The 54,104-nt window shown below is 36.1% G+C and carries 46 protein-coding genes (1 of these 46 only partly in view); 13 read left to right on the forward strand and 33 right to left on the reverse strand.

Annotation, left to right across the window (positions count from 1 at the left end; all coding sequences use genetic code 11):
- From ftsZ to J2786_RS21785, 4 genes are all read left to right on the forward strand, one after another.
- A protein-coding gene (gene ftsZ / locus J2786_RS21770; RefSeq protein ID WP_047426295.1) for a cell division protein FtsZ crosses the window boundary here: on the forward strand, positions 1-787 show its 3' portion. Its footprint begins 1,127 nt before the window's first position; only the last 787 of its 1,914 coding nucleotides appear in the window; its start codon lies off the left edge, out of view; it ends in the stop codon at positions 785-787.
- A 90-nt stretch (positions 788-877) separates the two neighbouring features.
- On the forward strand, positions 878-1,324 hold the full coding sequence (locus J2786_RS21775) for a GatB/YqeY domain-containing protein (RefSeq protein ID WP_047427764.1): 447 nt from the start codon (positions 878-880) through the stop codon (positions 1,322-1,324).
- Positions 1,325-1,777: 453 nt separating this feature from the next.
- Positions 1,778-2,188: a BrxA/BrxB family bacilliredoxin gene (locus tag J2786_RS21780; RefSeq protein ID WP_027372869.1), complete on the forward strand. Its 411-nt coding sequence runs from the start codon at positions 1,778-1,780 to the stop codon at positions 2,186-2,188.
- Between the two features lie 105 nt (positions 2,189-2,293).
- The gene (locus J2786_RS21785) at positions 2,294-3,808 is read left to right on the forward strand and encodes a GH3 auxin-responsive promoter family protein (RefSeq protein ID WP_047426297.1); all 1,515 of its coding nucleotides are present in this window, start codon (positions 2,294-2,296) and stop codon (positions 3,806-3,808) included.
- Between the two features lie 235 nt (positions 3,809-4,043).
- Here J2786_RS21785 and J2786_RS21790 read toward each other — a convergent pair whose 3' ends face one another.
- The 10 genes from J2786_RS21790 to J2786_RS21835 all read right to left on the reverse strand — a co-directional run bounded on the left by J2786_RS21790 (position 4,044) and on the right by J2786_RS21835 (position 13,477).
- Positions 4,044-4,454, reverse strand: a complete 411-nt coding sequence (locus J2786_RS21790; RefSeq protein WP_047426299.1) for a hypothetical protein — start codon at positions 4,452-4,454, stop codon at positions 4,044-4,046.
- Between the two features lie 28 nt (positions 4,455-4,482).
- Positions 4,483-4,845, reverse strand: a complete 363-nt coding sequence (locus J2786_RS21795) for a hypothetical protein (protein ID WP_047426301.1) — start codon at positions 4,843-4,845, stop codon at positions 4,483-4,485.
- Positions 4,846-4,849: 4 nt separating this feature from the next.
- Positions 4,850-5,821: an endonuclease/exonuclease/phosphatase family protein gene (locus J2786_RS21800; RefSeq protein ID WP_047426303.1), complete on the reverse strand. Its 972-nt coding sequence runs from the start codon at positions 5,819-5,821 to the stop codon at positions 4,850-4,852.
- A 73-nt stretch (positions 5,822-5,894) separates the two neighbouring features.
- On the reverse strand, positions 5,895-6,890 hold the full coding sequence (locus tag J2786_RS21805) for an endonuclease/exonuclease/phosphatase family protein (RefSeq protein WP_310026768.1): 996 nt from the start codon (positions 6,888-6,890) through the stop codon (positions 5,895-5,897).
- A gap of 9 nt (positions 6,891-6,899) precedes the next feature.
- Complete coding sequence (locus J2786_RS21810) at positions 6,900-7,655, reverse strand: rhomboid family intramembrane serine protease (protein ID WP_047426307.1); 756 nt, start codon at positions 7,653-7,655, stop codon at positions 6,900-6,902.
- 5 nt (positions 7,656-7,660) lie between these two features.
- Positions 7,661-9,457 (reverse strand): DNA mismatch repair endonuclease MutL, encoded by a 1,797-nt coding sequence (gene mutL / locus J2786_RS21815; RefSeq protein WP_047426309.1) that lies wholly within the window; start codon positions 9,455-9,457, stop codon positions 7,661-7,663.
- Positions 9,458-9,771: 314 nt separating this feature from the next.
- Positions 9,772-10,599: a YoaK family protein gene (locus J2786_RS21820; protein ID WP_047426311.1), complete on the reverse strand. Its 828-nt coding sequence runs from the start codon at positions 10,597-10,599 to the stop codon at positions 9,772-9,774.
- A gap of 28 nt (positions 10,600-10,627) precedes the next feature.
- Complete coding sequence (locus J2786_RS21825; RefSeq protein WP_047426313.1) at positions 10,628-11,122, reverse strand: hypothetical protein; 495 nt, start codon at positions 11,120-11,122, stop codon at positions 10,628-10,630.
- 231 nt (positions 11,123-11,353) lie between these two features.
- Entirely contained in the window at positions 11,354-12,766 is a 1,413-nt protein-coding gene (locus tag J2786_RS21830) for a sensor histidine kinase (protein WP_047426314.1), read from the reverse strand.
- A gap of 3 nt (positions 12,767-12,769) precedes the next feature.
- Positions 12,770-13,477: a response regulator transcription factor gene (locus J2786_RS21835; RefSeq protein ID WP_047426315.1), complete on the reverse strand. Its 708-nt coding sequence runs from the start codon at positions 13,475-13,477 to the stop codon at positions 12,770-12,772.
- Between the two features lie 410 nt (positions 13,478-13,887).
- Between J2786_RS21835 and J2786_RS21840 the strand changes: the two genes are divergently transcribed.
- The 6 genes from J2786_RS21840 to J2786_RS21865 all read left to right on the forward strand — a co-directional run bounded on the left by J2786_RS21840 (position 13,888) and on the right by J2786_RS21865 (position 23,256).
- Positions 13,888-14,457 carry a helix-turn-helix domain-containing protein gene (locus J2786_RS21840; protein ID WP_047426317.1) on the forward strand — a complete coding sequence of 190 codons (570 nt, stop codon included), beginning with the start codon at positions 13,888-13,890 and terminating at the stop codon, positions 14,455-14,457.
- A 557-nt stretch (positions 14,458-15,014) separates the two neighbouring features.
- Positions 15,015-17,840, forward strand: coding sequence for a TonB-dependent receptor (locus J2786_RS21845; protein WP_310026775.1), 2,826 nt, complete (start codon positions 15,015-15,017; stop codon positions 17,838-17,840).
- A 9-nt stretch (positions 17,841-17,849) separates the two neighbouring features.
- Positions 17,850-19,160 carry a DUF5690 family protein gene (locus tag J2786_RS21850; RefSeq protein WP_047427766.1) on the forward strand — a complete coding sequence of 437 codons (1,311 nt, stop codon included), beginning with the start codon at positions 17,850-17,852 and terminating at the stop codon, positions 19,158-19,160.
- Positions 19,161-19,171: 11 nt separating this feature from the next.
- The gene (locus J2786_RS21855) at positions 19,172-20,326 is read left to right on the forward strand and encodes a TIGR03364 family FAD-dependent oxidoreductase (RefSeq protein ID WP_047426323.1); all 1,155 of its coding nucleotides are present in this window, start codon (positions 19,172-19,174) and stop codon (positions 20,324-20,326) included.
- 7 nt (positions 20,327-20,333) lie between these two features.
- Complete coding sequence (locus J2786_RS21860; protein WP_047426325.1) at positions 20,334-21,002, forward strand: HAD-IA family hydrolase; 669 nt, start codon at positions 20,334-20,336, stop codon at positions 21,000-21,002.
- A 400-nt stretch (positions 21,003-21,402) separates the two neighbouring features.
- Positions 21,403-23,256 carry an alkaline phosphatase family protein gene (locus J2786_RS21865; protein WP_047426326.1) on the forward strand — a complete coding sequence of 618 codons (1,854 nt, stop codon included), beginning with the start codon at positions 21,403-21,405 and terminating at the stop codon, positions 23,254-23,256.
- Between the two features lie 75 nt (positions 23,257-23,331).
- On the opposite strand, the gene J2786_RS21870 is transcribed toward J2786_RS21865, so the two are convergent.
- The 8 genes from J2786_RS21870 to J2786_RS21905 all read right to left on the reverse strand — a co-directional run bounded on the left by J2786_RS21870 (position 23,332) and on the right by J2786_RS21905 (position 34,780).
- Positions 23,332-23,817 (reverse strand): GNAT family N-acetyltransferase, encoded by a 486-nt coding sequence (locus tag J2786_RS21870; RefSeq protein ID WP_047426328.1) that lies wholly within the window; start codon positions 23,815-23,817, stop codon positions 23,332-23,334.
- Between the two features lie 14 nt (positions 23,818-23,831).
- Complete coding sequence (locus tag J2786_RS21875) at positions 23,832-25,247, reverse strand: aminotransferase-like domain-containing protein (protein ID WP_047426330.1); 1,416 nt, start codon at positions 25,245-25,247, stop codon at positions 23,832-23,834.
- A 41-nt stretch (positions 25,248-25,288) separates the two neighbouring features.
- Positions 25,289-25,657, reverse strand: coding sequence for a hypothetical protein (locus J2786_RS21880; RefSeq protein WP_047426332.1), 369 nt, complete (start codon positions 25,655-25,657; stop codon positions 25,289-25,291).
- 239 nt (positions 25,658-25,896) lie between these two features.
- Positions 25,897-30,699 carry a DNA repair ATPase gene (locus tag J2786_RS21885; protein WP_047426334.1) on the reverse strand — a complete coding sequence of 1,601 codons (4,803 nt, stop codon included), beginning with the start codon at positions 30,697-30,699 and terminating at the stop codon, positions 25,897-25,899.
- A gap of 155 nt (positions 30,700-30,854) precedes the next feature.
- A complete protein-coding gene (locus J2786_RS21890) occupies positions 30,855-32,876 on the reverse strand; it encodes a flotillin family protein (RefSeq protein ID WP_047426337.1) in 2,022 nt (673 codons plus the stop codon).
- Positions 32,877-33,003: 127 nt separating this feature from the next.
- Positions 33,004-33,660 carry a hypothetical protein gene (locus tag J2786_RS21895; protein WP_047426339.1) on the reverse strand — a complete coding sequence of 219 codons (657 nt, stop codon included), beginning with the start codon at positions 33,658-33,660 and terminating at the stop codon, positions 33,004-33,006.
- 3 nt (positions 33,661-33,663) lie between these two features.
- Positions 33,664-34,365, reverse strand: coding sequence for a PspA/IM30 family protein (locus J2786_RS21900; protein WP_047426341.1), 702 nt, complete (start codon positions 34,363-34,365; stop codon positions 33,664-33,666).
- Between the two features lie 19 nt (positions 34,366-34,384).
- Positions 34,385-34,780, reverse strand: a complete 396-nt coding sequence (locus tag J2786_RS21905) for a type III secretion system chaperone family protein (RefSeq protein WP_002981943.1) — start codon at positions 34,778-34,780, stop codon at positions 34,385-34,387.
- A gap of 122 nt (positions 34,781-34,902) precedes the next feature.
- Here J2786_RS21905 and J2786_RS21910 point away from each other — a divergent pair, with 122 nt between their 5' ends.
- Positions 34,903-35,538 carry a helix-turn-helix domain-containing protein gene (locus J2786_RS21910; RefSeq protein WP_052186711.1) on the forward strand — a complete coding sequence of 212 codons (636 nt, stop codon included), beginning with the start codon at positions 34,903-34,905 and terminating at the stop codon, positions 35,536-35,538.
- A 136-nt stretch (positions 35,539-35,674) separates the two neighbouring features.
- Positions 35,675-36,421 carry a ThiF family adenylyltransferase gene (locus J2786_RS21915; RefSeq protein ID WP_047426344.1) on the forward strand — a complete coding sequence of 249 codons (747 nt, stop codon included), beginning with the start codon at positions 35,675-35,677 and terminating at the stop codon, positions 36,419-36,421.
- Between the two features lie 4 nt (positions 36,422-36,425).
- On the opposite strand, the gene J2786_RS21920 is transcribed toward J2786_RS21915, so the two are convergent.
- The 9 genes from J2786_RS21920 to J2786_RS21960 form a co-directional block, all read right to left on the reverse strand.
- Positions 36,426-37,520, reverse strand: a complete 1,095-nt coding sequence (locus J2786_RS21920; protein ID WP_052186714.1) for a DUF7005 family protein — start codon at positions 37,518-37,520, stop codon at positions 36,426-36,428.
- 16 nt (positions 37,521-37,536) lie between these two features.
- A complete protein-coding gene (locus J2786_RS21925; protein ID WP_047426345.1) occupies positions 37,537-40,449 on the reverse strand; it encodes an NHLP bacteriocin export ABC transporter permease/ATPase subunit in 2,913 nt (970 codons plus the stop codon).
- Between the two features lie 11 nt (positions 40,450-40,460).
- On the reverse strand, positions 40,461-42,653 hold the full coding sequence (locus J2786_RS21930; protein WP_082001886.1) for an NHLP family bacteriocin export ABC transporter peptidase/permease/ATPase subunit: 2,193 nt from the start codon (positions 42,651-42,653) through the stop codon (positions 40,461-40,463).
- 16 nt (positions 42,654-42,669) lie between these two features.
- Positions 42,670-43,932, reverse strand: coding sequence for an NHLP bacteriocin system secretion protein (locus J2786_RS21935; protein ID WP_047426347.1), 1,263 nt, complete (start codon positions 43,930-43,932; stop codon positions 42,670-42,672).
- An 11-nt stretch (positions 43,933-43,943) separates the two neighbouring features.
- On the reverse strand, positions 43,944-45,518 hold the full coding sequence (locus tag J2786_RS21940) for a TolC family protein (protein ID WP_047426349.1): 1,575 nt from the start codon (positions 45,516-45,518) through the stop codon (positions 43,944-43,946).
- 24 nt (positions 45,519-45,542) lie between these two features.
- Positions 45,543-46,064, reverse strand: coding sequence for a cyclic nucleotide-binding domain-containing protein (locus tag J2786_RS21945; RefSeq protein WP_047426351.1), 522 nt, complete (start codon positions 46,062-46,064; stop codon positions 45,543-45,545).
- A gap of 68 nt (positions 46,065-46,132) precedes the next feature.
- Positions 46,133-46,465 (reverse strand): hypothetical protein, encoded by a 333-nt coding sequence (locus tag J2786_RS21950; protein WP_047426353.1) that lies wholly within the window; start codon positions 46,463-46,465, stop codon positions 46,133-46,135.
- Between the two features lie 18 nt (positions 46,466-46,483).
- Positions 46,484-47,131 carry a helix-turn-helix transcriptional regulator gene (locus J2786_RS21955; protein ID WP_047426355.1) on the reverse strand — a complete coding sequence of 216 codons (648 nt, stop codon included), beginning with the start codon at positions 47,129-47,131 and terminating at the stop codon, positions 46,484-46,486.
- Between the two features lie 42 nt (positions 47,132-47,173).
- Entirely contained in the window at positions 47,174-47,776 is a 603-nt protein-coding gene (locus tag J2786_RS21960) for a hypothetical protein (RefSeq protein ID WP_047426357.1), read from the reverse strand.
- A 251-nt stretch (positions 47,777-48,027) separates the two neighbouring features.
- On the opposite strand from J2786_RS21960, the gene J2786_RS21965 reads away from it, so the two are divergent.
- Positions 48,028-48,786 (forward strand): response regulator transcription factor, encoded by a 759-nt coding sequence (locus J2786_RS21965; protein ID WP_047426359.1) that lies wholly within the window; start codon positions 48,028-48,030, stop codon positions 48,784-48,786.
- A 233-nt stretch (positions 48,787-49,019) separates the two neighbouring features.
- Here the strand turns inward: J2786_RS21965 and J2786_RS21970 are convergent, their stop codons facing one another.
- From J2786_RS21970 to J2786_RS21995, 6 genes are all read right to left on the reverse strand, one after another.
- Positions 49,020-49,817, reverse strand: coding sequence for a DUF5694 domain-containing protein (locus J2786_RS21970; protein WP_185097519.1), 798 nt, complete (start codon positions 49,815-49,817; stop codon positions 49,020-49,022).
- Positions 49,818-49,846: 29 nt separating this feature from the next.
- Entirely contained in the window at positions 49,847-51,334 is a 1,488-nt protein-coding gene (gene lanM / locus J2786_RS21975) for a type 2 lanthipeptide synthetase LanM (RefSeq protein ID WP_047426361.1), read from the reverse strand.
- A gap of 181 nt (positions 51,335-51,515) precedes the next feature.
- A complete protein-coding gene (locus tag J2786_RS21980) occupies positions 51,516-51,890 on the reverse strand; it encodes a hypothetical protein (protein WP_047426363.1) in 375 nt (124 codons plus the stop codon).
- Between the two features lie 62 nt (positions 51,891-51,952).
- The gene (locus J2786_RS21985) at positions 51,953-52,324 is read right to left on the reverse strand and encodes a hypothetical protein (protein WP_047426365.1); all 372 of its coding nucleotides are present in this window, start codon (positions 52,322-52,324) and stop codon (positions 51,953-51,955) included.
- A gap of 136 nt (positions 52,325-52,460) precedes the next feature.
- Positions 52,461-53,327: a hypothetical protein gene (locus J2786_RS21990; protein WP_156121290.1), complete on the reverse strand. Its 867-nt coding sequence runs from the start codon at positions 53,325-53,327 to the stop codon at positions 52,461-52,463.
- A gap of 215 nt (positions 53,328-53,542) precedes the next feature.
- Positions 53,543-53,872: an NHLP leader peptide family RiPP precursor gene (locus tag J2786_RS21995; protein WP_047426369.1), complete on the reverse strand. Its 330-nt coding sequence runs from the start codon at positions 53,870-53,872 to the stop codon at positions 53,543-53,545.
- Positions 53,873-54,104: the final 232 nt, after the last annotated feature.

Here is a 54,104-nt window from a genome sequence, read left to right on the forward strand (position 1 = left end):
CAGGCTGGATGACGAAGACCATGATACTCCGTTCAATGTGACGTCTGCTGAAAAAAAAATGATTATTGAAGAAGAACAGCCAAGAACTGAAATAAAATTCTTTGATAAAGAGAAAGATACGGTAAATACTCCAGAACAAAGCTGGAGAAATGAAGAAGAAGGAGAAGAAGAATATAGCTTACTTGCTATTGATGAGGAGCATGATGATCCAAACGATCTTGAGATCCAGTCTTTCTCATTTGATTTTGAAAACAAGAAAGAGGAACCACAATCCGGAACTCCGTTCAACAACTCGTTTTCCAATGAAAAACCTGTTGAATTCAGTTTCTTCGTAAACGAGCCTACCAGAAACGAGCCTAATACGGATTTTGGACAGCCAAAAGCAGAATTTAATATCCCTACAAATGCTGCAGTAGCTGAACCCGCTCAAAAGATTGAAACCTTCTATCAGAAACAGGAAGAACCCAAGGTTGAAGTAAGATCAACTTTTGAAAACAAAACAGAAATTGAAACTCCAAAAACTGAAGAATCAGAATTCACTTTCGTGAATAAGACGATTGATCAGGACAGAGTCATTGAAAGAAGAAATAAATTAAAAGAATTCAACTCCCGTTACCAAAATTTTGACAGCACGAGTGAATTTGAATCTATTCCTGCTTTTAAAAGAAAAAATATCTCTATTGACGGAAACAATGCATCAGACCAGAATATCAATACTTACCTGTCTGATAACAATGGATCTATGCAGATCAGAGAAAACAGATTTTTAAATAAAGATGTAGATTAAAATTGCAATTGGCAATTGGCTGCTAGCAAATGGCCTGCAGGCCCACATACAAGCTATCAGCCAATTGCCAAAAGCCAAAAGCATATAAACATGAGTTTAGAAAATACAATAAACGAAGCTATAAAAACAGCAATGAGAGCCAAAGACAAAGTGGCTTTAGATTCTCTGCGTGCTGTGAAATCACAGATATTACTGCTTAAAACTGAAGCCATCGGAGCTGAAGTAAGCGCAGAACAGGAAATAGCCATTCTTCAGAGAATGGTAAAACAACGTAAGGATTCTTACGACCAATTTACTGCACAGGGAAGAAATGATCTTGCAGAAGTAGAAGATGCTCAGATGAAAGTTATCGAGCAGTTTCTGCCAAAACAGCTTTCTGCTGAAGAATTAGAAACAGAAATTAAAAATATTATTTCTGAAACCGGAGCTGAATCTGCTAAAGATTTAGGGAAGGTAATGGGAGTTGCATCAAAAGCATTAGCCGGGAAATCAGACGGAAAAAGTATTTCCGAGATGGCTAAAAAACTCCTGTCTTAATGTGATCCGGATTTCGGGGTTTTAAGTTCATCTTAATTTCGGAAACACGTATCTCATTCCATAACTAGGATATACAACCTTTGCATATCGATTTGATTAGAAGCCCGGAACTTTTCAGTTCCGGGCTTCACTTTCTTTGGATATTAAAGTTTGTTAATCAGTTTGATTCTAAACTGAAAAAGAATTAAGCTACTACCATATTTCAGAGAGTATTTAAATGATTGATTGCTTGAGGGAAAGCTTCAAATGTTTTTTTCACGGTCGTTTGTTTTTCAGAATCATTTCAAATTTAATAATAATATTTTATTATTCCTAGTTTTAATTCACTTTTTTTAGAATATTATTACAATATTAATACTTGGTTAATTTTATATGACTAATCAATTGATAGTTTTTATATATTGAACAAACGCAAAGAATTGCTTAACTTTGTGCAGATAAAAAACAAAATATATGTATCCAACAGATTTAGTAATGCCTATGAAGGCAGAGCTTACAGATAAAGGTTTTCAGGATTTAACAACTCCGGCTCAGGTGGAAGATGCGTTAAAGCAATCCGGAACTACATTATTGGTTATCAATTCCGTGTGTGGTTGTGCTGCAGGTGCTGCAAGACCAGGAGTAGTATACTCTTTGACAGGAGACAAAAAACCTGATCATTTAACAACTGTATTTGCAGGTTTTGATACTGAGGCAGTGGTAGAAGCAAGAAAACACCTTGCTCCATTCCCTCCAAGCTCTCCATGTGTAGCGCTTTTCAAAGATGGTGAATTGGTTCACATGCTGGAAAGACATCACATCGAAGGTAATCCTGCAGGAGCTATCGCAGCAAACCTTCAGGCAGCATACGACGAATATTGCTAATAAGCAATCAACTAAATACTAAACCGTTACAAAATTTGTAACGGTTTTTTTATTTAATTCCGTAAAAAATTTTCTGAAAATTCAAATATCATTATATTTGTTGAAATGGCAACCAAAGCACTTTTCAATACCGTAGTCAACTGGTTCATCCGTCAAAGGATTGACCAGATACAGAATTTCATGGACCATCCTATTGAAACCCAGAAAGGTATACTCTTTTCTCAGCTGTTTCATGCAGAAGATACAGAATATGGCAAGTTATACGGGTTCAATTCTATTTCAAGTTATCAGGATTTTAAAAACAAAGTTCCTATCGTTACCTATGAAGAAATGGAACCTTTTATTGAAAAAGCAAGACAGGGGCATAAAGATGTAAGCTGGCCGGGACTGATTAAACACTTTGCCAAATCATCAGGTACAACCAATGCTAAAAGCAAATTCATTCCTATCTCTGCCGAAAGCCTTGAATACTGCCATATGAAAGCCGGAAAGGACATGGTTTCCATTTATGCCAACAACCATCCAGAAAATCAGCTTTTTAATTATAAAAACTTACGTTTGGGCGGAAGCTCCGAACTATATGCAGATTTCAATACAAAATTCGGAGATTTATCTGCTATTCTCATAGATAATCTTCCCTTTTGGGTAGAAATTACCACCACCCCAAGCAAGAAAGTTTCTTTGATGGGAGAATGGGAAAGTAAGCTTAAAGCAATTACCTCCGAAGTAAAAAATGAAGATGTAGGAAGCATCCTTGGAGTACCAAGCTGGATGATGGTCCTTCTGCAAAGGGTATTAAAGGAAACCAACGTAGGAAGTATTTCTGAGCTGTGGCCTAATTTAGAGGTGTTTTTTCACGGCGGAATCAGTTTTAAGCCCTACCGGGAACAATTCAGACAGATCATCGGAAAAAACATCAATTACTACGAAATTTACAACGCCTCTGAAGGCTTCTTTGGTATCCAGGACAGATCAGACAGTGATGAGATGCTGCTGATGCTGGATTATGGGATATTTTATGAATTTATTCCAATGGATCAGTTCCATTTTTCAAATCCGAAGGTCGTGAGCCTGGAAGATGTGGAAGTAGGAAAAAATTATGCAATGGTGATCACCACCAATGGAGGACTCTGGAGATACCTGATTGGTGATACTGTTGTCTTTACGTCAGTTAATCCTTTCAGAATAAAAATAACAGGAAGAACAAAGCACTATATCAATGCTTTTGGGGAAGAACTGATGATTACCAATGTAGAATCTGCCCTTTCAAAAGCTTGTGAAGCAACTGGTGCACAAATCACGGATTTTACAGGAGCTCCTGTATTTATGAAAGGAAATGAAGGTGGTGCCCACGAATGGATTTTTGAATTCAGTCAGCATCCGGATAACCTGGACCATTTTATTGACGCTTTTGACAAGCATCTAAAAACAATCAATTCAGACTATGAAGCGAAAAGGTATAACAACATGACTCTTAAAAGGCCGATTGTTCATATCGCTAAAGAAAATCTGTTCTATCAATGGCTGGAAGCCAAAGGAAAACTGGGAGGACAAAATAAAGTACCAAGACTAAGCAATGACAGAGAATATATTGATCCATTGCTGGAGATGAATAAATAAAATTTACTGTAAAGCACAAAGAATCAGTGATTCGAATGTTTTATTTAAGGAGACTGAGAATATCGCAGCTTATGAAATGTAGTGGCTATACGTATGCTTCGTCAGAATCAATCTATTGATTCAACCTTTGCTCCCTTGAATAGTAGGGTATCAGAATAGAAACTTTACGTTAAAAAAATCTATTTACAGATAATAACTAAAAAGCCGTAGTTCAATAGAATTACGGCTTTTATATTTATTTGCTTAGATCTTCTTTTACTTTCTTTGCAGCTTCCTCTACTTTCGAAGCTCCTTTTTTCGCAGCCTCTTTTGCATCCTGTCCTACTTTATTAGCTTCAGTCTTTATATCCTGGCCAGCTTTGTTGAGATCCTGTTTTGTCTTATCTGCTGTGGCATCTATTTTATCTTTGGCCTTCTGAGCAGCAGCATCAATCTTATTGCCTGCTTCATCTACTTTTGTTTTCACATCTTCTTTGGCATTGTTGATCTTTGCAGTATCCACAACGTTAGGAGTTTCAGTTGTGGTAGTGGTAGTAGTGGTAGTAGATCCGTCAGGATTCTCTACCTGTTCTGTTTTTGTTGTTGATTTTGTACATGCTACAGTGAATACTGAGATCACGATTGCAGCTAAAATTTGTTTTTTCATATTGTTTATTTTTTAATGGAATTTAGATTTATTCTGGCTTGGCCTCCTGAGACGTAGGCTTTTCTGCAGTCTTCAGCTTCTTTTCAGCCTCTGATTTTTTCTTTTCGTCTTCCTGTTTTGCCTTATTTTCTTTTTCAAGCTCTGCCTTAAGCTTATTTTCTTCTTCCTGAAGCTTTTTAGCCTGTTTTACAGAATCAATATACTGAGGAGAAGACATTCTTATTTTCCGTGCGATATCCACTGAAACAGCTCCTGTAGAAAAGGAATCGATAGCAGTAGTATCATAACGTATTTTTACTTCCTGTTCAGCTCCGAAACCCGGAGATTCTTTCTTGGAACAAGCTGTAAAAAGAATGGTAAAAATAAAAATCGCAGCCAGTAAATTTTTCATGGAACTAATTTAGCAGAAATTCTGCAATTACAGGATAGTGATCTGACAATTTCACAGACTGGTCTACTTTATAGCTTAACGGAATGATGGATTTCGAAGTGAAAATATAATCAATCCTCAAAGGAACTTTATAATCGTGAAAGCTGCTCGCACTCCCTTTTCCTGCTACCAGAAAGGCATCCTGAAGGTCTTTACCAAGATTGTAATATTCATACGAATTGGGGACAGAATTAAAATCACCGGCCAGAATAACAGGATAAGGAGATAAATCTACCATTTTTCTGATTCTTTTGACCTGATCTTCGTGAGCCTGAAATGTGGGAGTCATATGAGAAAGCAATGTTGAAACATTTCCCAAACCTAATCCATCAAGCTTCGTAAACATAGATTTATGAAGTCTGAAGGGTTCAAGATATACATTAATAATTCTGACTACCTTTCCATTAATGTCTATATCCGCATAGAATGAATTTCCACGGGCTTTTTCATCAATAAGTTCTGCCTGTCTTACAATTTTATGCTTAGTTTTAAGAATAACCGACGGATATTTTATAAGATCACGTTTTATAACGCGGTTGGTATCTTTTTCCTGTACCAGAATAATATCAGCATCCTGTGCTTTGATATAGTCTTTTACTTTATCCCAGCCATATTCTCCGTATTTCACATTAAAAGTCAGTACTTTAATATCCCGTATTGTTTTTAAATTTTCTGTTTTTGGAGAAAAGTTGATCCATCGTCTGATTGGATTATAGAAAATAAATGTACCTAATACAAAAGCAATCGCAATTTTTTCTTTTTTAAAGATCCAGATCAGCGTTAGAATTATATGGGTCAGTATTAAATAAGGAAAACCAAGAGACAAAAGATTCAGGTTGCCTAAAATGTTTGGTGGAATCCATGCATTCCCCAATGTGCATAACAGCAAAACAGCAACAACGATATGTATAAATAGTAATATCTGGTTCGACTTCATGAAAAAACGGTCTTGGTACGGTTTTCTTTCAACAAAAATCCTACCAAGCAGACAATTTTAACTCTTTTTATGATTATTTGTTCTCCGCAGAAAACTTAACTGTGACAGGATAATGATCTGAAATACTTATAGAACGGTCAACCTTATAAGATATTGCCTTTATTGATTTTGAAGAAAAAACGTAATCGATCCTTATTGGAAATTTATAGTCGTGAAAACTGGTTGCACTGCCTTTTCCAGCTGTTAAAAATGCATCTTCAAGCCCTTCTGATAAATGATAATATTCATAAGAATTGGGAACAGAATTGAAATCCCCAGTAAGGATAACGGGGTAAGGCGAATTATCAATGACTTCACGAATCAGATCAATTTGTTCCTGATGCTTTTTAAAGGTGGGAATCAGCCTTTTAATAACATCTTTTATTTTTTGTTCGTCGTTATCTGTATCTCCATTAAGTTTCACCATCTCTTTTTGAAAACGAAAAGGATTGAGGTAGACATCAATGAACCTGTAGGTCCTGCCATTAATTTCTATATCAGCCATCAACCCAGGAATTCTTACCCCTTCATCCTGTGGATCGATCATCTGCTGCTTAATGATTTTATGTTTGGTCAGAATTGTTAAACCTCCTCCGGGATTTGCTTTCTGATAGCCTTCAAATTTATATTTAATACCCGCATCCTCCTGAAGAAGAATAACATCTGCATTCTGAGATTTCAGGTAGGGTTCAACCTCTTTATTTCCTATTCTCCCAGCCCTTGTATTGAAAGAAATAACCTTTATCTCAGAGCCCGGTTTTTGATTTTGATCAGAATAGTTAACCCAACGTTTTACAGGATTTATAAATGCCAAACCCGCAAACATAAATACAAACGTCCTTTTTTTCCAGCTTAGCATCCAGAATACAGTCAGGATGATATATAGAATGATAAGAACCGGGAACCCTAATGAAAGCAGATTAAACCATGGAAAAATCTTTGGCGGAACATAAGCGTTCAATAAAGTACCCAACAGCAGAAATAAGATTCCCAGATGGATAATCAGTACTATAAGACGGAAAATCTTCACAATGTTATTTTAATTGAAACGGTACAAATGTTTTTTCCAGATTCTTGCCAGCAGCCATCCAACAAGAGCTCCTCCTACGTGAGCAAGATGTGCAATTCCTCCTCCGTTTCCTGAAACACCAAGGTATATTGAAACAATAACAATGATTGGCAACAGATACTTTACTTTAATCGGAACCGGAATAAACATGATTCCAATTTTAGAATCAGGATATAGCGTTGCAAATGCAGCTACGACACCGAAAATAGCCCCAGAGGCCCCTAACATAGGAGATCTTAAATCTCTATAAAGCTGATCTGCTAAATTTTGTGCTTCCTGACTAGATGCATGGAATGTTAAATAATCAGCAGTGTTAAGAGATACTCTTGAATAGATTTCAGACGCATTGACTCCTAAACTTTCCAAACCAGAAACAATCTGTTGTACTTCTACAAAATTCCACAGATTAAACAAGAAAAATGAACCAAGCCCACTTGCAAAGTATAATATCAGATACTTTTTATCTCCCAATGTCTGTTCCAGAATTGGCCCAAAACTAAACAAGGTAAACATATTGAATAGAATATGCATTACCCCTCCAGGTTCTTCAAGAGGAGCATGCATAAACATGTGTGTGATTACCTGCCATGATCTGAAGAGTGGAGAAAAAGGATAATAGCCTACCAAAGAATCATATAATCCTTTAAAAATAAAATTAGATACAAGGTATACTAAAACATTGATTATAATAATATTTCTTGTAATCGGCGGTATATTATTAAACATATTTTCTAAAATTTGTTTTTAAAGTCGTTAAACGGAACTTCATAAAAGCATCTTTTGCCGTCCGGTAAAAATTCCGGGAAGCCTAATGCTGTAAAGTCTTTGATCAACTGTTCCGCATCTTTTTTATAAATAAAGTCAAATCTCGACTTCGACTGCATTTTGTTCCATTGGTTATGGTAATACTGCATAAATTCTTCTTCCGTCTTGTAATCCAGGATCTCAAAAAGGTTTTCCAGGAACTTCATGGCTTGGGTTTCTTTCAGTCCTTCAGGAAGTGAATCTATTCGAAGTACACTTTCATGAGCAATTTTCATGTCAAACCCTAATTCCGGAAGATATTTTTTTATCGAATTGTATTTTGTCTTTTCGATTTCATTCATATGATACTCCAGAGAGAAAAGAAGGGCATGGCTGTTTGTATTGGATTTTCTGGTGGATTTATTTCCTTCAGAAACCAACAGTCTGTGCATTCTTCCCAAATCCAGCATTAAGGTGACATCTCCTTTATTGAAAAGCCAGTAACCGTTTGGGAGCCTCATTAAATCTTCATCAAAATCTTCATCTTCAAAAAGGTTAATCTTTGAAGGTTCTGCCGTAATATTCTGATGGTACATTTCCGTAAGGTTCTGAATTTCTTCCGGATGTACTACATTTTTTTCTTCCAGAAACGGATTATAGTCTTTATCTACAATGATTTCAGGCATTTTAAAAACCCCGCCGCCGGAGCCTCCTCCATTTCCTTTGCTGGGAATCGGCTTATTCATCATTTCATCCAGTTCCGGATCTCTGTCGAAATCAAGGCTGGGAGAAACATTATAAATCCCTAAAGATCTTTTAATCGTTGAACGAAGCAAAGCAAAAATAAGATGCTCGTCCTCAAATTTCACTTCGGTTTTCTGTGGATGGATGTTGACATCTATTTTCTCCGGATCAAGCTCCAGGAAAAGGAAAAACGAAGGTACATATCCAGGTTGAAGAAGCCCTTCAAATGCTTCCTGTACTGCTTTATTGAAGTATGGACTTCTGAAATACCTTCCGTTCACAAAAAGAAACTGCTCGCCTCTTGCTTTTTTAGCCCCTTCAGGCTTGGCAACAAAACCATGCAGTTTACACCAGATAATATCTTCTTTAATAGGAATTAAAAGCGGTTGTAATTTTCTTCCGAAAACATCTACAATACGCTGCATCTGACTTCCTTTTCTCAGCCTGAAAACGGCTTCATCATCATGGAAAAGGGAAAACTCCAGATTCTCATGAGCTAATGCAACACGCTGAAATTCATCAATTACGTGCCTGAATTCAATATTATTATTTTTTAAAAACTTCCTTCTTGCAGGAACGTTATAGAAAAGATTTTTTACTAAGAAGTTTGATCCGTCGGCTGTCTGAACCGGGTCCTGAAACTGGAATACTCCGCCTTCGATATAAATGTTGGTTCCAATGGAGGTATCTTTCTGTTTCGTTCTGAGTTCCACTTGAGAAACTGCTGCAATGGAAGCCAGTGCTTCACCACGGAATCCTTTTGTAGCAATCTTAAAGATATCTTCTGTTCCTTTGATTTTGGAGGTAGCATGTCTTTCAAACGCCATACGGGCATCTGTTTCAGACATTCCTTTTCCGTCGTCTACCACCTGAATAAGGTTTTTCCCGGCATCTCTGATGATCAGTTCAATTTTCGTTGCATCTGCATCAATAGCATTTTCCAAAAGTTCTTTCACGATGGATGCAGGCCGCTGCACCACCTCTCCTGCTGCAATTTGGTTGGCTACATGATCCGGTAAAAGCTGAATAATATCTGACATAAAAACGTAAATCAACTTACAAAAATAGTCAATGGAAACGGGAATTAAAATACTAAAATCGTGATTTAATATTTAATTATCAACATTTTTTCCTATTTATCCCCAACCGCTTTTTTTAATGTTTGTAATGAAGGGCGTTAGCAAGTTAATTGCTTCCATCCTAAAATTTTCATTTCAACAACGATGAAAAACAGGACAAAAACAATACATTCAGAGATATTTAAGTTAATTTTTAAGAAAAATGCCCCTATTCCATGATAAAATAAGGGCACTTACAGCTAGTTTATACAAAAAATTAATAATGTGTTTATATTTTAATCCTCAAAGACAAGTTTTCTTTTCTTTTCTCTTTTTGGAATTCCATGGATTTTATCATACAGATAGGCAAAGAGATTCGGTTTTTTATAAATCCTGCTGTATCTGTATTTCGTATTGAAGTGACGAATATGAATTTTATAGGCATCATACCCGATTACAATCAACAAACATATACTGATCACATAGAACACCCTGAATTCCAGATAGTAATATGTCAAACCTGAGAATACCGCCCCCATTATGTAAGCAAGCATAATGCTCATTAGAAGTTTTGCTCTGCCAATCAGCTCTCCGTTTTTTCTGTATTTTTTCTGTGTAAACATAGACACCAGAATTCCTAAGTCGGTGGTTGTTCCTGTAAGGTGGGTCGTTTTCACAGAGAAGTTGGAAATACTTGCGGTAAGACCGTTTTGCAGTCCGGTGGCGAAAAGCATCAATGCTACAAGATATTCTGTTTCTTCCAGTGTTTTCTGATAATAAAACTGCCCGTACACTCCTACAAACAGAAGACATATGATTTCCAGCACAATGGGCATAGAATGGGCAAAATATTTACTTTTCTTGTTAAAGTTGATCACAATAAAGTTAGACAGGAAGCTTCCGAAGAAGAATAAAAAGATCCATCCGCCTACCACAGCTACCTGCGTCCAGTTTCCTTTACTTATTTCTGCTGCTAAAATAGCATAGTGTCCCGTTACGTTCGATGTAAAAGAGAGAAATATCAATAGGGAAGCAATGTTTATAGTACCCGCCGTAAAGGCAGTCAGCGTCCCCAACCTGATATTGTCTCCCAGTGTCCTGCTGTTACTATAATTTCTTAACATTTTTTATTTTTTTTAATTGTGTTTAATTCTAAACTTCGACAAAGATCTCTGCTAACCTTCCTCTTTCAGGAAGCTTTTCTCTTACCTCTACAGCAATCTCATGAGACTTCAGTTCTTTACATTTTTTGATATAAGGGATCAGATCAAACTTACCTTTTCCTTTGCTTTTGATAGATGGAGAATAATAAGCCTCTTCAATATTTTCTGCTTTTACATATTGGTTGAATGTTCTTTGGAAACTTCCTGTAAAGACATCACAAATGATTTTGTTAACCAGATGAGGATATTTATTACTGATAATTCCAAAAGCGTCACAGAATTCTGCAGGCCTGATTTTATTAAAAACAGATGTTTTGGTACTGAACAAAAGATCCCTGATGGAGTCTCCGGAATCATACCCGGAAGTCAAAAGGATATTATATTGGTTCGGATCTTCTGATGCATCTTTCTCTTTAAGTACTTTTTTCAATATATTCAATGACTCAAGAGAGTAATCTGTTGCAATTAAAATTGTTTTAGCCATGTTCTTATTATTTTGTATTGTGTTTATCTTTTTTGATGATACAAAACTAGAACGACCAGATTAGAAGATCTTTGGAATGGAATTAAAATGTGATTAAAGAGATTAAAATGAGATTAGAAAATTGTTAAGAGGACTTAATATAGGAAAGAATCAAGATCAAAAAAAAAGATATAAACGTTTGTTTTTCAGAACAAAAAAAATAAAAAATGAGTAAAATCCAGAATAGAGATTTTACTTGTTTATTTCTTCCCCTTTCTGCATACTATAGAAATTCGGGAACTTCATCTGTACGGTGGTCCCCTGATTCTCATGCGAGCTAACAATCAGTTCACCGTGGTGCATTCTTACAATATTTCTCGCAAGCGGAAGGCCGATTCCGTAGCCTTCGTAATTGTTCGTATTAGAAGCTCTGAAGAACGGATCGTAGATTTTATTCATTTCTACTTCCGGAATTCCGATACCATTGTCTTTTACAATAATGTAGACATCTGTATTGGTGGCTCCCAGAGAGACTTTAACCTGCTGGAAATTAGAATATTTACAGCCATTACTGATGATATTTGCTACTGCGAGATGCAATAGCTGCTCATTCCCCTGAACTTTAAGTTTTTTCGGATTATCGGGAAGCATACTGATATCCAGATAGATATTGTTTCGGGAATCAATCCTTCTGAGAGTCTCAATAACATCCCAAAGAAGCTGGTCTATCCTCACCTTATCCATTTTCTGGATCTTTCCGTCGAATCCGGTTTGGGCAATCATTAATAATGCCTTGATCTTTTTATCAAGTTTTTCAGCTTCATCCAGAATGATCCCAAGAGTTTCTTTGTACTCATCAGCTGTTCTGCTGATGGAAAGAGCAACATCGGCTTCTCCCATGATCGATGTGAGAGGCGTTCTCAATTCGTGGGAAACATTTCCGATCAGGTGATTCTGGGTTTCGAAAGACGTTTCAATACGGTTGAGCATATCATTGAAAGTATCTACCAATTCATTGAGTTCTTTATTATCAGGTTGTGACTCTAATCTTAAGTGAAGATTTTCAGAACTTATTTCCTTTACTTTTCCTGTAATTTTTAAAATGGGTCTGAATAAAGTTTTAGACAGATAAAAAGAGAAAATCATACTAAAGAACAGAGACAGCACGATACAGGTAAGCAGGGTTCTCTTTAAAAAACCCAGATAATAAACCACATAATGGTTTTTAGCAGAAGCGATTGCAATATAATCTTTATCATCATATCTGAAACTCTGACCTATATAGTAGAATTCTTCATCGTTATAATTAGACTCTCCTTCTTTGATAATATTTTTAAAGAAATAATCCGGAATATGAACTTCCTGGGATATTTTTTTGAAATTGGAATCGGTAGGAACAGCAAAAACATAGTCTTTTTCCATCGGAAGCTCCTCATCATTCAAGCTGTTAAGCACATAATTTTCCGGAAGGTCGAGATGATCTTTACTTTTTTCAATCTGAACAATGGTAGCTGTTCTGATCTTCAACAGCTCATAAAACCTCTGATGCGAAAAATTAACAATAGAAAAGTACACCAAACCACTGAACAACAATATGATGGCTGTAAAAACCAACATCAAAAGCACCATCGTTTTGGTCTGATTTGTAATGACTCTATTAAACATTCATTATGTTTTTTTCAATACATACCCCATTCCTATCACGGTATGAATCAATTTATTCTCATCCTGGCTATCCAGTTTTTTCCTTAAATAATTAACATATACATCTACCACATTGGTTCCCAGCTCATAATTTACTCCCCAGACTGCATCCAGAATTTCTGCTCTTGAAATTACTTTTTCAGGATTATTCAGGAAATACAACAGGAGTTTATATTCTGTTGATGTAAGAGAAATGTCTTCTCCCGCGCGGGTTACTTTCTTTGTATAATCATTCACCATCAGATCCGAAAACTGAAAAACATGTTCATTATCCGGCTCCGGTTCAGCGATTTCCTGCGGGCCATTGTTGTTACTTCTTCTTAGCAAAGACTTCACACGTGCCACCAGTTCAATGAATTTGAAAGGTTTCACCAGATAATCATCTCCTCCGCTTTCCAGGCCGAGAACAATATTTTCAGAAGTTCCCAATGCCGTTAAAAACAAAATCGGAACGCTCTGATTGGTTTTTCTTATTTCTTTACATACATCCAGACCATTCATTTCCGGAAGCATAATGTCTAAAATTACCAGATCAAAATCGTTAGCCTGTACCAGCTGTACTCCTGTACGCCCGTCAAAAGCTACAGAAATCTCATATCCATTTTCCTGAAGTCCCTTTTTAATGAAAGATACTACACTGGTTTCGTCTTCGATAAGAATAATTTTTTTCATAAATGAAATAAGGAGTTTCACAAAAATAGGGAAATTTTCTTGGGATGAGCAAACCTGGAATAGAGAAAGAATAAGGGAGTCTGGAAGATACAAACGGTTATGCTTCCGTTCAAATGGATTAGATGTAACACAAAATCCGCAAAGAAATTTCAATATAAAATTATACAGTGATCGCAAGGGCGTTTCACTATGCAATGATCACATTCTTAGCTGAACGAAGTGCACTCGCTACCGAAAAATAAAACAGCATAATTAATAAACTTGCCAACTTTGCGTTTTTTATTTTTCCACTTTTGTATCACTTTACCTTTTTGTGAATTCCTCTTTTTACCATACAACCTATATAGAATAATATTACCTTTGTTTTGAGTATAATGATGAAAAAATAATCAGGTTAAATTGCACACAGTATGAACGATTTTTTAATAGGTATCGGCAAGAGATTAAAGGATATTAGAAAAAAGAATAATTTAACCATTAACGATCTGGCTTTCAAAGCCAATGTGAGCAACGGTCTTGTTTCCAGGATTGAAAATGGCAGAACTATTCCTTCCCTTCCTGTTTTATTAGATCTGATTCAGTCTCTTGAAATAGATGCCAGCTATTTTTTCGAAGGAGTTGAGAAAAAATCCAACGCCAAATTCATTTATGTTCCTAAAGAAAGCCAGCAAGTCATTGAAAAAGAAGTAGAAGCCGAAGGTTTTAAATACATGCATATCTTCAGCAAAAGTCTTCATTCTTTGGGTTTTGAAGCTGTTCTACTGACTCTTGAGCCCAATTCTAAAAGGGAAAAAGTAATTACGGATGCCTGGGAATTCAAATATATTCTGAAAGGAGAGGTGAAATATGTGATTGATAATGAAGAAGTCATCTTAAAAGAGGGTGATTCTTTGTATTTCAACGGAAAATTTCCACATGTTCCTGTAAGCATCAGTGATGAAAGCTGTGTGATGCTTGTTCTTTATTTTTATACTGCATAACAACATATTTTTTTAACGCAAAGTTCTTACTTGACTTTTGTCATTCTGACGAAGGAAGAATCTTATTTGTATTTCATTTCATTCAGAATGACACGTCGAGAATAGGTTCATTCCAAGTGTATGCAATGCTTCATCAGCGACAAGATCGCCGCCTTGCTTCCTTATAAATATACTGTTTCAATCATAACCTTTGTGTCTCAAATAATAATCATTTTACTCACTATCCCTCAATTTCCGATTTTCATACAATACAAAAGTTTACAAATATGCAACTTTTGATTTTGCATATTCTTCCTAAATGAACGGAATATTAACTAAAACATCACTGTTTTGGCTCAATTTCAATTGCATAATTATAAGGCAATATTTACTGGAAACATGATGTGAACCGCGTCAATCTCTGTTTCGTCCAGTTTTCAAAGATCAGATTTAATGCTTTTCAAAGTAAAACAGCTGTAACAAACAGAGTCTATTTATTAAACAATACTTAACACTAAATATTTATATATATTAAAATTATTGGCGTGATTTGCATAAAAAATTTAATATATGTAAAAATGAAAACAAATTTAGAGAAATTACTTACCCTTGTTTTTGTCTGTTTCATTGTATTTGTTTCAGCGCAGAAACAGTTAATTATAGGAACTGTTCTTGACGACAGTCAGCCTCTCCCCGGGGCCACAGTTAAAATAAAAGGCTTATCCAGAAATATAATAACTGATATTGAAGGAAAATTTGCCATTAATGATATCAAAGAAGGCCAATATATTTTACAAATCAGTTATATAGGTTACGAATCTTCAGACATCAATGTGGATCTGAAACCGGAACAAACAGTTGATTTAGGAATCATAAAACTTTCCCAGCCCGGAAAAAATATTGATGAAATAGTGGTTACGGGAACACTTAAAAATACAGAAGCAAGAGCATTAAATCTTCAGAAAAATGCCATCAACATCACCAATATTATTGCTTCAGACGGAATCGGAAAGCTACCAGACAGAAATGCAGCAGAGACGGTACAGCGTGTACAGGGAGTTTCTATTGAAAGAGATCAGGGTGAGGGGAGATTTGTTTCCCTGAGAGGACTTCCACCATTCTGGGCATCTACAACCATCAATGGAAACAGACTACCAACGGCTGAGGAAGAAACAACTTCCAGAGCGACAGCTTTCGACTTCTTTCCTACGGAACTGATCTCGTATGTGCATGTAAACAAGTCTTTTAGCCCAGATATGGAAGCAGACGGAATTGGTGGTGGCGTAAACTTTATCACCAAAACTCCACCAATGAAGACAGAATTCAAAGCAACAATTGGAAGCGGATATAATGCAAAAGCTGACAAAGGCGTTTACAACCTTGGATTCTTGTATGGAGGAAGAACAAAAGATAAGAAATTCGGGTATTTGTTCAATTTTGCTCATTTCATAAGAAACTGGTCTACAGATAATTTCGAGGCCAGAAGAAGCGGAGACGAAGGTGTTTTCAGACTGGAACTTCGTGATTATAACGGGGTAAGAAAAACAACGGGAATCAATACCGCATTTGAATATGTACTTTCTCCAAAAACGACTTTCTATTTAAAAGGAATGTATGGTACCTTATCGGATGACGAAACCCATTACAAACATAGAATCCGATTTGATAAGTTCAGCAGTGCCAATAATACAGCAAGAGTTGAACTTCAGAACATCCACAATTTACTGATTACAGAACTTACTTCGGTTTCTTTGGGAGCGGTTCATCAATTCAATAAAGGGAAAATCGACTGGGATTTATCTTATTACGACAACAAATTCAAGTATGGAAATATCCCTGACAAGCAGAACAATTCTTATTATGTTATCAAGTATACTCAATCTGGTGTAGGTATTAATCCTGATTATATTTCCAACCATGGAAATGGCCCCAGAGCTTACTGGAAAGCAGATGGCGGGAAATTAAATTATAAAAACCCTGATGCTTTATTTGGTTTTTACAGTGATCCTAACTTTAAAATGGATGCTTCCCAGATGAGATTTACAGATCTTGAATTTTATAAGGTTTTTGTAGAGGAAATGGATAAAATCGTTGCAGCTTTCAACCATGAGATCAATGCTTCTGATAAACTGACTTTAAAGTATGGTTTTAAATACAGAGATAAAGAGCGTAATGCAAAATTCTCTGATATTTTCTACAACTGGAGCAGTGGTACAGCACCTCTTTTGTCTGATTTTTCACCATATATCACAACACAGCCCAACGGACCGAAATATTTAAGTGAAATGAATACCCACGTCGGGAATACTTTCGGGCCGGTACTTTCCACCACTGGAATGAATCAGTTCTGGTATGATCATCAGGGAAATCTGAAAATTAATACTGCTGATTCTGAAGCGTTGGAATACAATAAAGCATTAGGAAGAAATTTTGATGTTTTTGAAAAACATGCAGATGCTTACGGGATGGCAACTTATAAACTGAATGATAAGATTACGATTTTAGGAGGAATCAGATTATCAAACACCAATACCAAAGTAAAAGGATATAGCGTGAATGATAACGTATTGACACCAGTAGAAAATACCAAAAACTATCTGGCCGTTCTTCCGATGATTCATTTGAAATATACTTTAAACGATAAGGCTAACCTTCGTTTTGCAGCGACAAGAACTTTCTCAAGACCGAATTTTGGAGATCTTACGCCGGGAGGAACTTATATTGAAGCAGATAACGAGTTTAAAGGTGGAAATCCAAATCTTAATCCTACTTATTCTTTGAACTTTGACATGATGGGAGAATATTATTTCTCTAATGTAGGGATTTTAAGCGGAGGAGTTTTCTATAAATCCATTACAGATCCTATTTTCCAGGATTCTTTTATTGGAAATTATAATGGAAACAACGGAGTACAATTTACCGCTCCAAATAACGGAAAAGCAGCATGGTTAGGAGGTATTGAATTGGGAATCAACAAGAGATTTGATTTTCTTCCGGGATTTTTACAGTACTTCGGAGTGCAGCTGAATGCCACCTTCATGACTTCTGAAATGGAAAAGTCAAGCGGAAGAATCGTTGACCTACCTTATCAGGCAAATGAATTATATAACGCGCAGCTTTTCTTTGAGAAAAAAGGATTCAACGCGAGACTGGCTTATAACTATAAAGGGAAATATGCTGTAGAATATGCTGAGGAAGACATCAATGATTCTTATTATGGTAAATACAGCAATCTTGATTTCGGAGGCTCTTATCAGTTTACCAAATACCTTACTTTATACGCCGATGTGAACAATATTCTGAACAAACCTCTGATCTATCACTTTGGTAAAAATGAAGACCGTCCTGAGCAGGTAGAATACTACGGAGTACGATTCAATCTTGGAGTAAAACTGAACTTCTAAACCATGATTATGGCCAGAAAAATCAATAAAAAAACATTAGTAACACTGAAGGCCGCTTTTGCTGCTTTTGGTGTTTACTTCTGCATGTACGGCTTCAGAAAGCCTTTCACTGTAGCTTCTTTTGAGGGACTTTCTTATTTCGGAGTCGATTATAAGATTCTGATTATCATTGCACAGGCAGTAGGTTATTTTATTTCAAAATTCATCGGGATCAAATTTATTTCCGAACTGAAACCCCAGAAAAGACTTACTAACCTGTTTGTTTTCATTGCCATTGCAGAACTTGCGTTGTTAGGATTTGCAGCTGTTCCCGCTCCTTACAATATTATATGTATGTTCATCAATGGAATTCCACTGGGAATGATCTGGGGAATTGTTTTTTCCTACATCGAAGGGCGCAAAACGACAGAAATCATTGGCTTGTTTTTATGTTCAAGCTTTGTTGTTTCTTCAGGATTTACAAAGTCGGCAGGGAAATTTTTAATGGATACATTCTCAATTTCCGAATTCTGGATGCCGTTTTCTGCCGGACTTATCTTTATTATTCCATTGATTCTTTTCGGACTGCTTCTTGAAAGAATTCCCCAACCTTCAGACGAAGATATTTTGCTTAAAAACAAAAGACAGCCATTGAATGGTGCAGAAAGAAAAGCATTGATCCAGCAGTTTTTTGTTCCGATTGTGTGTATTATATTTCTGTATATCAGCTTAACGGTTTTAAGGGACTTCAGGGATAATTTCAACCGGGAAATCTGGGACGGACTGCATTTCAGTTTCGACAGCTCTATTTTTACCTTAACGGAGATTCCTATTGCGGTGATGGTTCTTTTGATCTTAAGTTTTATGGTGAAAGTGAAAAATAACAAAAAAGCATTTACATACTATCATTATATTCTTTTTGCGGGAATTCTCACCGTAGGCCTTTCTACTTATCTTTTTCAGCAGGGTTCATTATCTCCGTTTTTATGGATGACGGTTTCCGGCTTCGGAATGTATATCTGTTATATTCCTTTTAACGGAATTTATTTTGACCGGATGATTGCTGCTTTTGAGATCAAAGGGAATGTAGGTTTTCTGATCTATATTGTAGATTCATTCGGGTATCTGGGAAGTGTTCTGATTCTTTTATATAAAAACTTTGGCTCGGCTCAGACTTCATGGTTACATTTTTATATCAATTTAAATTATATCATCACCGTTACGGTTTTCATTCTTTCGGTGATTGCTTTTCTGGCTTTCAGGAACAAGTCAAAGCCGAAATCAAACTTAAACTCAAACTCTAATCAATTCATCAATTTCGATACGTCGAAAATTTTATAAATAATAATACAATGACAACAAAATTTGATTTACTCGTTGTAGGAGGTGGAATTTTAGGAACATTCCATGCTTATCATGCGCTGAAGAAAAACCTTAAGGTAGCCATACTGGAAAGAAATTCTGTTCCTCAGGGTGCTACTGTAAGGAATTTCGGACAGGTAGTACCTTCCGGAATGGATCTGAAATGGCAGAATTTCGGAAGAGAAAGCCTTGCTATCTATCATGAACTTCACACGCAGGCAGATCTTACCATCAGACAAAACGGATCTGTATATATCGCTTCCAATGACGAAGAACTTCAGCTGATTGAAGAGCTGTATGAAATCAACAGAAACAATGATTATGAATCTGTTTTATTATCAAAAAGCGACTGTATCAAGAAATATGACGGTCTCCGTTCGGATTATTGCAAAGGAGGACTGTTCTTTCCGCAGGAACTTTCTGTAGATTCTGCAGATATGATTGTAAAGCTTCATAAGCTGCTTCACGAAAAGATGGGATTGCAGATTTTTTATAACACCACAGTTCTTGAAACCCATGAAGATGATCAGAAATGTACTGCTGTAGCAGCAGACGGAACGGCATTCAACGCTTCTAAAATCATTATCTGCGGCGGGCATGAGTTTAAAACTTTATATCCTAAAGTATTCAATGACAGTGATCTGGAAGTGAGTAAGCTTCAGATGCTTCAGACCAAACCGCAGGGAATTTATTCGCTTCAGGGAAATATCCTTACCGGGCTTTCTGTGAGAAGATATGAATCATTCAGCGAATGTCCTTCTTTTCAGAAAATCAAGGCTTTAGAAAACCCAAATTCTTTTGAAAAGAAATACGGAGTTCATATTTTATTCAAACAAGCACTTGACGGTTCTGTCATCATCGGAGATTCTCATGAATATGCAGACGCTAAAAATTCAGATGATCTTGGATATGATCTTAATATGGAGATTGATGAATTCATGATCCATGAGGCTAAGAAAATCATTGATCTTCCCACGTATGAAATCCAGAGAAGATGGTTTGGAATCTATTCCCAATGCAAAACCAAAGATATTTTCGAGCACAGCCCATCTGCGAATATTCATATTGTAACGGGTATCGGAGGAAAAGGAATGACGGGAAGCGGTGGCTTCTCCAAATTTAATATTGAAAAAATTTACGCATAAAATTTAAATGAAAAATATAGAATTATTAGTTCTGGATATGGCCGGAACAACGATTGATGAGGACAATGTAGTATACAAAACACTTACCAGCGCTGTGAATGATTACGGCTATGTTGTAAGCCTTGAAAAAGTATTATCCAGCTGTGCCGGAATGGAAAAACTGGAAGCTATTACAAGTCTTTTAAAAGAAATGAACGGAAATGAAGATGATGCTGCCGCTATTTTTGAAAATTTCTCAGATCAGCTTAAAGAATCTTATAAAAACCTTGAAGTAAAACCCATCAACGGAACGGAAGATTTCCTGCTCAGCATGAAGTCTCAAAATAAAAAGATCGTTTTAAATACCGGATATACTTCTGAAATCGCTCATCAGCTTTTGAATAAACTCAACTGGAAAGAAAGTATTCATTTTGATGCTTTGATTACTGCGGACGATGTTTCGCAAAGCCGTCCAAGCCCTGAAATGATTCATCTTGCCATGAAGAAATTCAATATCACTGAAGCTCACAAAGTTTTAAAGGCAGGAGATTCTGTCATTGATGTTGAAGAGGGTAAAAATGCAGGCTGTGGATTAACGATTGCAGTTCTCTCCGGGGCTCAAAGCAGAAAAGAACTTGAGAAGGCCTCTCCTGATTATATTCTGAATACGATTTCTGAGGCTGAGGGTATTCTTTAAATACCTTTTCTTCAAACTATTTTTTATTACTTCTTGACACAAATGTTTTCATGATAATTCATTGGAAATGTTTGTGTTTTTACCACCCCGTCAAATCATAGATTTGACACCCCTCCGGAGGAGGGGAATGTAGTACGGATTATTAGGTATTTGTTATAACCGACATTTCCAGCAACCTTTTTTGATCTTCTATTCAAAAAGCCTGAAACTTAAAATAAACAGAATCACTTTCTTTTGTGACTTTTGTGGTCATTTTCTAAGTTTTCCTACGAACTTTTTAATTATCAATTAATTAACTTTCAGTTTATAAATATTTACAAATAGTAAACTAATTTTACAATAGTTAAAAATAAATTACTATTTGTAAACTTTTATACTTTTAAAAAAACTCTTTTTCCCTATGAAAACAAAACTATTCTCAATGACTGTTGTAATGAGCTGCTTTCTTGGAGCTCAGACAAAAAAAGTACTTTTTATCGGAATTGACGGTTGTCGTGCAGACGTCATGATGTCTACGCCTACTCCAAACATTCAAAACCTTATCAGTCAGTCAATCTATTCTGTTGACGGTCTTTGTTCTGCCACTACCTGGAGCGGAAACGGCTGGAGCACTATGCTTACCGGAGTATGGCATACCAAACATAATGTTCAGGATAATAATTTCACCAGTCCGAACTATGTCAATTATCCTGATTTTATGACGAGAGCAGAGAATTACAACTCTAATTTAAGAACAATTTCTTTGGCTCACTGGTCACCCATCAACGATAAAATTATCCAAAACGCTGATGTGAAAACCAATCTTTCTACAGATCTTGCCGTAAAAAATGCAGCCGTTACAGCTTTGCAAAATGATAATCCGGATATTCTCTTTGTAGATTTTGACGATGTAGACCACGCAGGACATTCTTACGGATTCTCATCAGGTATTCCTCAATATGTTTCTTCTATTAAAACTACAGACACTTATGTAGGAGAGATTGTTGCCGCTATGAAAAGCAGACCTTCTTATAACAATGAAGATTGGTTGGTCGTTTTGACTACAGATCATGGAGCGGTAGACAGTTCTCATGGCGGCGGAAACCTTTCTGAAAGAAATATTTTTACGGTGTATTCCAATCCGGGATTTACTCCACAGAAGATCAGTAAAACGGTACTGGAATCCAATAAAACATTTAATCAGTTGAATTTTCCGGCAGGAACGTATGCAAAACCGGCAAACCAGACTCCTTTTAATTTTGGAGCAAATCAGGATTTTACGATTGAATTTTGGGTAAAGCCCAATGCATCTTATTCCAGTGATCCGGTGATGATCAGCAATAAAAACTGGGCTAACGGGAAAAATAAAGGATTCGTTTTCTCAGGATATTCCGGGCAGACTTTCAAGATGAATATTGGGGACGGAACGAACAGAATTGATCTTGTTGGCGGAAAAGTAGAAACCAATAAATGGAAACATATTGCTGCGAGCTTTGACAGAGATGGCCTTGTAACTTTATATGAAGATGGTGTTCCGGTAACTTTTGCTAAAATGAATACCATTGGAAATATTGATTCCGGGCTTCCTTTAACTTTAAATCAGGATGGTACGAATGCTTATGGAATTAATCTCGCGGCTTCTTATAAAGATATAAGAATATGGAAGTCTGCTCTTCCAAATGATGTGATTGTGAATTGGGCTAATCAGGATATTACCTCTTCACATCCTTATTATTCTCAACTAATAGCCAATTGGAAATGTAACGGAACTTCAGGAAATACATTGACGGATTCAGGTCCAAATACTAATAATATGACTGTAACTGGTTCGCCAACGTATAATGCCAATACAGTGAACAATTTTAAGGTATACGATTACACCTCAACGACAAGAGAAACAGATCATTTCCCAACGGTATTGAACTGGCTTTGTATTCCGGTGCAGTCTTCGTGGGGAATTGACGGAGTGAACAGAATTCCGGCATGTTCCAAAGAAATATTATCAGCAAAAGAAACGAAAGTAATGGCTGAAGATTTTAAAATGTATCCGAATCCTGTTTCAACATTCATTGGAATCCAGTATAAGACTGAAGATAAGGAAATTAAAGCAGAAATCATTGACAGTAAAGGAGTGCATATTTCAACCTCAAATTTTCAGTCGTCAAGAGGTTTTTATGATGAAAAAATTAATATCGGGAATCTTCCGGCTGGAGTATATTTCCTTACAATTACCGGAAGCAGAAATTCACTGACAAGGACTTTTATCAAGAAATAAAACAGTAAAACAATTAGATTTACATTTGATATTAGAACAAGGATATTCCTATCCGAGTTCTAATATTTTTTTTGTTTATGTATTGAAAATCAACTCCATTCTGACATCTGCACGGTCGTACTCAGCATGACCGACAGGGGTATGGATAAAGCCTAATTTTTCATAAAGTTTTATGGCGGGAATCAGAATAGAGTTAGTGACTAAAAAGACTTTTTCTGCATTGAGTTCTCTTGCTTTTTCCACTAAAGTTTTTCCCAGCAGATAGCCTAATTTTTTCCCTTGCGCCTTAGGGCTTACCGCCATCTTTGAAAGCTCAAAAGTAAGAGGATGATCTTCCGTTTTCACTAATGCACAAGTTCCTACCGCTTCTCCATCCAGCAAAGCAAAGACAATGTGTCCTTCTTTATTTAAAATCTCCTCTTCCGGATGATCCAGCAGCTTATAATCACCTGCTTCCATTACAAAAAACGTTTTGATCCATTCTTCATTCAAAGCTTTGAAAGCTTCTTTATATTGAGGTTCATAGGATATAATTTTTACTTCATTTTTACTATCATTCATCGCTATATGGTTTATTAAATTCTGTTTTTGATCATTTTTCCAAGTTTCTTCAGGTCACTTTCCACCCTGTCTGTCCACTCCAATGCGTAATTCAGACGCATACAGTTCTGGTACTGATTATATTGTGAAAACATCCTTCCCGGAGCGAAATTAACTTTCTGACTGACCGCTTCATCATACAGGTCTTCTGTACAAATCCTCTTATCCAGTTCCAGCCAGAGCATAAATCCTCCTTTAGGTTCTGAGATTTTTGTGTTATCCGGAAAATACTCAATCACCGATTTTTGGATCTGGAGGTAGTTGGCGTACAATTTCTTTCTGAACATTCTCAAATGATGATCATATCTTCCGTGGGCAAGGAAATCTGCAATCACATCAGAAAACAAAGAAGGTCCGCTCACCGTCTGGACCAGTTTCTGACGGATAATTTTTTCTTTGAACTTTCCGGGAGCGACCCATCCAATCCTAAAACCGGGCGCCAGTGTTTTTGAAACTGAACCTACCCACATCACAATTCCAGCTTCATCATAAAATTTACATGGTTTCGGTCTTCCGGCTCCGAAATAGATGTTTCCATAGACATCGTCCTCCACCAAAGGAACATTATATTCCGTAAGCATCCTTACCAGCTCTTTCTTGTTTTCATCGGGCATCTGAAATCCCAGCGGATTATTATAATTCACCACAAAACAACATGCAGAAAGCTTCGGCAGCACCTTTTTTAACTCATCCAGATCTACTCCGGTAATCGGATGGGTAGGAATTTCCACAGCTTTCAGTCCTAATAACTGAATAGCCTGAAGAATTCCGAAGTATACAGGGCTTTCCACCGCTACTGAATCTCCCGGTTGCGTCACGGCCATTAAGCAATTGTAAACGGCATTCATCGCTCCGGAAGTAATCACAAGATCATCTTCTGTGATTTTCCCTTCCATGACCATTGACCATTTGGCAATTTCCCGGCGAAGCACTTCGCTTCCCTGTACAGGTTCATAGTTTGTTCCACTGTCGCTTTTCCTTTTGATCACATCAATCATACATTTCTTCATCTTGGCTACCGGAAGAAGACTTTTGCCCGGAATTCCCAATCCAAACTGTGTTATATCTGTTCCTGCAATCACTCCAAATACCTTATCAATAAGATCCTGTGGAGTGTTCTTCCCTTCTGAAACCTTCATTTGAGCCACGGAGGGCAGCGCAAGCTTTCGCTGGGAAGTCTGGCTTACATAATATCCATATTTGGGGCGTGATTCTACCAAAGAACGGCTTTCCAGTTCCATATAGGCTTGTTTCACGGTATTCAGGCTTACATTGTATAATTTCTGGGCACTTCTCAGTGAAGGCAGCCTGTCTCCAAACTGCAGGGTTTCGCTTTTAATCTGCTCTGTGACAGAATTGGCTATTTTAAGGTACAGAACATCTTTAGACATAGAATCCGGGTTTTACGTAAATGTACAATTTTATCCTGTTTTTATTCAGGATTCAGCCAGCTGATCATACTGTTGATACTACTTTTTAACTGTTCCGGATCCCTGAAATTGGGCGTATTATTATTTTTGCAATATCTTTCAGCCCGGGAAGAAAAGTTTCTTTTTTCGGCTTCTGTCATTCTGCTTTTATCATAGATTTTAAACGATATATTTTCCTTTTCATCGATGATGAGACTAGCAAAAGCAATGACTTCCCTACCATTTTTAGCCAAAAGAAAAGGAAGTCCGAAATTCTGATCTGCTTTCTCTACATGCTGTGTTTCCAGAAAGATGTTTTTCAGCACCAACATATCTGATACATAAGCCTCAGCATATTGAACCTGCTTCTGATGTTGAATGATTGTTTCCATATTTTCTTCTTTAGCTAAACAAAATTATGGAGTATTTAATTTTGGATACAGATACAGAACTATAGAATATTATGGGTACAGATTTTTATGTAACCATTAGTCCTTCTCGCAGATTAAACAGATTATGCAGATTTTATCCTGAATAGTTTCTCATTCACACCATGAATAATAACATAGGAATAAAAAAACAGACTGCTTCTTCTGAAACAGCCTGTTTGCAACTATTTAAAGTTTCATGGTTATTGTTCTGCTTTTTTCAGAGCTTCTCTGATTCCTTCTAATCCGTCTCCAAATTGGGCAAGCAGTGCTACAATCTGGGACATTTTATCATTTTCACCCAATCCTTTCAGGGTTTTATTTTTGACAAAGGTTTTTTTGATTTCATTCCAGCGTTCAGTTTCTTCTTCTGAAAGAATTCCTATCAGCTCTTTCAGTTTCAGCATATTGGCTTCAGCTCCTGTTGTCAGCGTCTGAGATTCATTCTGATAATGATTCAGGACAAGCTGGGTAACTTCTTGATCTTTCAGGATAGGCTGTATCTGTGTGATCAGTTTATTCATATTACGGTAAGATCCCTGCAGTTTGAATGGGGGCTCATTTCTGTAATCGTCTGACATAGCTGCAGAGGCAATATATTCTTTGTTTACCTTCAGCACCATATTTCTCACCCTGATCGCATTTTTCAGTACTGCTCTGAAATCCGATATTTCACTGGAGCTGAAATTTCCTTTGAGGTTATCGGCAGGATTATCAGTAATCACACAATCATAGAGTTCATATAGGTTTTCCATTCCCGGATTCGTTAGTCTGGTCAGATATTCATTAGACATCAGCGCATTTTCAATAAGACTCAGGTCAAAAAGATCTGTTTTCGAACCGGATATTTCTCCCAAATTATAGGTATCTGAACGGTTGGCCAGCATGTCTGGAATTTTAAACTTTTCACCACTCTCCGTATATGGATTTCCTGCCATGACGAGGCAGAATCTTTTGGATCGGAGGTCATAAGTTTTACTTTCTCCGTTGTAGATCCCTTCAATCTTTCTCTGTCCGTCTGCAAGAGAGATGAATTTCTGTAAAAACTCTGGATTACAGTGCTGAATATCATCAAGATAAAGCATAACATTGTCTCCCATTTCCAGGGCAAGATTCAGTTTTTCAAGTTCTTGTCTGGCACCGGCATTTTTGGCTTCAGAAGGATCTGTTGATACGATATCATATCCTAATGACGGTCCGTTGATCTTCATAAAAACCAATCCCATCCGCTCTGCCATATACTCCATCAGGGTCGTTTTTCCATATCCTGGTGGAGATACGAGAAGGAGCATTCCCATTCTGTCTGTTCTCTTGTCAGATCCCGCTGTTCCCAGTTGCTTGGCAAGATTCGCTCCGATGAGAGGGAAATAGACATCATTGATCAGTTTGTTTCTCACAAATGAGCTTAATACCTGAGGCTTGAAAGTATCAAGCTTCAATGCTTTTTTCTTTTCATCCACCCAGTTGTATTTCAATTCCTGAAGACATTTGTATTTAGGAACGGTAACCGTATTAAAATGACTAAGGCGGGATACAAACTCAAAGTAGTTAAGATGATATTCTGTCTCTTTTTCGAGGGACTTCAGCTCTTTTATGGCTACTTCATAAGCAATATGTCTGATATTTTTCGGATCAAACTTTTGAGTCATGATAAATGCTGCCACCTCCTGTACAATATCCTGGTTAGCCTCTGAATCAAAAGCCTTTACTGCGCTTTCCGCAATATAGTAACATGCCTGAGGGTATTGACACATCGCTTGTAACTGGCTTATAAACTCCAGGTCTTTGCCTTTTTCCTTCAGTTCTTTCAGGACCAATTCATACAATGCTGCTGCTTTTTCTGAAATCAGGAAGTTTTCTTTGTCTTCCTGTTTCAGGTAGGTGGCAGCATTGATACAATCCGTTTCTTTAAAAATACCATGGGCTGATGCAAAAGATTTCATTTCCTCTGAAAGTTCTCTGCTTAAATACTCAAATCCCTGCTTTACAGTGAATGATTCAACAATAATAGCGGCTGCTTCAAACTGTTTGGTATAATACTCTTTTTTATCACTTTCCAGGAAAAACCAGAAAAGCTGTGCTAATGATCTTTCCTCTGCTGTGAACCTCATCAGTCCCAGCTCATTGTGCATCTGCTGAAGTTTCAATACAATTGTCTCAGCATCTTTATCATGAATTCCTTTTACCAGTCCTTCTCCGAAATGCTCTGCTGTAAACTGCTGTACAGCCTTTTCGTTTTCAGTCTCTGAGGTTATTTCCCTGTGAGCGGAAAACACATTCCAGGCAAGATATTCAAATCTTTTTACCTTGTTATTTTCTGATACAAATTCCTGGTTCCATACTTCTTTGAATTCATCAGCTGTGAAGTTTAAAGATTCATAAAAGCTGGTTCCGGTAAGGTGATAGTAATATTGAGCATTTCTAAGCACCAAAGTAAGGTCCAGCTTCTGCTGATTGACTGCAAATTTATAATCTCCCAATGCAATAACGCTTTCCCCGTCTGCATAGATCTCTTTTTTATCTTTCAGTTTCCTTACTGCTTCCTGCTGCTGGGTTTTTAACAATGTCTGAATTTCTTCCGACTTTGCTGAATCTTCCAGTTCTGCAAGTTGTCTGGAGAGATCTCTCACTTTCTCCACCATCAGATCGGCGGCAAAATAGCCATTGATCTCGTTTTCAGAGTTAAAAGATTCTGCTTTGGTCTGCACAGATTTCAGGATTCTCCGGGCAGCATCAAAAAGGTTCTGAGTCCTTTTATTTCTTGCTTCCGTAAGTTGTACCCTTTTATTCTGAAAATGTCCGTAAACTTCTTCTCTTTTATTTCCTATCTGCTGGATAAATTCTTCGAAATCAATAAATTTCGTTTCCATTTCTTCCAGTTGAATGGAAAGTTTCGTTAGATATTCATCACATTTTTCAGGGGTTTGTGAAAGTTCCAGAAAATTGATCACAGATTGGTCAAATAGTGTAATCTGCGCCTGAAAATCTGAAGCCAGTTCTTTCCCTGAAATTTCTCTTTTTCTTTTGCTGAGTTCCAGTCTTTCCTGATTCAGTCTGGCAAAAATCAGCGAGATATTTTCAATAATCTGGGTAGACTGGGATGTATCTTCAATTTTAAGATTATTAACGATATCCACCAATAGTTCCAGCTGGCCGGAAAGGGTATTGATATTTTCTTCAATTACTCTGGCATCAATTGCTTTCTGCAGGCCACTAATATCTTCGGAAATCTGCTGTGCTCTTTCTTCGTATGGCAATAATGCTCCTTCCTGAAGCAAAAATTCCACACAGGCATTTGACAGTTCCGTATAACGGTCTGCAAGGGATTTTTCTAATCTATCCAGCAAAGCTGTGTCTGCGTATTTAAGCTCTCTTGCTCCTGTCACTTCTCCTCTTAAAGCCCTGATCTGAGAAAGAGCATCAATATATTCTGTAAGCTGAGAATAATGTAGCCTTTTAGTATCATCCAGAATTTTATCACAGGACAACTTTATTTTTTCTAAAGTTTCCTCTGTATTCTTCCTTTGTTCTACTACTTTTTCATATTCATTGATGGCAGAATGGGCAATTGCCCTGATCTCCTTCAATGGCTGATCCAGCTTTTGAACTTCTTCTTCACCAAGGAAATAATAAGTATCCAGAATAAAAGTAGAGAGTTTTACGATATCATCATACAGGCCACTGTAAGAGTCTTTTTTGTTCAGAAGCGTAATCAGCTCCTGACTCTCTGCCATTACTCTTACAATATCCTTATTCCCTATTTTGTAAAGTAAGCTGTCTGCTTTTTCCAGATTGGGCATAAGTTCCCTGGAAAAAGGAGTCTGCCAGATCTGGGCCAGGTGGTGTTTAGTTGTTTCAATGCTTTCTCTCAGGTAAATCAGCTTTCCATCATTGAGAAACGTAAATCCACTGCATCGGATGGGTGTTTCAATGGTTTGGGTGATGATATTATACGAGATCAGCTGATAATTGTTGGTCTTATCATCGTAGAAAACATATAAAAAATTTTCTCCGTTGGGCTCTGCAACAGTTTTCAGGTAGTAAAGCCTGTTCTGATCCTGAGAAATGACTTTTAATCCTCCTGTCTGAAGGGCATATCCGTTTGAAAATAATACGCCTTGATTTTCCGGAAGCAAAAGCCCTGAATATTTAAGGGCATCTGCTCTGGAAACAGTCTTTTCCTTATGATTATAAATAAAGTAACGTTCTGTTTCCTGGTAAGGTTTTATTTTAAACAAAACAAGATTATCAAGATCACAGAAGTGAATCTCGGCATCATCCAGATTCTGATCTTTATGAATTACATCTTCGGAATAAATTCCCTTTCCGGTATCTGTATTGTCTTCTACTTTGATAGTAATATCTCCACCAATACTTTCTACAAAAACTTTATCTGCTAGGGAAATATGAGGATGTTTTCCGGATCTCTGCATATCTCTCGTTGCTTTTGTCCATACAAAGCCATGCTGCTGAGGATATGAAGTCTCGGAAGCACTTCTTGAGTCTACATAGACCAGTTGATTCTCTTTGATCAGCCATTTAAAGGCTTTGATATCTGTAGTACTTTCTGACAGCTGGAAGACCATATAAAGATAGTTTTCCGTGAAGGTAAATCTAGCAAAGAAAGTATTTCTGTAATATTTGTAAAGGTTTTTAAACTCATCAATGAAAACCTCATCATTGATCAGGGTGTGATCCTGAGGCTCAAATCGATCATTATTAATTTTATATATTGAAAAAACGTCCGAAATATTGATTTCCGTCTGAAGTCCCAGATGTGCATTAGACCCAAATATCAGGAGATCACCCAATGAATAGATATCTTTGGCAATACAGCTGTGATCCGTTGAAATTCTTTCATTGGCAACGAGTGAAAAATCTACTCCACCAAATATATTTTTACGGCTTTCATTAAGCTGCTGAAGTCTCTGAACCAGATCATTCTTCTGCTCATTTAAACGGTTCTGAATAATTTCGTAAGTTCCGGAATTAAGTTGTTCTGACATCGTTTTTGTTTAGGTTGTCATGACTGCTGTATCACAGCAGTTCTTTGTATAACTTGTGGTACTTTGAAAATTTTTTTGATATAGACCTTATAGGTTTTGAAAACCTATAAGGTTTGAGGTTTAGAATCTCTTATAGTATCTAAAGCACTCTTGCATTACATATGATTATTGTTCACAGGTTTGTGTTCCACTCCCAGATGTTTTGCCATGTCCATCGCTCTTTCCAGAATTCCTTTTTCCTGTTGATTGGCAACGCCATTCAGTTTAAAGATCAAAGAAGCAATACTCATATTTTTGATGTCATCAGAGGAGATTTTGTATTTATCTACCATTACCATCACTTTTCCAATGATGTTTTCCCCATCGCCCAGAAGATTTTCTTTTACAATCTGTGCATTTTCGCTGTGGCTGATGAATTTGTCCAGTCCTTTTCCTGCCGAAACCTGTCTGATAACATTGTCAAAGAAAGTATTATCTCCTCCTACGATATCAATTTTTGCAGATTTGAAGGCTTCTGCCAATACCATAGACTGAGCTTCTGCGATATCTTTCTGAATAGCGATCTGAGCCAGTTCCACATCTTTTTCTTTGGCAAGCTGAAGACGGAATTCTTCGTGGTCTTTTCCGGCATCGTTCAGTTTCTTCATGGCTTCTGCCTTCTCTGTAATTCCTGCTGCTTCTGCCAGTGCTTTTTCTTTGATTACTTCTGCCTGAGCGATTCCTTCTTTTTTGTTGGCATCTGCTTTTTTCTCAATCACTGTAGCTTCTGCGACTCCTTGTCTTTCTGCCGCGTCTGCTTTTGCATGCATCACCTGAGCTTCTGATAGTCCTACAGTTGCTTCTTCTTTTGCTTTGGCATCTGCAATAATCTTGCGTGCTTCAGCTTCTTTTTCAGCAGCATCTCTTTTTGCCTGTGCTTCAATGACATATTTCTGAGCATCTTTTTCTGCGGCCAATCTGCGGGATTCTGCGGCTCTTGTTTCTTCGATCAGTTTTTTCTCTGCCTCCTGAGTGGCTACGGTAATTTCTACCTGTTTGTTTCTTTCTGCCGTTTTGAAGGCTTCCAGGTCCTTGATACCCTGTTGTTCTTCCACCACGGTTTTCTCCATGGTCAAACGCTCGCGGATCGCATCCTGAATACTTTTCTTCTCCAGTTCTATTGCTTTCTCTTTTTCAATCTGAGCAAGAGAGACAATTCTTTCTCTTTCTGTAGCTTCAAGTGCTTTATCTTTTAATACTCTTTCTGTTTCTACCAGATCAGCACGTTCTTTATTTTTAGCAGCAATTACGACCTGACGCAGTTTATTTTCTTCTGCAATCTGAAGTTTTTCTTCTGTAGCAATACGAACTGTTTCATATCTCAGACGTTCTTCTTCTTCTACTTTCAGAATTTCTGCATTTTCACGTGCTTTAATATTGGCTACTTCTCTTTTTTGAGATTCTTCTTTTTCTGCCAGCTGTTTTTCAAGCTCCAGAATGGCTTCCCTGGCTTCTACATTTTGTTTGGTAATGGTTTTTTCTTCATCACGGCGAACCTGATTGGCTTTAATATTTTGGGTAGCTGTAAGTTCGGTGATTTTCTTAATTCCTTCTGAATCAAGGATATTGTCTTTATCCAGTTTATCAATAGAAGTCTGCTCAAGGTAGTCTATAGCACAGTCATCCAGCACATATCCGTTAAGATCTGTTCCGATGATATCAAGGATTTCCTGACGGAACTCGCTTCTTGCTTCATATAATTCTGTAAAATCAAATTTCTTTCCTACCGTTTTTAGAGCTTCTGAAAATTTAGCTTCAAACAATTCTCTTAATGTCTGGGCATCTGAAGCACGCTGACAACCAATCGTTTGCCCTACATTCACAATATCATCTACTGATTTGTTGACACGGATAAAAAATGCCACCTGAATATCTGCTCTCATATTGTCTTTGCAGATTAATCCTGCTCTTCCCTCTCTTGAAATCTCCAGTTTTTTTACGGAGATATCCATAGATTCCATACGGTGGATAATAGGAATGACAATACCGGCATTAAAGAAGACTTTTGTACCTCCATAACCAGTTCTTAAAATAACGATTCCCTGAACAGTTTTTTTATACATCGATAAAATCCAGAAAATCAATCCGATTGTTGCTACGACGGCAACAATAATTCCAGCAATTAAAGGTAAGTTCATAGTTTTATAAGTTTATAGTTTATATAGATGTGTTTTTTTGTTTTTTTTATAAGAACCAGAAGATGATATCCAGGATATAATTCAGCAAGATCAAAAAGACAGTTAGCATGGTTATTAGTTTTTTATTTTAATATCTCATTGAGCGTTGTACATAGTAAATCCTTTTTTCCGGCTCTTCATCTACAATCATGACACGCGCTCCGTGTTCAAGCTTACTTCCGTCTTTACTTCTCACCATCAGCGTCATAGGATCGCTTCCGATAAAGAGTTCCATCATTCCTATTTTATCATCCTGAATACTGGATTTTAGGCGTCCTTCTCTTCCTAAAAAGGCATATGACAGCTCACCTTTGTGATTAATTTCTTTAAAAAAGGGATTCAGGGGCTTTAAAATTATTTTTGTTAACAGCATTCCTCCAATCATTAATGGAAAGAGAATCAGTACTCCTGCCCAGGTAGGAAGGGGAATGAAATAATTCAGATAAAATGAGCCCAGCCATGTAATCAGCAATGATAGTGTAAGAAAATACGTCACCGGAACGATATCCAGATTCAAAAATTTCAGGAAATGCATCCATGCTGAAGGATCATGATCAGGTGCGTGAAGATGACCATCCGGAACGTCTATATCAGCATCGGTATCCAGATCGGAATGAATCCCGACATCGATATCCAGCCCGGTAAGAATGGTGAATAACCAATAGACCACCGAAAGCGCCAGAAGGACAGTCAGCACCGTATTTACCGGAGAAAATGCTACATTTAAAAATTCCTGAAAGGTCATATATTAGCCTTTTTTAAGTGTTTCTTTTAATCTGTTTAAAGCCTCTTCAGCTTTTGTATCGCTATTGTTGACGATGGCATCGATCTCTTCATCAATACTTTTTCCTGATTTTGAAAGATCAGAATAAGCTTCTGCAAGGGCTTCCTGCTGTACAACACGATCTTTCAGCTTTTCCAGCATACTAACTGTACTTCCGGTATCCATCTGGGTCATCTTCTGATTGATATCTTTGGTGGCTTCACTTACCTGAACTCTTGCCTTCAGGGTTTTCAGTTCATTTTCCCACTTGGCAATACTTGATTTCAGATGATTGATATTTCCCTGCATTTTTTCACATTCATCATACAGCTTTTCGTGTTCTTTCTGAAGGTCTTTTGCATTTTCCAGTGAAGATGTCTGTCTTTTCAGGGCTTCTTTAGCAAGACGGTCTGCTTCTGCAGCTTCCACTTCACCATTTTCTGCTTTCTGAACAATCACTATGGCTTTGTTATAATAATCATTGGCAGTCTGCTGCTCTGTTTCTGCTTCATTCTTTTTGCGTATGGCAAGCGCTTTCAACTGGGCAAGTGCTTCTATACTTTTCGCCAGCTGTTCTTTCATTTCACGGATTCCCTGCTCCGTTAGGTTAATTGGGTCTTCAAAGCTATCAATCACAGAATGGATCTCTGCTTTTCCTATTGTTAACAATCTTTTAAAAATGTTCATTTTAAATATCTTTTGTGAATTACTTACTCATTTCAAGCATTTCTGTTGTAAATTCCCCCACAAGGATTCCTAAAGAATTGATGGAAGCCATCACTTCGTTTTGCGCCATATTATCGGTTGGTAATGTATCTCTGAAAATCACTCTTCTTCCTGTTCCGTCCAGTACAAATGCTCCGTGAACGATGTCTCTGTTTTTCTGAAGTAGTCTCAGGAATATTTTCTCGGATGGGTTTTTGATTTCAAAAAGAAACTGTTCCATAATCAGAATAGAGTCTGATATTATAAGGATCATGTTTTTTATCCCGTTGGATTCTTTTTCAATGATTAAGATTCTCTGAGCTTCATCTTCCAACGTGATGTTAAACTCATAATCTAACAACCACTCTTTGACCGTTCTGAATATTTGATTTCTCATGATGGCTGGTTTAGTGTTTTATTTTTCGTCTACACAAATATAAAATAAAAATCCCAAAATGCAAATATTATTAGCAATTATTTATTTCAGATTCTCTATCTTTGCAAAAAAGATTAGACAAGATGAGCTTCTTTGGAACTAATATTAAAAAAATAAGACAGGTTAAAGGACTGAGCCAAAAGGCTTTTGCCGATTTATTTGATTTAAACAGAGGAGTAATAAGCTCTTACGAAGAAGGGCGTGCTGAGCCTAAAATAGAAACTATATTAAAGGTCGCTAATCATTTTAATCTTAATCTTGATAAATTACTCACCGAAACCTTACAGGTAAACCAATTAGTAAGTGTTTCAGACATTGATCAGCTGATGCTTTTCCCGGAATTAGCCATTCAAAATAGTAAAGAAGCACAGCTCAACACAGAAAAAATCAGTCTCAACGAATCTGTTTTGCAAAAAATATTAGCATCCGTTGATCTGGTTTATGAATTTACCGCCGAAAAAGCTTTGCTTGCCCAGTATCAATATGGTGATATTTTATTTCTTAATAAAGCGGATCTGAAAACAGAATCCAGCAACAGTCTTCTTATTTATCAAGACGAAACCCTTTCATATCTAACTGATAACAAAGAAACAAACAAACAAAACTCTGATTATTATAAAATTGTTGGATACGTTTCTATGCGTGAGAAAAATATTTTTGCCAGCATTTTCGAAAGACTGGAAAATCTTGAAAAGAAAGCCGGGAGCAAAATAAAATAAAGAGGTGCATGGCCGCATTATTACAATAAAAAATCAAAATTATTCCTTTTTCTTTTCATTGCAAAAATGCAAAAACTAAACTTTTGTGTAGTAGGAGTTCTCCCCCATACCTATATTTTTGTCTAAAATATAAATAATGGAAGAGCAATACTCCCGAAACAGGCTATATGTAAAAGAAGAGGAGCAGAAGATTATCAAAGATTTTTCTATATTACTTGCCGGATGCGGTATTGGAAGTAATATAGCAGAATGTGCCTTACGTTTTGGTTTTGAAAACATTACACTCGTGGATGGCGACACCATTGAATTATCTAATCTGAACAGGCAGAATTATACCTACCAGGATATTTCTTCTTATAAAGCAGAAACTTTGTATCACCGATTGAAAAGCATTAATCCGAATGCCAATATCCGTTTTCACAGTGAGTTTATTACTAAAGACAATGCAGAAGAAATCATCGGAGACCATCATATTGCTATCAATGCGCTGGATTTTTCCACGGAAATTCCAATTATTTTCGACAAGATGTGTCAGGAAAAAAATATCCCTGTTCTACATCCTTATAATCTGGGCTGGGGAGCATTGGTGATGGTCATCAGCGAAAGTATGGGATTAGAATCTTTGCAGAAAGATGAAGAAGTCTTTAATGAATTAAATGTTGTTCAGTACGTATCCAGCCATATGAGATACTGGGGAAATCCTCAGCAGTGGCTTGAAGATATTGTAGAAAGCTATATTAAAGAAAACAAACAGCTTCCTCCTCCGCAATTATCAATCGCTTCATTTCTTGCAGCAGCAAGTTGTGTAAAAATTGCTTTCAATATTGCAACAAATCAACCTGTAAAAAAGTTCCCGGAATTTTATTTAACAACTGTCAATTAACCAATTAGCAGCTATACGCAACCTTTTCATTATACTTTATCATTAGCATGTAGCCTCCTCTTTTGGAGGCTATATCGCTAAGGTCGGTTTCGCAAAGGCTTTCGACTCTTGCTATCTGATCTTGTACTGATTTTATACTACCGAGTTCATCATCAAACCATGCAATCGTTTCAATAGCATTTCTGATAATTGCAGTTAGATCCTGAAAACTATCTCCGGAAATATCAATATGATCAATGTAGTTTTGCAGTCTTCCTCCTTGCCTGTATTGAGGATAATTTTCCAGTCCCATAAATGCAAGCATCCATTCTCTGTGATACTTTCCTAATGTTTTGGTTATCCCGATATAATCTGCAATAAGCTCATCATGAAGGTTATTGGAAGCACAGCCATATCTCTTTAAGGTATACAGATGAGTACATTCATGCTCAAGTCTTATAGAGCAGGAATATGCTTTCCATTCATCTTCTGAAAGCCCAAGATCTGCAGCCCGGATATTACTGTAAGGTTTTGTGCTTACCACTATTATCTTGTCTTTGTAAAGCTCCGGATTGGGTAAAATATTTCTGGAAAACTCATTATTCCAGCTGTTTGAAGGGCAATTTTCCATCCATTCTTTTTTTAAAGAATGAATTCTTGCCCAGTTATTGATCCCATTGGCAAGAAATGCTCCCATAGACGCAGGAACCGGCGTTGGATTATTTTTATAGAGAAGACTTTGTGCTATGATAACAAAATCCTGGCTGTCGCTTATTGAAATTACCGGAATAGTTCCTGAAATGTCTCTGTGCAGCTCAATTGATATCCCATCAGGATTATTCAAGAGCAAATGTGACTGCAAATTTTTAAAAGCATCTTTTCCTTTCAAAACAGCATTGATATAATCTTCTGTTTTATTTATTTCCGTCTCTATCGGAAAGTATAGTTGAGGATAAAAGTCTTTTAAGATCTGAAAATGGGACGCTTCTGTTTTTTGAAGATAATATTTCCAGAATTCCACACATAAACTTTCTTCAGAATCTACTGTTCTCAATCTCTCTGAAGAAAATTTATTTTGCAGATAGGTTTCAAGTTTTTCTATATTTTTAAGTACAGACATATATTCTATTTGAGCTTTAAGCGATCTGCCTTTTTGCCAATTGAGAGAAAAGTCCTTCAAGCTCCATCAGCTCATCATAGGTTCCGGTTTCAACAATCGTTCCTTTATCCATCACATAAATACGGTCTGCATTTTTAATCGTACTTAATCTGTGGGCAATGATAATACGGGTTGCCTGAAGTTTATCAAGACTTTCTGAGACAATATTCTGGGTTCTGTTATCCAGCGCACTGGTAGCTTCATCCATAAATAACAATCTTGGCTTATGAACAATTGCTCTCGCAATCATAAGACGTTGTCTTTGTCCTCCTGAGAATGTTCCTGCTCCTTCACTTACAACAGTATGCATTTCCATAGGCATTTTTTTGATGTCTTCTTCCATGCCAGCCATTCGTGCTGCTTCCCAGGCATCATCTAACGTTAATTCTGAATTTCCTACAATGTTTTGATAGATACTTCCGGACATTAAAGATCCATTTTGTAATACGACACCGATCTGCCTTCTAACCAACTCTTTATTCATTGAATCAAAAGAATCGCCATCAAAATAAATAGATCCCAGCTCAGGATATTCAAAGCCTAAAAGCAATCTCATAATGGTAGATTTCCCTGATCCTGAAGCGCCTACAAAGGCAACCATTTCACCTGGTTTAATTTTAAAAGTAACATTATTCAGGACCAGTGGCTGATCTTGATTATATCTGAAGGAAACGGAATTCATTTCTATATCTCCGGCCAGTTCTCCCGGATCCACACTTTGTTCTGCAGATTCCGTTTCTTCTTCCAAAATAGGTTTTACTCTTTCATACAGAGTAACAACATTGAGAGAGGTTATTAAGGCCATGCTCAGCTTCAGGCTGTCATTCAGGAATTGATTAAATGCTGTAATGAATGCCATAAACGCTCCTACTGTTAACATCGCAGTTGCGGTATCAGAATTAAGCACTGTATAATACAAGAAAGAAAAAAAGAAAATGCTGGTAAGAAGCGGATAAGAGGCGTTAAATGTTTCCACAAAGTTCTGATAGCTTCCTGAAACAAAACCTAATTTTTTAAGCTTGGAAAACTTATCTGCCCAAAGAGCGAAAACTCTTTTTTCTCCTCCTGTTATTCTAATTTTAGAGATACCGGATAAAAACTCAAACAGAAATCCTTGTATTTCTCCCTGATATTTGGAAACTTCTCTATCATATTTCAATTTCAAGCAGCCAATAGTAATCATAAAAATAATGGCAATAAGGCCTAATATTACACCTATCACCGCTAGTTTTGAATCATAATAAAAGAGAAGCGCAAGGTTCACAAAAGAAAATGCCCCACTCAATACTGCTGTCATCAGTGTGCTTGAAACAATCTGACGGATTGCATTGATGCTTAAAACTCTGTTGGTAAGATCTCCTGCACTAAACTTTTTGTAAAATGTAACAGGCAACCTCAGCATGTGGTCCATAACACCTGCTTGTAAATTAATACTGGATTTGGTTTCCAGTCTTTGCTGCAGAACTCCTTTAGCCAGATTTAATCCAGCTGTTATCATGGCCATCATAATCATAATGGAAAAGATTTCGACATGAAGAGATCTGTCTGCTGTAGGAATGACATCATCATACATCATTCCAGATAAGATGGGTACTAATAAACCCATCATACTTCCCGCTAAGGCAGCAAAAATTAATAATTTGGCATCTTTTCTGACTCCTTTTGTAGCGAAACGGGCTACTTTCTTTATAGAATTCATTTTTCCGTCAAATCCAGAGAAGAACATATAGCCAATTGGCTCTAATGTTTCGGCAATCTCATTATTAACGGTGGATTCTATACCTGTAGATAAGTTTTTTATAATATAGCTGTTGGATGTTGCCTGCAATAAAGCTACCGGTGTTTTATCTTTTTTAGTAAATGCTAACAGATGTCCGTTTTCATCTTTCCACCAGGTTCCCCTCAGGATAATTTTCCTTATTCTTATTTTAGAACTTTTGGCTATGGCATATAATTGATTCGTAACACTATTTTCGTAAGATTCTATATGTTTGGGCTCATCCATTTTAAATCCGGACTGCTCTCCGATTAACCGACAGGTAGAAAAAAGAATATTTTTTTTATTAAATAGGGTTGAGTTCTGGATGTGAACATGTTCATCATTACCTGCTACTATAGACCTTATTTTCTGCAATGTAGCCCTGATTCCCTCTTCTTCTATTAAAAGTTTTTCATGAAAATGTTTACTTTCTTCCTGTTTCTGAGTCTCTATAATGGTATTAAGCTGGTTGTAAAAATGTTCTTCCAGTTTTGTTAATGAAAGCAAAAAATAAATTTCATCCTGAAGGACTTCTCTTGTACTTAATACCTTTACTTCAGCATCATCACTTAGCGCTTTGACCCACAGTTTATTAGACACCGGAGTAAGAAATCCCGGAAGTTTATCATAACTGATATTTGTACTTTCTGCATATATGTTTACTTCGCCTTTCAAAATATGGATCCAATTAATTCCACTTGACGGGAAGGCAACACTATTTTTTTCTAATGGAGTTATTTTATAATCATCCAATGCCTTGTAAACTCTGGGGCTATTGCTGTTGCATACGATAGAAGTTGTTTTTGAGATCCACCTGTTCATCATATTCTTTAAAAAGAAATGATCCATCTCCAGTAGGTTGCTTTTATCAACAGGCAGCAGCCTGGCATCATTTGAAAAGGCAATAAGCCTTGTGTTATTTTCAATATTGCTTTCTGTTAACAAGCTGAATATTATTTCTCCTTTCTGCACTGTGTAAAAGTGCTTTAACGGGATAAGATAATTCCCCTCTTCATCAACTTTAGTATAGAATACATTTACCTCACCGGAAAGTACCATCCAAAATTTGTTGATATCATTCAGGGTAAAAGGGTTTTCAACATTTATATATATCTTTTCTTTTACGGGCATGGTATTAGATTTTATTTCGTTTCAATTAATTTGGAGTAAGCACCATTTCGTTTCATCAGTTCATGGTGTGTTCCTCTTTCTACAATTTTTCCATATTCCATTACGATAATCTCATCACAATCAATAATTGTACTCAGCCTGTGAGCTACAATCAGACAGGTACACCCTCTTTTTTTAATATTATCCATAACGACTTTTTCTGCTGTAGGATCTAAAGCGCTGGTGGCTTCATCCATTATCAGAATCGAGGGATTGGTAGCCAGGGCTCTTGCAATTTCCAAACGTTGTCTCTGTCCGCCGCTAAAATTGGATCCTCCTTCTAAAACTGAGCTGTCATAAGCATCACTTCTGGATGCAATTACATCATGAATAGCGGCATCTCTGGCAGATTGAATAATACTTTTATCTGATATTGTGGTATCCCAAAAAGAAATATTTTCTTTGATTGTCCCATTGAAAATGAGGACGTCCTGATCTATTACCGCTAATGATTCTGTAATAATATTTCTTGGTATTTCTTCTTTATTTTTTCCATCAAGCAAAATTTCGCCTGTCCAGGGTTTGTGTAATCCGGATGCTATTTTAGCAACTGTTGATTTTCCGCTTCCTGATCCTCCCACCAGGGCAACTCTGTTTCCGGGCTTTAACTTTAAGTTGAAATTCTCTATAAGAGCGGGTAATGTTGTATTATAGCCAAAGGTGACATTTTTCATTTCAAAATACCCCACCAGCTTATTGTCCATTTCAGTTTTAACTACAGGTGTTCCACCATGAACTTCTTTAAACTGATCATCCACTTCATAATTGATAACATCATCTATTCTGTTCATATCACTTTCTGTTTCGTGCAGCATTGCTCCTACAGAAATCAACTGATTAACCGGTGAGATAAAATTGCTCATCAGGTAGGTGAAAGCTACCAATGCACCAAGAGTCATCTCTCCGTCCATAATCCTTAATGCTCCTACTCCTAAAATTAATGTAGTGGTAAGGGAGGTAACAAGCGGAGGAATTGCATTAAGCCTGATAGTCAGCCATCCAAGTTCTTGCTGTGCATTCATTACTTTTGCAAGATATCCTACCCAATTGGTAAAAAAATCATTTTCTCTTCCGGATGCTTTCAGGGTCTCAATCATACTGATTCCAGATGTTGTAGTTCCCAGTAACTTACCATTTTCATTACTCAGACGTCTGTTACCATCTTTTCTTGCGGTAGAAACATATCTTAGCACCAATACATTGATTCCTGCCATAAAAATCCCTATCAGAGTTAAGGGAATATCATAGGAAAACATCAAAAAGGCATAAAAAATAACTACAATTACATTCAGTGCGGCATTGGCAAGATCTCCACTTAATAATTTGGCAACTTTATCATTAAGAGAAACTCTATTCCCAATTTCTCCGCTATAACGTTGGGTAAAAAAGACGATTGGTAAATGAAATACATGCCACAAAAATTTGCTGGAAGTAGTAAGGGCGAGCTTTGTTTCCAACTTCAAAAGATAATATTGCTGGATATATACCAATACAGAATTCACTATTAAAACACCTCCCATAATAAGAAGTAATGGCATCACAAATCCTGAATATCCATTAATCAAATATTTATCTATAAATATTTTGATAAAAGATGGGATAACCAATCCTGGAATCACCAGGAATAGGCTGGCTAGTATAAGATAGATAATACTCAGCTTAGAATTCGATATTCTGGCTGCTAAAGAAGACATTAATCCTCTTTTTTCGTTTCCTTTTTCAAATTTTTCACCGGGATTAAAGGTAAGTACAACCCCTGTATAGGCTTCATCAAATTCATCATGCGTGACCTGATATCTTCCTTGTGCCGGATCACTTAAATATACTTTTTTCTTTGTAAACCCTTCTAAAACCAAAAAGTGGTTGAAATTCCAAAAGATAATAGAAGGGGTCTGAATTTGCATTAATTTCTCAATGGATTTTGAATATCCTTTTGCTTCAAGCCCGAATTCTTTGGCTGCTTTGATAATATTGGTTGCTTTTAATCCGTCTCGGGATACTCCGCAGGCAATTCTTAATTTTTCCAGTGGAACAAATTTACCATGATGTCCTAAAATAATACTTAATGCCGCAGCTCCGCACTCTACACTTTCCATCTGCAAAACTGTAGGAACTTTTACAGGCTTTGCCAGTTTTCCTATCACAAAATTTGTATTCTTTTCCATCCGTAAAACTCGATTATTAGTATAGATCAAAAAACTTCTTAAATGCTGGAACTACAATAGTAGCGGGGGGTTCCTGTTTTATTGTAATTTTCCCATTACATGATGTTCCTTCTTTTATTGAAATATTGGGTCCTTTGGCAGAAGTCCATTTGAAACCGCTATAGGATTTAGGATCCTTCTCAAATTCTACATGCACTTCAAACAGAGGTCCTGAGGATAATAACCCTTTAGCCAGCTGATCATTTTTTACTGAAGTCATCATCCCTCGTTCAGTAATAGGGAAGTCAGAAACATAGGTTACTTTTCCTTCCATAAATCCATACTCCTGAGGTTGTACAGTAGAAGGAACAACAAGGGCTTCCATTCCTTTCTTAATTTTTTTTCCATCCTGAGAAGGGATGTATAATACTCCTTTGAGTACGGCAAAGTTTTCCGTCCCTTTATTTTTCAATTTAAATAATGGTGTTCCTGCGCCTACAACTCCTCCTGCATCCGTTAAAACTTCCACAACTTCTCCGTCATAAGGGCTTTTAATTTTATTCTGAGTTTCATATCTTTCTGATAAAAACTGAAGATTTCGTTCTGCTTCTGAAATACGCTGATTTTGCAATGTAATTTTTTGTTGCAGATCAAAACCCAGATTATGCTGCTGGCTTGACGCTTCGGCCATTTGTCCTTTTAATCTTTCTATTGTGTTTTTTGAGGCATCGATCTGTTGTTTCGTACCAGCTACCTGAGATTTTATAATAAGTCCTTTATTCAGTAGGTTATTCTCAGACTCCAGTTGGCTGTAAAGGAAGGCGAGTTTTTTCTTTTCAGCTTCTATTTCTCCCTGAATACTAACTCTGTTCTGGTTAATTAACTTTCCTTCAAGCTGATTTCCCTGACTACCATATGCCATTAGTTTTCCCATCTCAAATTTTCTATCTGAGAGTACGGCCTTGGCATCTTCGATTTGCTGATAAAGCTCGGGCTGCTGAATAGTAGCAATAATATCTCCTTTTTTCACATCATCCCCGATAGAGACATGAAGCTTAACAAGCTGACCCTGAGAGGTAGCAACTACTTCATGTACTTCTCCTCCAAGAACCACTCCGGTAGCATCCAATTTTGTTTTTACGGTACCCATTACTGCCCAGCAAATTCCTGTTACTAATGCAATAAAAACCGTAAAAAGGGCAATCCAAGCTTTTGGTCCCGTAACTTTTATGAGCTGATCTAATTTCTCCGGAGTAGATAGTTTTTCTAATGCCGACTTTCTAAAAAACCCTGCTGACATAATTTTAATATTTAATAATTAGCTATGTTTGGTATCGTGTAAAAAACATTCTGACTTAAAGTAAATCCTTTATCTCCCTGAGATATCAACGTTCCTGTTTCATGTCTCAGATTAATAATGGCATTGGCAAATTGCTGATACGCCTGGAGATATTCCAATTCTGAGGATGTAAGCCTTTCCTGAAATAAAATGACGTTGAGAATTGTTGTGAGCCCTGCCTGCAACTTTACCTGTTCGTTATTAAAAGCATCTTTGTAAGAATTAAGCGCTTCTTTTGCTCTTTCTAACACAACAACACTGTTATCAAGTGTATTGATAGCATTACTGATGTTCAGCTCAATGTTCCTTTGCAGATTATCATTTGAGATTTTCTGATCATTCAAGGCCACGAGACTTTTAGCATAATTTCCTTTTGCCAGGTTATTATTGACAGGAAAAGTAAATGTGAGCTTAGCACCAGCGCCTAAATTCCTTCCTTCATTATTAGTGAATGAAGAAAATGTTTTATCTATTCCATTTCCGGCAATGGCACTCCCATAGAAAACAAAACCGGTAAGATCCAATTGGGGCTTTGTATTGTTTTCTGCGAGTTTATACTGCATTTCCAAAGCATCAGAAATTTTTTCGACAGCTTTGAGATCACCTCTTTTTTCTTTAGCTATTTTTATCAGACTACTTCTGTCAAGTCCTTCTCTGTATTGGGATTCAACAATAGCGGGAAATTCATTGGAAGGAGCATCCAGCTGGAGACTTTCTTCATTACTTAATCCAATTACCCGTCCCAGATTTATCCTTGCTGCATACAAATTTTGTTCAGCAAGAGCGGTCAGTTTTTCCTGATTAGAAAGGTCTGCATTTACCTGGGCTAAATCTCCGGCAGGTTTTTTATCTGCTTTTATAAGCTCTCTTGTAACGTCCATTACATTTCTTACCCTGCTTTCATTTTCCTTATAAATTTCTAAACTTTTATAAGCCAGATAGTAATTCCAGTACGCTTTACCTATTTGCAGAATGGTATATGAATTATTAAATTCATTATTGCTTTTAGTATTTTCTATATACAGCTGCGAAACTCTTTCTGACAGAGTAGTAACTTCTTTACCTCTTCCTCTTAATAAAGGTTGTGTCAATGAAAAATTGACAGACCCCAGGTGATTTCCCCAGAAAGGCCCAACAAGTTGGTTAAAGCTGTCATAAGGAAAGTTATTATTATTAAAACCATATTTAAGACTTATGTCTGTTATTTGCCCTGTTCTTAATTTTTTACGTACTCCGGCTGAAAAATCCAGGGTGTTTGTCTTTAAAAATTTATCTACGTACTGATTTCTTGTATCAGCATCGAAAAGCGTGTATCGGTTATGTTTAACAGAAAGTTCAGAAAACAGATTGATATCAAATACGCTTCTCTGGATCTGAAAATCACCTTCTGCATCCTGGATCGTATAACCACTTCTGATGATGTCCGGGTTTTTTTCAAACGCAATATTCGAAATGGTTACCAAATCGCTGCTTATCTTTGACTGTCCATAGAAATTAGTGATCCCGATCCCTGTAAATAATAAACAGATAAATTTATAAAGTCTCATTTTAACAATGAATTAATTCTAGAATTAAACTTCTGAAAATCTGTGAAGTATCTGTCCAAAACGAGCTCCTGCATTGGCAACACCATCCAATACATTCATGTCTATAAGATCTTCCTCCTCAGGATTCCCATATCCTAGCTGGTCTGTTGTTTTACGTAATCTGTTCGAAAGAAATAATGCCAGGGCGTAATAGAAATTGGATCTGAATTCAGGATTTTCTGCCATTCTGGAACTTATTGTATCACGAGAAATCTGATATATTACCGAGGGCCTCGTTACCACCACAGAAACGGATGGCGGCCTTGATTCCAGAAAAGACATTTCTCCGACAATTTCTCCTGCTTCCAGGGTCGCAATACTGTCTCCATTGCTGTTATCTGCATATATGGATAACTGCCCTGATAAAACAATAAATAAACTATCTATTGATTCACCTTTATTAATCAGTGTATAGCCAATGGGTAGTTCTAATTTACTTCCATTATGAATCATCCATTCCACATCTCTGTCATTTAATTGACCTAAGAAAAAAAGTACTCTTTTCATAATTATATTTCTTTTACGGTTATGCTAAATTATTTTGTTTTACGCTGATAGTTTCGCCAAAAAAACTGCTATTCCTGACGTTTATTTATTTTTTGCAAAGAATTATACAATCCTTTATAATCTGTTATCACACGATTGTTACTCTCCTCTGTCGATTTAATCTCTTCCTCCTTATTCATCCTCTGGGGTTTTACCGGGATGTTGATGTACAAATAATCCGGATCTGATTGATCGGTTACTTTAATTTTCTTACCCATAGGAGTTTTTTTTCCAAAAAATTTCTCTAAAGCTTCTTCCGGATGTTCTATTAAATACTTTTTGAAATCTTCATTTTCCCAAGCTTCAGAAATAATTCTAAAAAATGCTTCCTGTCCTTTCTTTTGTTCTTCTGTTAAGTTCATATTTTTGTTTTATACCTGTTATTCTAAAGAGTTTATGAGTTCTTTAGGGGTAATATTATATTGATCTGCAAATAATCTGGAAAAGTAATGCACATCATTATACCCTACTGCATATGCAATTTGAGAGATAGATTTTTGTATATAGTCATCTATCATCTGTTTAGCTTTATGAAGTCGCAAGACTCTTATATATTTATTGGGAGTCAGATACACCAGATTCGCAACCTTTCGGTGTAACTGCCTTTCACTCACTGCCATTTTATAGGAAAGCTCATAAAGGTTTAATTCATTCTGGTTCAAAGAGCCAAAAATTTCTTTTTCTAAGTTGACAAGCCAATCTTGATCTACTTTTGCTATTTTCTGGGGATTAATCTCGTCTGTGCACAACCCGCGAACATTTTCATTGGATTCGTAGATATCAAAAATTTCCGGCCGGCCACGAAATGTCAGATTCAATGTTTTTGCCTTTGTTTTCAGCATCATTTCTTCAATGATGTCACTTATTTCCTTGCTGCTTGAAAATATGATTTCATCCTTTTTTTCTTTATGATGTAAAGCTGTGCTCTTGCTTACTGTAATGATATTCTCTAGCGGGTTTTTAATGTTCAGGATAATCTGTTCCAAGACATCAGGAGAATTCCAGTCTATCGTTTTTGTTGTATTCATTTTAAAAGGGGGATTTTATTTAAACAGTTTTGTAATTTCATTTTAGCTAACCAGATATCTGTTAGCATCATAAAAACCTTTTAGCCCTTCATAATTCATGGATACAGGAATGGTTTCGGATCCAAGATAATTAATAGAATCTCCTATCACATCTGCTTTTATACCCATCAGGTTCATTACTCTTAAAAGCTTGCTGTCGCATTCTGCAAATGCAATACTATTTTTGTCATTACAAATTGGGGTAATGGCAGAGACCATTAATCTTTTAAACAATGTACGGTCCTGATTGGTTTTGTTCGTTGCAAATCTTCCAATATGCCATACTGAAGAAGCATTTTGGGAACAACCAATATCTAAAGGGTTGATATTGAATAGTTTTTGAATAGGAAGTGTAGTTTTGTAATCCCACTTAATTACTCTTATAGAGCCCTGAATGCTTCCCATTGTATCTTTTACAATAAAAATTTCAGAATTTTTGAAATAGCTTAATTCTTCATTATATACATCTTTCACGTCATTTTGAATTTCCATTTCTGGTATGACATTATCAGAATGATGATTGAAGTTTTCTTCTACTACAAATTGAGCGAGCTCCGCGAGCTGCTCCAGCTCTAACTGATTTAAGTAATTTTGTGTAATTCTCATGGCTTAGTTGTTTTTAACAAATCTAGTTGGCAGGGATGTCAATTCCACTACACCATATTGTAGTATTCAACTGAGAACCAAACAACTACACTTTGGTGTAGTAATCCGGTTTTTCTTTATAAAAACTTAATCCCCATTTAGGGATTTAAATAAATAACCATGATTTAATGTGAAAAAGAAAAATTTTACACCATAATACCACTTATTATGTTCATTTTATATTATTTTTGTATAAAACTGACAAAATAAGCATGGATGAAAAGGATTCTTTCTTTAATCATAGGAATACAATAAGCAGCGTAACAGAAGAGGAGAAGGAACAACAATTCAGTTATCTGGAATCGATCAAGGCATTTTCAAGAGCCACCTACACAAGTATTTATGTAATTGACTATATGAAGCAGGGGTTTGAGTATGTTTCGGACAACCCGCTTTTTCTTTGTGGCAATACTCCAGAACAAGTATTGGAGATGGGATATGCTTTTTATTTTAAATATGTTCCTCAAAAGGACCTGGAACTCTTGTTAAAGATCAATTCTGTAGGATTTGATTTTTATGATAAGATTCCTCTTGAAAAAAGGCTTGATTATACCATTTCTTATGATTTTCATATTATAAACAAGGAAAATAAAAAGATCTTGGTTAATCAAAAATTAACGCCTTTATTTCTTAATAAGGATGGAAAAATATGGAAGGCAGTATGTCTTATTTCCATCTCTTCAGAGAGAGACTCCGGGAATATTAAAATATATCAAAACGGAGAAAATAAAGTCTATCATTACAGGCTGGATCAAGATATATGGGAAGCTGAAAAAAAAGCTGTTTTATCCAAAAGAGAACTGGAAATCTTACAGCTTTGTGCAAGAGGCTTCACAATCAATGATATAGCAAAAGCTATATTTATTTCTCCGGATACGGTAAAGTTCCATCGAAGAAAATTATTTGAAAGACTGGAGGTAAGCAGTATTACGGAAGCTATTGCCTATGCTACCAACAATAAATTGATTTAGTGTAAGAAGATCTCCCGTATAATTTGATAAACAGGGCAATAAAAATAATATCGTAAGAATAAGCTCTTTTTCCCCGGATGTATTTTCTGATACAAAGATTATGTCTCGTGAAAAATTCTTTCTGCGAAAAACAAAAACCTCTTATCTAAAATGAATACTCCATGGTTTAAAGAAAACCGGTGGATAGAAGTGTTTTGGCTATTAACGGCACAATAATGATCTTGCGTTACAACTTATAAAGAGCTATTTTTTTTCAAATATTGTGAAGTTTCAACAAGTTCATACTTAGGACTTCTTTTTAAGAACTCATTAAGAAACGCCGTGTGAGTAGCGCCCATAATGATCAGAACCCGATCATCTTTTGTAACAGGAAGCTGGTTTAAGTTTGAAAATATTCTTAAATTTCTTTTATAAAATTTACTTGCTTCATCTGCTCCTTCAAAATTTCCTTTAGTGCTGTTATAAGCTAAAATATCAGCATTAATGTTAATCAAACCTTCTAAAGTCTCTTTTGAATTGAAAAAAATTAATTTTTCTAACGTCGATAAGCTTTCAACTTTAGCAAATTTTTTAAAAAGGTTAAGCTTATAGTTCCTGGAGGTCAAACTGTCTACTTGATTTTTCAATTCTTCTCCAATATTATAATTGTACATTGCCGTTTCCTTATCATCAATTCCATAGATCGTTTTTACCCCTGAAATTTTTGCCACTTTATAGGCTAATGCTTCTATTTCACCCTTATACTTGGTCTTATATTTTCCGTCATTTAAAAAATTAGAATAATCTTTATTGAGATCTTCATTATTATTCGGAATGATTTCTACACAAATCATTGTCGGTTTAAAATCTGCCAACATATTAATTATAGCATCAATCTCAACATTGCTCTTGTCTGAGTGGTATTTTACCTTGTTGGCATCACTAGTATTTCCCATATGGAATACCCCTAAGTTCAAAACTTTAGATTTTTGTCCAAACAGATTAAACCAACCCAATACTATGATTAATAATATAATTTTTCTTATTTTCATAACTTTAAATGGTGTTTAGCTATAAATATCTACCTAAGCTGTTCAAGTATTACTTTCTTCTGGAACTCCAGATCCTCCTGAGAAAGCTTGTTTAATTTTCTTTCGATGTTTTCTACCGCACTAAGCTCAAAAAAATCTTTTACAACCCCGGATTCTGTGTGTAAATCTCTGGATGATGTATTCACCTCAAAATAAGGAATATCTCCTCTTAACATTTGAGCGATTTCATGTTGTAGAATAAAACGTAAATCAGAGTCTTCAGGAATATCTTTAAAAGCAATGGAAAGATAATCTTCAATTCTTTGTGTGTATTTTTTCCTGTCCTTTTGATTGTTTGGTAAATTCATGACGTTTAAAATTTTACCATATACATTGGTCGAACGCCATATATACCTCACAGGAAGGTTATTGAATTTTTGAATGGGTGAACGATCAGATAGTAAAAATGCTTTTTCACTTAGAAACAGGTTATAACATTTTTCAAAACCTGATATAAATTGATCGGAATATTCATCCACGAACACATTCTTACCGTTCAATGTGGGAATATTATTCTGAATATAATCTACTTTGACTGATTTATATTCCATTTTCCAGTCTTTTGTAAATTTATTGACCCCTTCTTTTTTGGTAACAAAGGCATGAGTGTTTTTTGAATATCCCAAACCACACATCCCTGCCGGAATAAATTTCGCGTCATTCCCAAAAGGTAAAAGTGCACAAGTAATGACAGTATCCTGTTTATCTATATTTTCTAAATTAAGGGTATCAAAGGATTTGAAATTATCTCTCAGATGTTCCGAAATCTGTGGCTGTATTGAAGTTTCATGATCAATAACTACAGGTGTATCGCCATTGGCGATAAGATTTTCAGCATGAAAATCAGTAGAATTTAAAAGATAAAGAATACACAATAAGTATCCGGCTCTTTCATAATAACTCTTTATTTCATTTTCTGAATTGCATGGTTTTCCCAATACAAATTCCTGCCAGTGATACTCTTTTTTATTGAGTATCTGATATTTGTAATCACCCAGAGATAGATGACTATTAATCCAGTCCAGGAATTGAAAAAGAGAATTGGAAATTGCCGCATTAGTAGGCTTGAAAACCAATTTATTTCCGTTTTCTAAAAAAACCATAGAGGTTGAAAAACCATTATGAAAATCACCTTCCCCTATTTTAATGTCCTGAACTGCAATAGATTCATTTTCAATTAACAGATGGTCAAATAATTCTGCAGAACAATCTTTATATGATTCAATGATCTTGGTGTATTGATTGTGAATTTTATTTTTCTGCAGAGGTAAGTACTCGTCCAAAACAGGAAATTGACGACGAATGTTTTGCCAGTTATCTTTTATTAAATATTCAAAGAAATCTTCAAAAGTTGATTCATTATTATTTCTAATAAATTCAGGCAGCATCCTTGTGATATTTCTCTCATAAACAGAGCATAGATAAGAAGTCATTCTATCTTCAACAAAGGTGGGCTCTTTTAAAGTGGAATTGGTCATTTTCTATTAGTTTTTTACTATTTATACCGTTCTTAAAGACTTTTATTTTCTAAATGGATTCAATGCGCTTCAGATCATTTTGTACCACCAGAAATTTTAAATAACAGAAATGATTTTAAATAAATAAAAAGAGAATGTGCATTCTCTTTTTATTTATTTGTTCAGTTTTACATGAAAAATACTATCCGATTGTAGTTCCAGTATCTTCAGTCAAACCGTTTCCAAAGCAGCTTAAGAACTGGCAGCTTCCGATTGGAACTGTTTTACCACCTGCAACCATTCCTAATTCTTCTTCTGATAATTCAAATTCTTCAATATCACCTCCAAATAGAGCATATGAAAGATATGATAGGTTGATGTAGTAAGTATCATTGTCTACTTGATCTACAACTACGATTTTTTTGTTTCCTCCAAGAGTAAAATCTGAATGAAGTTCTTTAATTGCCTCAACAGGGTTGTTTACTAATCTTGCTTTGTAATCTGCATCGTTTAAAGCTTTAAACATTACTTCTCTAACTAGTTCTTTTTTCTCTTCTGAGATTGCTTGATAACTCATAATTTTTGATTTTTTAAATGTTAATATTAATTTTTTTTGATTATTTATTTATTGTGTCTAGATTATACTATTTCTGCGGATGGTTCAGTGATACTACCTCCAAAACAGCTTAAGAACTGGCAGCTTCCGATTGGAACTGTTTTACCTCCTGCAACCATTCCTAATTCTTCTTCTGATAATTCAAACTCTTCAATGTCTCCTCCAAATAAAGCAAAGGAAAGATATGATAGGTTGATGTAGTAGGTATCATTATCTACCTGGTCTACAACAGCGATTTTTTTGTTTCCTCCAAGAGTAAAGTCCGGGTGCAATTCTTTGATTGCCTCAATAGGGTTACTTACTAATCTTGCTTTATAAGCTGCATCATTTAAAGCTTTGAACATAACGTCTCTAACTAGTTCTTTTTTCTCTTCCGAGATGGCTTGATAACTCATAATTTCTAAATTTTTAAGTTTTAATGTTTATTTTATTTTTATAATCTTTATTTTAGGTGCACACTGCTCCGGAGAAAGCTTTTCCAAGCGCCTTCCGGACAACAATTATGACTTATATGATAGGTGATTCTTTTAGTTAAAAACTAAAGAGATATCTTTTAATAATCCCCCGGGAGTTTGTTTCCATGGATAGGAATAAACTAGAGAAAAGGGGCTTAAGGATGGAGAGATATTTTGATTCTATGGCTTTATCTTTCCATTTATTAATTTGCACTTCATCAAACTTTTGGAATGAGTAAAGGGAAAATTTCATATCAAAGAATTGTAATATCAGTTGTATCTCCGGATCTTTTATTTTGTTTCCTTTAATTCCGGCAAATGCTAATGAAAAAAGCCTTTGTTCGTCTTCATTATTTTTCGTCAAGGTGATAATCGCTTTTATAACGATAGCTACCGTTTGACAGACATTAATCACCTCACTTTCTTTTTCAATGTTAAAATTATTTGTCCAATAACCTACAGTGTAGTCAAATTTGTCTCCATCAATTAAATATTTTAACATATCATTACACAGGCTGCATGCGCGATCTACTTCATTAAATAAGAGATGGGTCTTGATTATATTTTGTATCTGCAGTGTTTTATGTGTAAATAATTCAGGGTACTTTCCCAAAAGATAATCATCATTTTGAATAGCTAAATGAGAGTAGTGAACTGATTTTTCATAATTATTCAATTTATAATGATAAAGTGCCATTATTGGATAATACCCCATTTGTAAAATGGCCTTTTCATTCTCATTAAGGTCTAAGGTCGTTATACATTGATTTATCTTCGTACACGTCTCTTCGGATCTTATATCTTTTTTTTGTAATTCGATCGCTAGGTTGGAGAACAATAAAAATAATTCATTGGTTATCTCAACATTCTGTGTTCTTACCTCCTGGTCAATAAGTTCAGTTAATTTTTCTCTGGTTAATTTTTCCAATTTTAACAGTGGCATGTCTTCCTTTTGAAACATAATCTCGAGAAAACTATTTATTGTTTGCATAGAATACTTTGAATGTAGTGGTCTTTCCAAAGTGTTTTCTAAATTCCGACTAACCATCATACTATTAAAATTACATGTTAAAATTATTTTTAAGTTCTCACTGTTATTTATTCTGAGCAGTCATGGACTAACAATTTTCTTGTTCCCTACTCCATGACATTGCTTTTTTATATTTTAATACAATTTTTAAAAGCCGGGAATAAAGAATCTGTCAAATCTTTCCAAATCATTTGTCCTCCTCCCGCAATTATTTCCAGCTGTTCTTCTGTCAGTTCCGTATTTTCCAGCTCAGGCTCTGCCGGTATATTCAGATACACTTTAGATTTATCCGTCTGATCAACAACAACCAGCTCTTTTCCCTCAGGCAAAACCACTACTACACCTGTCAGTTTTTCTATTGCTTCTATCGGGCTTGAAAGTAGTTCTTTTCTAAATCCCGCATCTTCCCAAGCTTTAGATATGACTGCCTGTATAATTTGTTCTTTTTTGTCTTCCATAACATTGCCATTTTGTTGATGTAAAGGTAAAACGCTTTCTTTGTATAGATTTGCCAAGTTTTACTTCAAAACTGTCAGCTTTATTTCTTTTTGTCAATTATCTTTTTTTAACGTCTGCTCCTGACAACTTTCATTTTAATAAGGTAAAAGTAGAAAGTATTTTTTCTATAAATTGGCCAAGTTTTGCTTTAAAACTGTCAGCTTTATTTCTTTTCCCTCAGTTATCATTTTT

It is taken from the genome of Chryseobacterium vietnamense (assembly GCF_031454475.1).
Classification (GTDB): Bacteria; Bacteroidota; Bacteroidia; order Flavobacteriales; family Weeksellaceae; genus Chryseobacterium; species Chryseobacterium vietnamense.

Bases quoted from the DNA above. Each gene is read 5' to 3' on its own strand.
- J2786_RS21775 (WP_047427764.1), top strand. From the start codon at position 878: ATGAGTTTAGAAAATACAATAAACGAAGCTATAAAAACAGCAATGAGA.
- J2786_RS21780 (WP_027372869.1), top strand. From the start codon at position 1,778: ATGTATCCAACAGATTTAGTAATGCCTATGAAGGCAGAGCTTACAGAT.
- J2786_RS21785 (WP_047426297.1), top strand. From the start codon at position 2,294: ATGGCAACCAAAGCACTTTTCAATACCGTAGTCAACTGGTTCATCCGT.
- J2786_RS21790 (WP_047426299.1), bottom strand. From the start codon at position 4,454: ATGAAAAAACAAATTTTAGCTGCAATCGTGATCTCAGTATTCACTGTA.
- J2786_RS21795 (WP_047426301.1), bottom strand. From the start codon at position 4,845: ATGAAAAATTTACTGGCTGCGATTTTTATTTTTACCATTCTTTTTACA.
- J2786_RS21800 (WP_047426303.1), bottom strand. From the start codon at position 5,821: ATGAAGTCGAACCAGATATTACTATTTATACATATCGTTGTTGCTGTT.
- J2786_RS21810 (WP_047426307.1), bottom strand. From the start codon at position 7,655: ATGTTTAATAATATACCGCCGATTACAAGAAATATTATTATAATCAAT.
- mutL (WP_047426309.1), bottom strand. From the start codon at position 9,457: ATGTCAGATATTATTCAGCTTTTACCGGATCATGTAGCCAACCAAATT.
- J2786_RS21820 (WP_047426311.1), bottom strand. From the start codon at position 10,599: ATGTTAAGAAATTATAGTAACAGCAGGACACTGGGAGACAATATCAGG.
- J2786_RS21825 (WP_047426313.1), bottom strand. From the start codon at position 11,122: ATGGCTAAAACAATTTTAATTGCAACAGATTACTCTCTTGAGTCATTG.
- J2786_RS21830 (WP_047426314.1), bottom strand. From the start codon at position 12,766: ATGTTTAATAGAGTCATTACAAATCAGACCAAAACGATGGTGCTTTTG.
- J2786_RS21835 (WP_047426315.1), bottom strand. From the start codon at position 13,477: ATGAAAAAAATTATTCTTATCGAAGACGAAACCAGTGTAGTATCTTTC.
- J2786_RS21840 (WP_047426317.1), top strand. From the start codon at position 13,888: ATGAACGATTTTTTAATAGGTATCGGCAAGAGATTAAAGGATATTAGA.
- J2786_RS21845 (WP_310026775.1), top strand. From the start codon at position 15,015: ATGAAAACAAATTTAGAGAAATTACTTACCCTTGTTTTTGTCTGTTTC.
- J2786_RS21850 (WP_047427766.1), top strand. From the start codon at position 17,850: ATGGCCAGAAAAATCAATAAAAAAACATTAGTAACACTGAAGGCCGCT.
- J2786_RS21855 (WP_047426323.1), top strand. From the start codon at position 19,172: ATGACAACAAAATTTGATTTACTCGTTGTAGGAGGTGGAATTTTAGGA.
- J2786_RS21860 (WP_047426325.1), top strand. From the start codon at position 20,334: ATGAAAAATATAGAATTATTAGTTCTGGATATGGCCGGAACAACGATT.
- J2786_RS21865 (WP_047426326.1), top strand. From the start codon at position 21,403: ATGAAAACAAAACTATTCTCAATGACTGTTGTAATGAGCTGCTTTCTT.
- J2786_RS21870 (WP_047426328.1), bottom strand. From the start codon at position 23,817: ATGAATGATAGTAAAAATGAAGTAAAAATTATATCCTATGAACCTCAA.
- J2786_RS21875 (WP_047426330.1), bottom strand. From the start codon at position 25,247: ATGTCTAAAGATGTTCTGTACCTTAAAATAGCCAATTCTGTCACAGAG.
- J2786_RS21880 (WP_047426332.1), bottom strand. From the start codon at position 25,657: ATGGAAACAATCATTCAACATCAGAAGCAGGTTCAATATGCTGAGGCT.
- J2786_RS21885 (WP_047426334.1), bottom strand. From the start codon at position 30,699: ATGTCAGAACAACTTAATTCCGGAACTTACGAAATTATTCAGAACCGT.
- J2786_RS21890 (WP_047426337.1), bottom strand. From the start codon at position 32,876: ATGAACTTACCTTTAATTGCTGGAATTATTGTTGCCGTCGTAGCAACA.
- J2786_RS21895 (WP_047426339.1), bottom strand. From the start codon at position 33,660: ATGACCTTTCAGGAATTTTTAAATGTAGCATTTTCTCCGGTAAATACG.
- J2786_RS21900 (WP_047426341.1), bottom strand. From the start codon at position 34,365: ATGAACATTTTTAAAAGATTGTTAACAATAGGAAAAGCAGAGATCCAT.
- J2786_RS21905 (WP_002981943.1), bottom strand. From the start codon at position 34,780: ATGAGAAATCAAATATTCAGAACGGTCAAAGAGTGGTTGTTAGATTAT.
- J2786_RS21910 (WP_052186711.1), top strand. From the start codon at position 34,903: ATGAGCTTCTTTGGAACTAATATTAAAAAAATAAGACAGGTTAAAGGA.
- J2786_RS21915 (WP_047426344.1), top strand. From the start codon at position 35,675: ATGGAAGAGCAATACTCCCGAAACAGGCTATATGTAAAAGAAGAGGAG.
- J2786_RS21920 (WP_052186714.1), bottom strand. From the start codon at position 37,520: ATGTCTGTACTTAAAAATATAGAAAAACTTGAAACCTATCTGCAAAAT.
- J2786_RS21925 (WP_047426345.1), bottom strand. From the start codon at position 40,449: ATGCCCGTAAAAGAAAAGATATATATAAATGTTGAAAACCCTTTTACC.
- J2786_RS21930 (WP_082001886.1), bottom strand. From the start codon at position 42,653: ATGGAAAAGAATACAAATTTTGTGATAGGAAAACTGGCAAAGCCTGTA.
- J2786_RS21935 (WP_047426347.1), bottom strand. From the start codon at position 43,932: ATGTCAGCAGGGTTTTTTAGAAAGTCGGCATTAGAAAAACTATCTACT.
- J2786_RS21940 (WP_047426349.1), bottom strand. From the start codon at position 45,518: ATGAGACTTTATAAATTTATCTGTTTATTATTTACAGGGATCGGGATC.
- J2786_RS21945 (WP_047426351.1), bottom strand. From the start codon at position 46,064: ATGAAAAGAGTACTTTTTTTCTTAGGTCAATTAAATGACAGAGATGTG.
- J2786_RS21950 (WP_047426353.1), bottom strand. From the start codon at position 46,465: ATGAACTTAACAGAAGAACAAAAGAAAGGACAGGAAGCATTTTTTAGA.
- J2786_RS21955 (WP_047426355.1), bottom strand. From the start codon at position 47,131: ATGAATACAACAAAAACGATAGACTGGAATTCTCCTGATGTCTTGGAA.
- J2786_RS21960 (WP_047426357.1), bottom strand. From the start codon at position 47,776: ATGAGAATTACACAAAATTACTTAAATCAGTTAGAGCTGGAGCAGCTC.
- J2786_RS21965 (WP_047426359.1), top strand. From the start codon at position 48,028: ATGGATGAAAAGGATTCTTTCTTTAATCATAGGAATACAATAAGCAGC.
- J2786_RS21970 (WP_185097519.1), bottom strand. From the start codon at position 49,817: ATGAAAATAAGAAAAATTATATTATTAATCATAGTATTGGGTTGGTTT.
- lanM (WP_047426361.1), bottom strand. From the start codon at position 51,334: ATGACCAATTCCACTTTAAAAGAGCCCACCTTTGTTGAAGATAGAATG.
- J2786_RS21980 (WP_047426363.1), bottom strand. From the start codon at position 51,890: ATGAGTTATCAAGCAATCTCAGAAGAGAAAAAAGAACTAGTTAGAGAA.
- J2786_RS21985 (WP_047426365.1), bottom strand. From the start codon at position 52,324: ATGAGTTATCAAGCCATCTCGGAAGAGAAAAAAGAACTAGTTAGAGAC.
- J2786_RS21990 (WP_156121290.1), bottom strand. From the start codon at position 53,327: ATGCCACTGTTAAAATTGGAAAAATTAACCAGAGAAAAATTAACTGAA.
- J2786_RS21995 (WP_047426369.1), bottom strand. From the start codon at position 53,872: ATGGAAGACAAAAAAGAACAAATTATACAGGCAGTCATATCTAAAGCT.